Genomic DNA, 55,198 nt, shown 5'->3' with positions numbered 1-55,198 from the left:
GCCGCCATCTGCACGCCGACCGCGGGGAGGACGAGGGCGAGCGAGCGGTGGTTCGGCAGGCGGCGGGAGAGATCGCCGATGATCGGGCCGAGGATCATGCCCGCGACCACGTAGATCGATATGATCCCCGCCGCGTGGGAGGTGGTCAGGCCCTCGCCGGCCGTGAGGAACGGCATGCCCCACAGCAGCACGAACACCGTGCCGGCGAACGGTGTGGTGAAGTGCGACCAGAACGCGAGCCGTGTGCCGGGATGTGCCCAGGCCGCCCGGATGCCGACGCCCGTGTCGATCGCCGACGTCACGACACGCACGACTCCGGTGTCCGTGTTCACCGACACGTCCGGACCGCTCTCGGCGGGGTTGTTGCGCACGATGAGCCACACGAGGATCGTGAAGAGCAGGCCGAGACCGGCGATGCTGCCGAAGGTGATCGACCAGGTGGTGGCGTGCAGCAGGGCGGCGACCGGCACCAGGGCGATCAGCTGACCGGCCTGCCCGATGATCCCGGTGAACTGGACCATGACGGGGCCGCGCTGCGCGGGGAACCATGTGGCCACCAGTCGCAGCACGGCGGGGAAGACGGCGGCGTCGCCGGCTCCGAGGAGGACACGCGCGACGATCGCGATGCCGATGCTGGGGGAGAGGGCCATGGTGAGCTGTCCGGCCGCCATGAGCAGCATCCCGGCCGTGATGATCGGGCGGGAGCCGTAGCGATCGAGGAGGACGCCGACCGGGATCTGCATCCCGCCGTACACCGCGAGCTGCACGACGGCGAACAGTGCGAGCGTCGAGGCGTCCGCCTGGAAGCGGTCGGCGGCCTCGACACCGACGGCACCCAGAGATGTGCGGTTCGTGATGGCGAGCACGTAGGCCGCGACGCCGACGGACCAGATCGCCCAGGCCCGCCACCCCGGCGTGGAGACGGGGGAGTGGGAGACCTGAGGCACCCTTCCACGCTACTCCTGCGTGGCGACGTCCGACGCCGTGGCTAGAGTGCCCGCATGACAGCCTCATCGCAGCACCATGCCCTCGACTACGTCGAGCTCGTCGTCACGGACCTCGACGTGGCGAAACGCTTCCTCACCACCGCATTCGGGTGGAGCTTCCAGGACTACGGCCCCGGCTATGCGGGCATCCTCTCGCCCCGCGGAGACGGGAGCGAGGTCGGCGGACTCCTGCTCGCGGACGCGCCGCGACCCGTCGGCGGTCCGCTCGTGCTGCTCTACTCCGACGACCTCGATGCGACGAGGGAGGCGATCCAGGACGCAGGCGGCCGAATCCTGCAGCAGCCGTATGCGTTCCCCGGTGGCCGGCGCCTCCACTTCGCCGACCCGAGCGGCAACGAGCTCGGCGTCTGGTCCTCCCACTAGGCGCTGCAGATCACAGCGCGGGGGCGGAGGAGTGCCAGACTGCGAGGATGAGTCACGTGCCCCGCATCCCGGAGATGGACACCTCGCGCCTCCGCCTGCGCAGGCAGGCGATCGAGGACGCGCCCGTGTTCCGCCACCTGTGGACCGAACGCGACGAACGAGTCCCCCCGCACCGGCGGCTCGACCCGTACGGTCGCCCCGACGTGGACGACATCCGAGCGCATATCCGCGATGCCGAGGAGTCGTCGCTGCTCACCGTGGAACGCATCGACACCGGGGATCCGATCGGGTACTGCGGTCTCGTCTACGGCGGCGAGGGGGTGGGCACCGAACCAGAGCTCGCGTTCGAGCTGCTGCGCGCCGAGCACAACCGGGGGTACCCCACCGAAGCTGCTCAAGCCGTCCTGACATGGGCAGACGGGGCGGGCTTCGACCGCGTCTGGGCCGGCGTCTGGGAATGGAACCTCCCGTCCCGGCGGGTGCTCGAGAAGCTCGGCTTCGTCGAGTCCGGACGGGAACGCCCGTCCTCCGCCCACGGTCGAAACATCCTGACCGTCAGGACGCGAACTGCCGTTCCCCGCATCGTCAGCGGCGAGATCACCCTGCGCCCGTTCGAACCAGACGATCTCGATGCGGTGATCGAGGCCTCCACGGACCCTTCGATCACGTCGGTCACGAGCGTGCCCGTCGCCCCGGGTAGGGCGGAGGCCGCCGCATGGGTCACACGTCAGCACCAGCGTCTGCTGTCGGCCGAGGGGTATTCCTACGCGATCGAGCGCCAGGGGGAGTGCGTGGGCCAGATCGGTCTGTGGCTCCGTGACATCGAGCAGGGGCGGGGAACGGTCGGGTACTGGATACGGCCAGGTCGTCGGGGGCGCGGAACTGCATCCATGGCTCTTCGCGTCCTGTCGGAGTGGGCGTGGACGATCGAGGATATACAGAGGCTGCAGGCTCACGTCGAGCCGGGGAACGAAGCGTCGTGTCGGACTATCGAGCACGCGGGCTTCGTCCGCGAAGGGCTGCTCCGCTCCTGGCAGACCATCGCCGGAAGCCGTCGCGACATGTTCGTCTATGCTCTGGTCCGGCCGGACGCTCCGGGCACCCTTTCCGTATGACGCGGATGCCGTCATTCAGGTGATGGTGACCGGCGCGACGCGCAGACGTTGCTCGCGGATGCCCAGGACGAGGGCGACGATGCCGAGGAAGACGGTGCCGATTGCGGGCCCGTCCAGGACGAGATGACCGGCGATCCTCGATATCGCTGTGCCGAAGGGCGCCGACGAGGAAACGGTGATCCCGACGACGAACGCGAGGGGCGTCCAGAAGACGACCCACAGCGGGGCCCAGCGCCAGGGCGAGGGGAGGACCCCCGCGCGTCCGATTCCGACAGCGGCGATGATCGCCAACGCGGCCAAACTCCCGTAGTACAGCGCGGCAGCAAGCACCCAGGCGTCTTCGCGCGCGTTGGGGTCGCCGGGCGACTCCGGGACGAGGCCGAACCAGAGGGACTGGGCGAACGGCGTGACAGCCAGCGCGAGGGTCGCGACGGTGCTCACGGGCCGCCGAGCAGTGACGCTACCCGCACGACCGACACCGATCACGAACAGAACGGCCGCCGATGCGAACACGGCATCCTTCGCGATCGCAAAGCCGGCGAGCTCCCCGCGGGCTGTGAACCAGATGACGACCGAGAGGAGGAGCAGGATTCCGCCGGTGACCCATGTGAGCCGACGCGCTCGACTATCAGCAGTTGCGTTCACGGCCCCATCGCTCACGCAATCACCCTAGTCGTCGTTGGATCTTCGAGCAGCCCGCAGTGAGCACCCCGTCGGGAAGCCGCACCTCGTAGGATCGCGATATGACCTCCCCTCGCCGTGTCCCTGCAGACCTGCGGAAACGCGGGGGCTTTCGAGGAGCGGATGAATCGACCGCCTCGCTCATCCTCGGCCAGTTCTTCATCGGTGGCTTTTTCCTGTTCATCGTGGCTTTCTTCCTCGCACTCGGTGCTGCGGAAGAGTACGACGGGGTGACGTCCTTCATCGGGGCGAGCATCATGGCCGTCGTGCTGTCCGTCGTGTCGATGATCACCGCCCTGGTGGTCGGCCTGCCCCTTCGCCTCGTCTCGGCGCTGCGCGCGCGGTGGCTCGCCCATGGCGAGATCACCGTCCTCGGGGTCGTCGTCGGACTCGGCGCCTGCATCGTGTCGGTCGTGCTGGCGGGCGGAAGCGGGGGAGCGGCGTCCCCATGGTGGGCGTTCGTCATCTCGTGGACGGTCCTCGCCTTCTCGGTCGCGCATTTCGTCTGGCCAGGGCGACGCCGGCCGCGAGAGTCCCGAGCACCCCGAGACGACGACCAGGCCGCGTGAGCACACGCGGGGAGGGTCAGCATCCGGAGGACCCGGGAGCACGGGACGCCGATGAGCACGTCCCGACGCAGACGCGGCGGGGATTCCTCATCGCTGCCGGAACCGGCGTCGCGGTGACCGGCGTCGGCATCTGGCTCTCCGCGAACTCCGGGGGAGAGGCAGACGACACCGGATGCCGCCCGGACAATCCCCGAGGGTTGCCCGAGTATGAGCCGGTCTACGACCGCGCGGTCACGGGTCTCGAGGTACCGCTCGGTTTCGAGGACTGTGCCGATCCCACGGTTCGCGCTGACCGCAGCATCGCGGGGAGTGATCGCCGAACCGTGAGCCCTGTCATCGACCGCTTCATCATCCACCACACCGGCACGACTTCCGACCAGTTGGAGTTCTTCTCCCGCTGCAACCGGAGATCATCGGCTCCCACCTTCTATCTGCGACACGACGGATCGGTCATCGAGACCATCCGCCCAGGAGCGAAGCCGTCGTCCACCGGCGCGGACTGGAACTGGCGGTCCGTGGCGGTGGAGACGCTGGATTTCACCGGAGCCCCGGAGTACACGGTGACCACCGCGCAGGTGGAGGAGATCGCGCAGATGATCGCGTGGCTCGCAGGCTTCGACGGCCGGACCCTGGACGGCGTTCCGGTGCGCTTCCGGATCGACCGAGAGCACGTCATCACCCACCAGGAGACATGGTCGGGAACGGAGTGTCCCGGTCCGTTCCTCCAATCGCGAGTGGATGACATCGTGGCGCGGGCGCAGGAGATCAGGAGGGAGCCACGGTGACGGCAGGGGAGCGGGCTAGTTGTAGTTGAAGCACCGACTCGAGTCCGGCGTCGACTCCGGCTCACCCTTGTAGAGGATGAACCAGTTTGCCGCCGTCGCCTCGTCGACGTGCACATCCAGGAGCATGCAGGTATAGAGGACGCTGTCTTCGCTTCGGAAACCGGCGTAGATCCAGGTCGTCCCGCACGGTGAATCCGGATCCGTGGCCAGCGTGATCTCATTCAGAGCGCCGCCTGAGCCCTCTTCCCAGGTCCCGGAGAAGTCAACGGCATCTGCCCCGCGCAGCTCCGCCGCGGTGCGTGGCGGACTCCCACCGCACCCCACATCTCGTGGCCACGCAGTCGCCTGGAAGGTACCGTCCTCAGCGAGCTCGAGCGTCGTCGGCAGGTCGCTTCCCGCCCGCCATGTCCCGTACGCATCGGCCTCCGTCAGGCTGTAGTCCGACGTCCCGCACGCCGCCAACGAGAGCACGAAGGCGGCCAAGAACGCGAGCGCACCGACGCGGCCGCGATTCCGAGGGGATGGACGGGTGGGCACAGGCCCATCATGCAGCATCCACCCGTGTCACCGCGGCCGGCGACTCAGGAGAGGGCCACTTTCCTCAAGCTGACATAATGTGCATTATCGGATAATCCATATCCGGGATCTGGCAGGACGAGACAGGGTGGGAAAGCCGCCACCGCGGCCCTCGATCATGCGTTGACGTACGCCGCGAGATGCTCACCCGTCAACGTCGACCCGTCAGCGACGGGCTCGGACGGCGTTCCCAGGACACGCGGGCCTCGGACACCGGAAGGTCGAGCACCTCGGTGATGTCCTTGCCGCCGAGCTTGGGCTCAGCCGCTCAGCTCGAATCCGCTTCTGTGGTCGAGAGGTCACGACCAGACGCTTCTCGGAACGCGCGAGCGATAACCCACGCAGCACGAGCTGCGCGGCCGACGCCACCGTATGTCATACGAGAGGCGCCGCAGTGAACGGCGCTCGATCCGCGAACTGGAACGCGCGTCCGAAGAGCGTGGAGCCACTCGTGGGAGAGCCGGGATCTCGGGGCACCACGCCTGTAGCGGCCCAGAGCATTTCGCGCAGCCACTGCGCGCCTCCATAGACTCGAAAGTTACCGACGCGTTCAGCCGTGTGGTCAGCGCGCTCCAGCACGACGTGGATGCGTGACAACTCCTCGATCTCGTGGGAGTACACGGTCCACTCTTCGTTGGCTTCTCCGTACTCGAGCGGGTCGAACTCTGAGGATGAGTCCGAGGCGAAGTTCTCGAGTTCTTCGGAGCTCGCACGCTGACGCAGCAGCTGCGGTGCGCGCAGCGTGAAGGCGACGATCGCGAGTTCGGGATCCACGAACTCATCGATCAGATCCTCGCCGTACCGATCAAGATCCAGTGGCGTAGCGCCTAGTGAGGTGAGGAAGGAGGCTACGTCGTCCACCAGAGGCATGGCGGGCACGTTGTAGTGTTCGCGCGCTGACTCCAGAAGCTGGTCGTAGGTTGTCATGTGTTCTCCAGCAGTGCTTGGGTCGGCGCCTGAGTTCTTTCGAGAGAGGATGGAGATTCCGCCACCGCGGCCCTCGATCATGCGTTGACGTACGCCGCGAGATGCTCACCCGTCAGCGTCGACCCGTCTGCGACGAGCTCGGCGGGCGTTCCCTCGAACACGATGCGACCGCCGTCGTGGCCGGCTCCCGGTCCGACGTCGATGATCCAGTCGGCGTGTGCCATGACGGCCTGATGATGCTCGATCACGACCACCGTCTTGCCAGCATCGACAAGTCGATCCAGCAGACCGAGGATCGTGTCGACGTCGGCGAGATGCAGGCCGGTCGTCGGCTCGTCCAACACGTAGACGTCGCCCTTCTCGCCCATCTGGATCGCGAGCTTGATGCGCTGGCGCTCACCGCCCGACAGGGTCGACAACGGCTGTCCGAGCGACAGGTAGCCGAGCCCCACGTCTTCCAGGCGTCCGAGGATGGCAGCCGCGGCCGGGAGTTTGGTCTCGCCCTCGCTGAAGAACACACGGGCCTCGGAGACCGGAAGGTCGAGCACCTCGGTGATGTCCTTGCCGCCGAGCTTGTACTCCAGCACCGCCGCCTGGAAGCGCTTACCACCGCAGTCCTCGCACGGAGTTTCGATGGTGTCCATGAACCCGAGCTCGGTGATGATGACACCGGCACCCTTGCAGGTGGGACAGGCGCCCTCGGAATTCGCGCTGAACAGGGCGGGCTTCACTCCGTTCGCCTTCGCGAAGGCTTTGCGGATGGGTTCGAGCAGCCCCGTGTAGGTCGCGGGGTTGCTGCGACGCGAGCCCTTGATGGCGGACTGGTCGATCGCCACCACGCCCTCGCGTCCGGTCACCGAACCGTGGATGAGCGAGCTCTTTCCGGAGCCCGCGACGCCGGTGACCACGGTCAGGACACCGGTCGGGATGTCGACGTCCACGTTCTGGAGGTTGTTCGTGGAGGCGCCACGGACTTCGATCGCGCCGGTGCGATCGCGCACGGCGCCCTTGAGCTGCGCGCGGTCGTCGAGGTGCTGCCCCGTCAGCGTTCCGCTGGCCGTGAGGCCTTCGACGCTCCCCTGATAGCAGATCTCTCCCCCGGCGCTTCCGGCACCCGGCCCCAGATCCACGACGTGATCGCCGATCGCGATGGTCTCCGGCTTGTGCTCGACGACGAGCACCGTGTTCCCCTTGTCGCGGAGTCGGAGCAGCAGGCCATTCATCCGTTGGATGTCGTGCGGGTGCAACCCGATCGTCGGCTCGTCGAACACGTACGTGACGTCGGTCAGCGAGGAGCCGAGGTGCCGCAGCATCTTGATCCGCTGCGCCTCTCCCCCGGACAGCGTCCCCGATGGCCGATCCAGGCTCAGGTAGCCCAGGCCGAGGGTCACGAAGGCGTCGAGGTTGGCGCTCAGCGCCTGGAGCAGGGGCCCCGCACCGGGGAGGTCGAGACCCCTGACCCACGCGGCGAGGTCCGTCACCTGCATGCGGCAGGCATCGGCGATGCTCACACCGTCGATCTTGGACGATCGTGCACCTTCGGTGAGGCGCGTGCCGTCGCACTCCGGGCACACCGCGAAGGTGGCCACCCGCTCGACGAAGGCGCGGATGTGCGGCTGCAGCGCGTCGAGGTCTTTGGAGAGCATGGACTTCGTGATCTTCGGGATCAGGCCCTCGTAGGTCATGTTGATACCGGAGATCTTGACCTTCGTCACCTCGCCGTAGAGGAACAGGTGGCGCTGCTTGTCGGTGAACGAGGCGATGGGCTTGTCCGGCGGGTAGAACCCGGACTGCGAGAACCCCTTCACCATCCAGCCGTCGGCGGTGTATCCGGGCACCATGATCGCGCCCTCGTCGAGGGACTTCGACTCATCGACGATCTGCGAGAGGTCGAGATCGGACACCACTCCCCTGCCCTCACATCGCGGGCACATGCCGCCGAGGTAGATCGCGTCCTTCACGATCTTCTTCTCCCCGCCCGGCCCGGTCATCACTCCGCTGGCCTTCTGCGTCGGGATGTTGAACGAGAACGCCGTCGGCCCGCCGATGTAGGGCTGTCCGAGCTTGCTGAACAGGATGCGGAGCATCGCATTGGCATCCGTAACCGTGCCGACGGTGGACCGCGGATTCGCGCCGAGGCGCTCCTGGTCCACGATGATCGCCGTGGTGAGGCCTTCCAGCACGTCGACGTCGGGTCGAGGGACGGACGGCATGAAGCCCTGCACGAAGGCGCTGTACGTCTCGTCGATCATCCGGCGCGATTCGGCGGCGATCGTGTCGAAGACGAGAGAGCTCTTCCCGGAACCCGAGACCCCGGTGAACACCGTGAGGCGTCGTTTCGGGATGTCGACGCTCACGTCCTTGAGATTGTTCTCGCGCGCGCCCTGCACACGGATGAGATCGTGGGTGTCCGCGGGGTGCTCGGCAGCGGTCATGCGGCGTCCTTCGTGGTGGTGGGGCCGTCAGGCGGCCTGGTTGATGCGGAGCAGGTTGCCCGCGGGGTCGCGGAACGCGCAGTCGCGCACACCGTAGGGCTGATCCATGGGTTCCTGGACCACGTCCGCCCCCTCCGCGACCAGACGGTCGAACAGGGCGTCCAGGTCGTCGCTCGCGAGTGTCAGAGCGCCATAGCTGCCCTTCGCGATGAGCTCCAGGATCGTCTGCCGTTCGGCGTCGGTGATGCCGGGGTCGGTGGCCGGCGGGTGGAGCACGATCGAGGTCTCCGGCTCGCCTGCGGGGCCGAGGGTGAGCCAGCGCAGGCCGTCATAGCCGACGTCGTTGCGCACCTCGAAGCCGAGGGCGTCGCGGTAGAAGCCGAGCGCCGCTTCGGCGTCGGTGTGCGGGAGGAAGGCGTAGTGGATGCTGACGTTCATGATGCTCACGTTAGGTGCGCCTCGGGGCGCGGCGCTTCTCGATTCCTGATCGGTCGGGTGACCTGCTTCGCCTGGAACGACGGGATGCCCTCGACGTTCGCGGCGCGTTCACGGTACACGCTGGGTGGGACACCGACCAGCTCCGAGAACCGGGTGCTGAACGTTCCCAGCGAGGAGCAGCCCACGGCGAAGCACACCTCGGTGACGCTGAGGTCGCCGCGACGCAGCAGCGCCATGGCGCGTTCGATGCGGCGGGTCATGAGATAGGAGTACGGGGATTCGCCGTAGGTCTCGCGGAACCGCCGACTGAGGTGGCCGGCGGACATGTGCACGCCCCGCGCCAGGGCCTCGACGTCCAGGGGCTTCGCGTACTCCCGATCGATGCGGTCGCGAACCTTCCGCATCACGACCAGCTCCCGCAGTCGAGCGTCATCCACCGGTGTCACGTGATGATCCTGCCATGACGCCGGAAGACGGGGAATGACCATCCGCGACGCGCGGAGCCGCTCCTCCCCCGCTGTCGGACTTCCGGCGCTACCCTGGGGGCATCCTCACAGGATTCTCTCAGAAGGGGTTCCCCGTCATGTCTGAAGCAGTCGCAGAAACGAAGTCTTTCTTCAAGTCCATCCGCGTCGCTCTCGCGGTCTCCGGCGTGCTCGCCCTGCTCGCGGGTATCGCGTTGCTCGTCTGGCCGGTGAAGTCCGCCGTTATCGTGACGGCGATCTTCGCGTCGTACCTGATCATCGCGGGAGCCGTCTACATCGGCCTCGGCATCTTCTCCCGCGCCAAGGGCGGCTGGTCTCGCGTCGGCCACATCGTCCTCGGCTTGCTCTACATCGTCGCCGGCGTCATCGCGTTCTTCAACCTGAACGTCGCCGCCGCCACCCTCGCGCTGGTCGTCGTGATCTTCATCGGCGTGAGCTGGATCGTCGACGGCGTCGTGGCGCTCTCGCTGCTCGGCAGCGATGGGTCGCGAGTGTGGACCGTGATCTACGCCATCCTCAGCATCATCGCCGGAATCATCGTCCTCTTCTCGCCGGTCATCGCCGGATTCGCGCTGTGGCTGCTCCTGGGCATCTCGCTCGTCGTGCTCGGTATCGTGCAGATCATCCGCGCGATCACGCTGGGCAAGGATGAGAAGGCGTTCACCACGGGCGCTGCCGCCGTCTGATCTCGGATACGCACGACGCCCCGGACCTGCCGAGCAGGTCCGGGGCGTCGTGGCGTCGGACGACTATTCCGCGGCGAAGGCGCTCACGTCGCCGACGAGGCGGGTGTTGTCCGCGGGGACGGGGTCGATGACCGCCTTGGCGACCTCGGCGGCGAACTCGGACACGTTGTAGAGACGGCCGGCGGATTCGCGGCGCTCGGCGATCGCGCCGGGGTTCGCGCGCTCGAGCAGCGTCGCGGTGATCGTGCCCTCGATCATGTCGCCGGAGACGACGGTGAAGCCGATCCCCTTCTCTGCGAGGCCGGGGATCAGTTCCCGCAGCGCGTCCTCGCCGGCCCGCTTGGACAGCGCGACGGGCTCGTACTCCGGCATCGTCGGCGTCGTGCGGATGAAGTGCGCCTGGTGGCTGGTGACGAACACGACGCGTGCGCCATCCGACAGCAACGGGGTCGCGGCGTTGAGGACGTTGAGCTGCGCGTCCCGGTTGAGCGTCAGGGCGTAGTCCTCGGCCATCCCCGACTCCATGCCACCCGAGGCGTTGAGGACGAGGACGTCGAGACGCCCGTACTCGGCGCGGACGGCGTCGAACATCTCGGCGATCGACGCCGGGTCGGTGAGGTCCGCGCCGACGACGAGCGCCCGGCGGCCCAGTTCGCGCAGCTGCGCTGCGAGCTTCTCCGCGCGCGGCGCCTTGTTCCGGTAGTTGATGACGACGTCGGCGCCGGCCTCGGCGAGGTACCGCACGCTGTCGGCGCCGATCCCCCGCGATGAGCCGGTGACGAGGGCCACCTTGCCGTCGAGGGATCCTGCGGGAAGAACGTCGGTCACGGGTGACTCCTCATGGTGCGTGGAACGCCGTGAGCGCACGGCCCTCACAGATTACCAAGGGGGCGCGGTGGCGGCCGGTCGGGCGTCGCCACGCGTGGTACGTTGACGGCAAAGGAGGCCGCATGGACAACTTCTCGACGTTCGTCACGTTCATCGACCACTGGGCATGGATCGGGTGGCTCGTCCTCATCGCCGTCTTCCTCGTCATCGAGATGCTCTCCCTCGACTTCACCTTCCTGATGCTGAGCTTCGGCAGCGTGATCGGTCTCGTCACCGACTTCGTCGGGCTCCCGGTCTGGATCCAGATCCTGATCGCCGCCTTGGCATCCGCCCTCTTCATCCTCTTCCTGCGGCCGCCCCTCTTGCGCCGACTGCACCGCGGTGCCGACCCCACCCGCTCGAACGTCGAGGCGCTCGTCGACCTCCGCGGCATCGCGCTCAGCGAGATCACGCAGATCTCCGGCCAGGCGAAGCTCGCGAACGGCGACACCTGGACCGCCCGAACCACCACCCTGATGGCGATCCCCGCGGGGGCGCCTGTCGCCGTCAGCGCGATCAACGGCGCGACCGCCATCGTCCGACCCCTCAACGACTAGGAGCACGCGTGGACGACGCATCGATCATCCCGACCGTGATCATCTGGATCCTGGTGATCGCGGTCATCATCTTCGTGATCGTCACGATCGCGCGGGCGATCCGCATCATCCCGCAGGCGACCGCCGGCGTGGTGGAACGACTCGGCCGGTATCACAAGACCCTCTCCCCCGGCCTCAACATCCTCGTGCCCTTCATCGACCGTCTGCGGCCGCTGATCGACATGCGCGAGCAGGTGGTCTCCTTCCCGCCGCAGCCCGTGATCACCGAGGACAACCTCGTCGTCTCCATCGACACGGTCGTCTACTTCCAGGTGACCGACGCCCGTGCCGCCACCTACGAGATCGCGAACTACCTCGGCGCCGTGGAGCAGCTCACCACCACGACGCTCCGCAACGTCGTCGGCGGTCTGAACCTCGAAGAGGCGCTCACGAGCCGCGACAACATCAACGGCCAGCTCCGCGTGGTCCTCGACGAGGCGACCGGCAAGTGGGGAATCCGCGTGGGCCGTGTCGAGCTCAAGGCGATCGACCCGCCCGTCTCGATCCAGGACTCGATGGAGAAGCAGATGCGCGCGGAGCGGGACCGCCGTGCCGCGATCCTGACCGCCGAGGGGACGAAGCAGTCCGCGATCCTCGAGGCGGAGGGCCTTCGTCAGGCGGAGATCCTCCGGGCCGAGGGCGACAAGCAGGCAGCGGTCCTTCGCGCCCAGGGTGAGGCGGAGGCGATCCAGAGCGTCTTCACCGCGATCCACCAGGGCGCTCCGGACGACAAGCTGCTCGCCTACCAGTACCTGCAGATGCTCCCGAAGATCAGCGAGAGCCCGTCCAGCAAGCTGTGGATCATCCCGAGCGAGCTGACCGAGGCGCTCAAGGGCATCGGCACCGCCTTCACCCCGAAGGCCGGGCCGGGTTCGTCCACTCCCCCCGCTGGCGCGTGACCCACCCGTACTTCGTCAAGGCCGAGCAGCCCCGGATCCTGGCCCATCGCGGTCTCGTGACCGTCGAAGGGCGGGAGTCCGGGGTCTGGGAGAACACGGCGGCCGCCTTCGCCGCTGCTCATGCCGCCGGGGCCGAGTACATCGAGACGGACTGCCAGATCACCGCAGACGGCGACGTCGTGCTCTTCCACGATCACGACCTCCGGCGTCTGGTGGACGATCCGCGCCCTGTCCACGAGGTCCGGACAAGGGAGCTGAGCGCGCTCTTCGCGGAGCACGGTGGTCTGCTCACCGTGGCCGAGGCGCTCTCCGCGTTTCCGGAGACGCGCTTCAACATCGACGTGAAGACGCCGGCCGCTGCGGCTCCCCTGGGGCCCGTCCTGGCCGCGCACACGCACCGTGTCCTGGTCACCAGCTTCTCGGACGCCAACCGGCGCGCAACGGTGGAGGCCGTGCGACAGACCGGCACCGGGCTCCGGCCCGCCACCTCGGGCGGGAGCCGGACGATCGCGGCGCTCCGGACGCTGTCCGCGATGCGCCTCTCCCCCGGCCGGCTGCTGCGGGAGATCGATGCCGTGCAGATCCCGGAGCGCCACGGGGCGCTCACAGTGCTGACGCCGGCCCTCCTCCGCGCCGCCCACCGCGTCGGCACCGAGGTCCACGTGTGGACGGTGAACGAGGCGGAGGACATGCGCCGCCTCGTCGACGCCGGTGTGGACGGCGTCGTGACCGACCGCGCCGACCTCGCCGTCGCCACGCTGCGGACGGTCTGAGCGCCCTTTATCCTCCGGCGCTGGGATTCCGCTGTGAATACCGGGCAGAACGCCCCCACGTGGATGAAGCGCACAGGCTCGAACGTTATACCTGACAGCGACGAGAGGACCACACAATGGCAGATCGCAGCCTGCGCGGCATCCGACTCGGCGCCCAGAGCCTACAGAGCGAAGAGGGCGTCGTTTTCATGGAGCGCCGTGAGACCACCTACACCTGTGACACCTGCGGACACGACACCACGCTCATGTTCGCAGCCGATGCCGAACCGCCTCAGACCTGGGAGTGCCGTTCCTGCGGAGCGGAAGCCCGCCTGAAGGTCGACGGCGAGGCCGTCACCCTCGAGGCCACCGACGAGAAGGCCGCCCGCACCCACTGGGACATGCTCATGGAGCGTCGCACCCGTGCGGAGCTGGAAGAGCTTCTCGAAGAGCGCCTCGCCTACATCCGAGCCCGGCGCGGTGCCGGCGAGGACCCCACCCGAGAGAAGATCGGCGCCTAGCGCCGACGGGCGCGCCACCACCCGAGACCGAGCGCTCCCAGACCGCCCCAGAGCAGCACCTGCTGCAGCCAGGGGCCCAGGACGATTCCCGCCGTGAGGCCGGAGCGGAGTTCGACATCCTCGAGCATCGCTCCGGCCTCATCCGCGTCCAGGCTGGTGACCGTGCGCCCGTCCGGGAGGATGATCTGGCTCGTGCCGACCGTGGAGATGTTGACGACGCTCCGGCCCGTCTCGATGGCGCGCATCCGCGCGAAGGCGAGCTGCTGCAGATTCTCGTCCGTGCCGCGGAAGTCGGCGTTGTTCGTCTGGAAGACCAGGACCTCGGCGCCGTCGTACAGTCCCTCCGTGATCACGTCGTCGTAGATCACGTCGAAGCAGATCGCGAGCCCCACCCGGACGTCGTCGACCTCGACGATCGGCGGGTTGGTCCCCGGCGTGTACTCGCGCTGGATCAGCCCGATGAGGTCGGGGACGAGGGCGTTGAAGAACGCCCGATCCGGCACATACTCGCCGAAGGGTACGGGATGGCGCTTGTCGTGCTTCTGGGGCGCCGTGCCGTCCGGCAGCCACAGCATCGACGTGTTGTAGTAGAGGTTGCCCCGACCGGTGGCGGCATTGGCGAGCAGCGGCGCATCGATGCGGTTCGCCACGAGGGTCATCCGCCGCGCGATCGCGGAGTTCGCAAAGGGATCCGTGTCCAGCCCGCCCTCCGGCCAGACGAGAAGATCGACGTCCTCGCCGTAGAGGGGCTCGGTCGCCTCCGTCTGCGCCTGGACGACGGCGAAGGGTTCGCGCTGGTCGAAGTAGCCGGTCGGCCCGTTCCCCTGCACCGCGGCAATGCGCATCGATCCGGACGGCATGGTCGGGAAGAGCGGGGTGAAGAAGAGGATCAGGACCAGTGCGACCGGCGCGAGGAGCGTGACTGGCCGCCGCCACAGCCCCGTGCGGACGATCTCGATCACCATGGCGACGAGGAAGACCATGAGGAAGCTCAGCCCGCTGACGCCCACCCAGGAAGAGAGCGCCGCGAGCGGGCTCTCCGCCTGACTCATCCCGAGACGAGCCCAGGGGAAGCCGCCGTATGGCCACCAGCCGAGAAACAGCTCCCTCCCTACCCACAGCGCCGCAACGACCGCCGGGAGGGTCAGCAGGCGACCCGCGGTGCCCGGCCAGGCCCGGGGCAGCCACCGGTAGGCGAGGGTCAGCGGGATCAGCGCCACGGCCGTGAGTGCGCCCTCGACCACGCTCAGGGCAGCCCAGGGCAGCGGCCCCAGATATCGAGACGTCCAGGACACGAGCAGGGCGAAGAACACGATGCCGTAGACCAGTCCCACGAGCAGTGCGCCACCGGCCCGTCGGCCGATCAGCGCGAGCAGCAGCAGCCCCGTGGCGGGGAAAGCCAGGATCCAGATCGCCGCTTCGGGAAACGCGAGGTCCATGAGCAGCGCAGCCAGGGCGGCGACGGGTACGGCGGCCCACAGGGGCAGGAGGGCGCGTCGGCGAACGGGAGCTTCGGTCATGCGGGCGGATCTCACATCGAGGAGTAGGCGACGATGCCACGGCGCACACCGTCGAGGGCTGCCCGGGCGGTGCGTGCGAGTGCGGCGTCCTCCGCGACGATGGACAGCTGATCGAGGAGGTCGATGGTCTGCTTCGCCCATCGCACGAAATCACCGGCCGCCATGTCCGCGTCGATGAGCACGCGATCGAGCATGCCGCCCCGCGCCCACGCGTGCATCGCACCCGCGAGTCCCGCGGCCAGCGGCTCGCTTCCCGGCAGCTGGTGGTCCTGCTCCAGGTCGTCGAGCTCGGCCCACAACGCGGTCGTCTTCTCGTATGCCGCTCGGAAGGCACCCCGCGGGAGGCCCCGCTCCCCCGCGTTGGCTTCGTCCCGACGTGGCTCGTACACGAGGGAGCACGCCATCGCCGCGAGTGACGGGGCGTCCAGTCCCTTCCAGAGCCCCTGACGCAGCGACTCGGCCACGAGTAGATCGCGCTCACCGTAGATCCGCCGCATCGTGCGGCCGGCGTCGGTCAGGTGCATCCCGTCCTCATCGCGACGGACATAGTCCAGCGTCTCCAGCACCTCGACGACACGGTCGAAGACGCGAGCCACCGTTCCCGTCCTGGTCTCGATCTGACGCCGCGTACGGTCTGTCTGCCGCTTGAGCTTCCAGTAGCGCTCGGCCCAGCGAGCGTGCTTCTCGCGGTCGGGGCACCGATGGCACGGGTGGCGCTGCATCCGCGTGCGGAGCGTCTGGATGCGCTTCATCCGCTTGTCCCGGGCGGCACGGGGAGCCTGGGTGTCCTGTCGATTCTTCTTCTCGAGATCGCTCAGCTCGCGGCGGATGGCGGCGTACTCCGGGAAGTCGCCGTGCTCGCACGCCATCGCCGACTGGTAGCCGGCCAGCGACTCCTCGGCCTCCCGCACCTGTCGGGCCAGCCCGACCACCGCGCGGTCGGCCTGGAACTGGGCGAACGACGACTCCAGGATCTGCCGCGCCCTGGCCTGCCCGAACAGATCGATCAGGTTGACGGCCATGTTGTACGTCGGCCGGAAGCTGGAGTTGAGCGGGTAGGTCCGCCGCGATGCGAGGGCGGCGACGGCCTGCGGGTCCATGCCCTCGGTCCACTGCACGACCGCGTGCCCCTCGACATCGATGCCGCGGCGCCCGGCGCGGCCCGTGAGCTGCGTGTATTCGCCGGATGTGATCGCGACGCGCGCCTCTCCGTTGAACTTCTCCATCTTCTCCAGCACGACCGTGCGCGCCGGCATGTTGATGCCGAGGGCCAGCGTCTCGGTCGCGAAGACGACTTTGAGCAGTTTGCGCCGGAACAGCTCTTCGACGACCTCCTTGAAGGCAGGGAGGAGGCCGGCATGGTGGGCGGCCACGCCCCGTTCGAGGTTGTCCAGCCACTCCCAGTAGCCGAGCACCCCGAGATCCTCGTCCTGCAGCGTGCGGGTGCGTTCCTCGACGAGGGCCCGGATCTCCGCGCGCTCTTCCGACGAGGTCAGGCGCAGGCCGGAGCGCCGCACCTGCTGCACCGCGGCATCGCAGCCCACGCGGCTGAAGATGAAGAAGATGGCGGGAAGGAGATTCGACCGTTCCAGCAGCTCGACCACGTCAGGGCGGTCCATGCGCTCGATCCGGTGCGCGTTCGCGGCGCGCACGGGGCGGCGGCCGCCCCGGGGCGGTCGGGCGGCCTGGCGCCCGGCGTGGCGATTGCTGCGATACGACTGCGCCTGGCGGTTGCTCTCGTAGGTGGAACCCGTGAACGAACGGATGCGCATGAGCTCCTGGTTCACCTGGGCCGTGGCGATGCCCGCCCGGTCGTCGAAGAGCGGCAGCAGGTCGTCGCGTACGAGCACGTGCTGCTCCAGCGGCACCGGACGGATCTCGGAGACGATGACCTCGGTGTCTCCGCGCACGGTGTCGAGCCAGTCGCCGAACTCCTCGGCGTTCGACACGGTCGCGCTCAGCGAGACCAGCCGCACGCGGGGCGGGAGGTGGATGATGACCTCTTCCCACACGGCACCACGGAAGCGGTCGGCCAGATAGTGGACCTCGTCCATCACGACGTAGCGCAGGTCGCGCAGCGCCGCGGAGTCGGCATAGATCATGTTCCGCAGCACCTCGGTCGTCATGACCACGATGCGGGCGTTGCCGTTGATGTTCGTGTCGCCCGTCAGCAGACCGACGTCGTCCGCGCCGTAGACGTCGACGAGCTCACGGAACTTCTGATTCGAGAGCGCCTTCATCGGCGTGGTGTAGAAGGCTTTGTCCGTCGCGGTCTGCATCGCCAGGTGGATGGCGAACTCCCCCACGATCGTCTTCCCGGCACCCGTGGGGGCTGCCACGAGAACGCTGCGTCCGTTCTCCAGCGCGTGGCATCCGGCGAGCTGGAACGGGTCGAGCTGGAAGCGCTGGCGCGAGGCGAATGCTGCGGTCTCCGGGTGCGCCGCGCTCTCCTGCGCCTGCGCGTATCGCTCGGACGGCGAACTCATGGGGCGTCCGGGATGAGTCCGGCGGCGGTGTCCTGCTTGCGCTTGCGCCGGTCGAAGAGGAGCGACAGCCCTGCCGCTGCGAAGAAGAGGACGATGAGGATGCCGGCGAGCATCAGCATGCTCACCACGTCGGCAGCCGGGGTCGCCAGCGCGGCGAAGATCGTGGCGATGAGGATCGCCACGCGCCACCCCTTGAGGATCGCCCGCCCCGACATCACGCCGGCGAGGTTCAGCGCCACGAGGAAGACGGGGAGGACGAACGAGATGCCGATGACGATCATCAGCTTGAACACGAAGTCGTAGTACTCCTGAGCGGAGTAGAAGTTCGTGGCGCCCTCCGGCGTGAAGCCCCACATGAGCTCGATGACGTGCGGCATGATCTGCACCCCGAGGTAGCACCCCGCGAAAAACAGCGGCACGGCGGCGACCACGAAGCCGACCGTGTAGCGGATCTCCTTGCGGGTGAGCCCGGGCATGATGAAGGCCCAGATCTGCCAGAGCCACACCGGTGCGGACAGGAACAGCCCGATGGTCAGGGCGATGCGCATGCGCATGTCGAACGCGGACGTCACTGTCCCGAAGTTCAGAGCGCTGAAGTCATCACCACGCTTGTCGGCGATGATGCGGATCGGCTCGGTGATGAAGTGGATCACCGGGTCCGCGATGAGGAACGCCACGATCATGCCGACGACGAGAGCGATCGCCGCGTACATCAGGCGCTTGCGCAGTTCGACGAGATGCGCGCCGAGCGACATCCGCCGATCCCGATCCGCCGTCGGCGTCACGGTCGGTTCGATGGCTGCCACGGCCGGTCAGGCGCGAGGCGGAGTCTCAGGGTCGGTGCCCGAGTCCTTCACCGTCGTCGGCTCTGCGGGCGCCGACTCGGCACGACTCGCGTCCTCTTCCTTCATGGCCTTCATCTCGCCCTTGAACACGCGAGCGGACTGACCCATGCTCTTCGCGAGTGCCGGCAGCTTGGCAGCGCCGAAGAGGAGGAGGATAACGGCCAGCACGATGAGCAGGTGCCAGCCTTGCATTCCAGCGAACATATCGACATTCCCGTCGTAGGGGGGCTTTCCGCCCCAGTCTACAGATCAAACCTCGGCATCAGGCCGGTGGTAGAGCGCGAGTCCGGCGGCGGCCCACTCGCGGGTCGCGGTGCGCGCGATCCCCGGGTCGGTGACCTCCATCGCCCCGCCGAAGCGCGCGGCGAGACGCTTGATGCCTCGAGGGTCCGCGAGGTGGAGCTGCGTCGTCACCATTCCGTCGCCGATACGGAGGGTCTCGGTCGGCACGAAACCGCTGAGCAGCGGCGCGAGGCGCTCCGGGACGCGGACGGTGACCTCGCGCTCCTCCTCCAGCCCGGCGAACGCCTCGGGCACCCGCTCGCCGCCGTGGGCGCTCGGGATGTCGGTGAGAGTGGGGGCGCTGACGCGGTCGAGGTGGAACGTCCGCATCGCCTCGCGCATGTGGCACCAGCCCTGCAGATACCACTGCCCGTTCGTGATGAGGATCTGCACCGGGTCCACGGTCCTCGTCGTCGGAGCCGCATCGGGGGCCTGGTAGGTGAACGAGACGGCCACGCCCTTCTGCAGGCCGCGCGCGACGACCTCCCGTACTTCGTCGACGGCGCTCGGGGCGACGACGACGTCGGCGGGAGCGTCGGCCGCTCCGCGCGAGAGCTTGGAGATGAGGCCGGCGACGAGGCCGGAATCGGACACGGCGGGTACGGCGGCGACCATCTGCAGGCCCGCGAGCAGCGCGGCCGCCTCTCGCGCGGTGAAGCGCGGGACGCGGCGCAGCGCCACGTCGTTCGTGATCTCGATGATGTCCTCGTGGTCGAGGAGATCCCAGTTGATGTCGAACATCTCCTGCGGCTGCTGCCAGTAGCCGGCTTCACCCGGCAGGCCGATCACGGTGAGCTTCTCGACCATCGCCCGCATCTCCCGCGGGGTCACGCCGAACTCCTCGGCGGCCTCGGCGAGGGAGACCTGCCCGTGCTCCAGCAGGTACGGGACGAGCGTGAGGTAGAGACGCACGCGCTCTGCGGCGAGGAGGGGCTTGGGCGCGGCGCTCATGCGGGCACCTCCGTATCCGTGTGGGCCTCGACCACGGCGCGCAGGCGGTTGATCACCGCGTCCCTGAGCGATGCCGGCTCCACGACTCGGACCTCGGGGCCGTAGGACGCGAGCTCATCCGCCAGGATGTGCAGATCGACGAAGGGCACGTGGATGCCCTGGGCGGCAGTGGTCGCCCGTCGGCCCAGGCGCAGTGCGGCTTCGGTTCCGGGGGTGACCTCCAGCAACGCCGAGTTCTCCGCGGCGACGCGCTCGAGACCGCTCAGCGCCCGCTCCCCCGCGCCCTCGCGTAGCGCGGGGTCGAACGTCGTGGCACTGACCACGACCTCGCCGACGATGCGGCTCAGCAGGAACGTCCGGTCCTCTTCGATGTCGACGTCGACGCCGTACACGTGCCAGCGCGCCTCGTAGTCCACCAGTGCGAGCGGGCGGATACGACGCCGACGAGGGGCGTCCTCTCCCGGCTTCAGATAGTCGAAGGTGACCACTCTGCGGCGTTCGATCGCGTCCTGGAGCGGGCCGAAGGCGGCATCGCGTGCGGTGATGCGCGGCGCGAAGCCGATGATCGGCTCGTCGCCGTCGATGCCGAGGGCGCGGATCTTCCGCACTCCGGACTGCGCGTCTCCCGAGACGGACTCCGCGCTCCAGACACTTCCCGCGAGGCGCAGGACAGCCAGCTCCGCCGGGGAGAACTCGATGTCTCCTGGCAGGTCGTATTCCGCCTGCGGGATGCGGTACCTGGCCTCGCGGAGGTCGTTCGGGTCCGCGGCGTCGCCGATCGTCTCGATCGGGACGCCGAGCGCGCGGAGCTCGTCCTTGTCCCGTTCGAACATCTTCTCCAGGGCATCCGAGCGCGTCCCGGCATCGGCGCGCTGGCGATAGCCGGAGACGTTGTCGAGGATCTGCTGCTTGGTGAGCCCGATCTCCGTCGCCATCAGGGCCACGACGAGGTTCGTCAGGCGCTCTTCGGCAGGGATCCGGGCAGTCATCAGGGTGCGGAGACCGGGGACACGCCGAGGATGTCGACCACGACGGCCATCGCGGAGGAGGTCTCGGTCTTGGGGAGCACGACGAGGACCTGGGAGCCGACGGGCTGCCCGACGAGCGCGTCAGCCACCGGCGCCGCGATCTGTCGGATGCCGTCGGTGGCGGACTGTCCCCAGGTGCTCTGCAGGACGGACTTGTCGTCCCAGCTCACCGCGGTGAAGTGGACGAGCGGCGTCTGGTCCGCGGTCAGCTTCTCGCCATCTCCACGGATCAGCGTCTGGACGACCTGCTCGTCCGGGGCGGCGCTGTCGGGGATGATGATGCCCGGGGTGCCGTCATCGGCGCGCACGACGGTCGGCATCCCCTTCGCGTCGTTGAACTGCAGGGTGCCCTCTGCCTTCGGGAGGAAGGCGTCGACGACGTCGATGACGAACACCGCGATGTCGTCCTGGCCCATGCCGAAGCCGCTGAGGTTCGCCTCGCCGAAGTCTTCCGGGGTCAGACCCGCCACGATGCGGGTGCCCCCGGTCGCGCACTCCATCGCGTCGGCGAGCCCGGGAGACTGCGTGGCCCAGGAGCCGATCGTCGACGCGCGGGTGCTCTCCTCGTCGTACGTCGTCTGGAAGATCTGCTCGCCGGTCGCACCGTTGTAGATGGAGATCTGGGCGATGAGCGGCTGGGCGTCGTCGACGAGCGCACGACCGTCCCCCGTCACGACGTCGGCGTAGGACGTCTCCGTCAGGCGGACGGGCGCGAAGATCTCGACCTCCGGCTCGGACCCGACGTCGCCGGTGACGGTGACGGCACTGTCGATGCCGTTGGCGTGCCCGTCGCGATCGCACGAGGCGTCAGCGGACGATGCGGTCACGCTGCACCCCGTCAGGGCGAGGGCGGCGAGGCTGAGAGAGGCCAGAACGGCGGACGTTTTACGCACGCGCTCCAGTCTATTCCGTCGTGTGCTCGGATTCGCGCGATGCCGCGGCCAACCGCGCGCCTTCGGCCGCCTTCCCGGCCTCCCTGGCACGTTTGCGGAGGTTCTTGTCCGTGATCTCGCGATCACCCACCGCGCCCGGCGTCCACAGTTCGACGTCCTCGTCGCCGTAGCTGCTCTTCGAGGCGCGACGCTTCACCGACGGAGCCACGGCGCCGGGAGCGAGCCGGCGAGCCGTGAGCAGGAAGCCGGTGTGCGCGACCATGCGGTGGTCCGGCCGGACGGCGAGCCCCTCCACGTGCCAGCCGCGTACCATCGTCTCGGATGCCTCCGGGTCGGTGAAGAGGCCGGTGCCCCGGATGAACTCGGCAACGCGGGAGAGCTGTGTGGCAGTGGCGATGTAGCAGAGCACGACACCGCCGGGGGTCAGCGCGTCCGCGACCGCCTCGATGCACTCCCACGGCGCGAGCATGTCGAGGACGACCCGGTCGACGGTGCCGGGCTCGACTTCCTCGGGCAGCGCGGCGACGAGGTCTCCGACGACGACCCGCCAGGAGTCGGGGCGCTCCCCGAAGAAGGTCTCGACGTTCGCCTGGGCGACCTCGGCGAAATCCTCGCGGCGTTCGAAGGAGAGCAGGCGTCCGGCAGAGCCGACGGCTCGCAGCAGCGACAGCGACAGGGCGCCCGAACCGACTCCGGCCTCGACCACGGTGGCGCCGGGGAAGATGTCGGCCTGCATGACGATCTGCGCCGCGTCCTTCGGGTAGACGATCGCGGCACCGCGGGGCATCGACATCGCGAAGTCCCGCAGCAGCGGCCGCAGCGCCAGGTAATCGTGCCCGGAGCTGTTCGCAACGACCGAGCCATCGGGGAGCCCGATGAGGTCTCGGTGCCGGAGGACCCCGTGGTGCGTGTGCAGCTCGCCGTCTTCGCGGAGCGTCACGGTGTGCAGGCGACCCTTCGGGCCGGTGAGCTGCACGCGGTCGCCCTCACGGAAGGGGCCGCTGGGGCGCGGGGCGGACGTGGTCGTCATCGGGTGGCCTCCGTGAACGCGGCGCGGGAGCCGAAGAGCTCCACGAGGTCGGCGGCACCGCGGCCGTCGAGGGTCGGCCACAGCTCGTGGGCGCCGAGGCCGTCGAGCGGGACGATGTGGGGCACGCCGAGCGTCAGGGCGCCGGAGGCGAGGCCCGCGCGGAGACCGGTCGGGGAATCCTCGATGACCACGACCTCGGCGATGTCGACGTCGAGGAGCGCGGCGGCCTGGAGGTACGGCTCCGGGTGCGGCTTGGGGTTGTCGACGTCGTCTCCGGCGACGACGATGTCGAAGGCCTCGAACTCGATCAGCCCGACCACGTCGAGAGCCATCCGGCGCAGCGACATCGTCACCAGACCGGTCGGGATACCGGCGGCACGGAGATCGCGGAGAAGCTCCTGGGCGCCCGGCCGGAAGGGCACGCCCTGGGCTCGCAGCGACTCCTGCACGGCACTCGTGAGGTGGGAGACGATCGCCTCCGGAGCCATGTCGACCCCTGCGCCCTGGAGGATGATCGCGCTGTCGATGAGGCCGCTGCCCACGAGCTGCAGGGCGTCCTCATGGGACCACGTGCCCCCGAAAGACTCCACCAGTGCGGTCTCGGCCGCCATCCAGTACGGCTCGGTGTCGACGAGTGTTCCATCCATGTCCCAGAGGACCGCGCGGGGCTTGTTGCTCACTGAACCCATGCTAGCCGGGCCCGCCCACATCCCCTCGACGCGGGCTAGCCTGGGGGGACGGAGCCACGACCTCGAAGGGAGCACGGCATGGACGTTCTCGGTTCGCGCATCATCATCGCCGCCTTCGACGGCTGGAACGACGCCGGTGAGGCCGCGACTGGAGCCGTCGGCGCGCTGCAGGCGGCGGGCGGCTACGACCTCGTGCACTCGGTCGATCCGGAGCTCTACTTCGACTACCAGTACACCCGCCCGGCGACCCGACTCGATGCCGAGGGACGCCGTCAGATGACGTGGCCCGAGGCCGGGCTGTGGCGCCCGCGTGATCCGGGCCCCGGCCCCGAGTTCTGGCTGCTCACCGGTGCCGAGCCCGCGCGCACCTGGCAGGCGTTCGCGTCCGAGTTCATCGACGTCGCCCTGCGCGACGACATCACCGGCTTCGTGACCCTCGGCGCCATGCTCTCCGACGTCCCGCACACCCGCCCGATCTCGATCTTCGCGTCGAGCCAGAACGAGCAGGTCCGCGAGGCACACGCCCTGGAGCGGTCGGTGTACGAGGGCCCCGTCGGCATCCTCACCGTGCTCGAGCACTTCGCCGAGAACGCGGGGATCCCCTCCGTGAGCCTCTGGGCGAGCGTCCCGCACTACGTCGCCTCGGCCGCCCCGTCGCCGAAGGTCACCCTCGCGCTCCTCGACCGGCTCGAGGAGCTGACCGGTGTGGATGTGGACCGCCGGCACCTCCGCACGGAAGCCGCGGCCTGGGAGGCGTCGATCGATGCCGCCGCGTCCGAGGACGAGGACATGGCGGAGTACATCCGGCAGCTGGAGCGCACGCGCGACACGTGGGACTCCCCCGACGCCTCGGGAGACGCGATCGCCCAGGCCTTCGAGCGCTATCTGCGGCGCCGCGACGACGGCCGCGGCGACCGCAAGCGCTGAACGGGGCTTGGCTCAGGCCGAGGCGGGGATGACGCCCATCGCGAGCAGCACGAGCAACACGCCGCCGAGCAGGATCCGGTAGATCACGAACGGCAGGAAGCTGCGCTTCGAGATCCAGTTCATGAAGAACGCGATCACGCCCAGTGCGACGACGAAGGCGACGCCCGTCGCGGCCACCGTGTCGCCGAGCGAGAAGAAGGACGGCTCGCCCCAGCTCTTGAACAGCTGGTAGAAGCCGCTGCCGAACACGGCAGGGATGGCGAGCAGGAAGGCGTACCGGGCGGCGGCGGCGCGCTCGTAGCCGAGGAAGAGACCCATGGTGATCGTGCCGCCGGACCGCGAGACGCCGGGGATGAGGGCGAGTGCCTGGGCGAGCCCGAAGGCGATGCCGTGCGGGTAGGTCAGGTCGTCGAGCTTCCGGCGCTTGGCCCCGACGTGATCGGCGATGCCCAGGAGGATGCCGAACACGATGAGCATGATCGCCACGATCCAGAGTGACCGGAAGACGGTCTCGATCTGATCCTGGAAGAGCAGCCCGAGCAGCACGATCGGGATGCTGCCGATGATGATGAGCCAGCCCATGCGCGCGTCCGAGTCGTTCCGGGGCACCTTCCCGGCGAGCGACCGGAACCACTGGGAGATGATGCGGACGATGTCCCGCCAGAAGAACACCACGACGGCGGCCTCCGTGCCGATCTGCGTGATGGCGGTGAAGGCCGCGCCCGGGTCCTCCCCGGAGGGCAGGAACGTCCCGACGACGCGCAGGTGGGCGCTGGAAGAGATCGGCAGGAACTCGGTGAGACCCTGGACGATTCCCAGGATCAGTGCTTCGAGCAGGTGCATGGAGAGGCCTTCGTCTTTCGGGACGGCACGGAGCGCGTGGACGCCGCTCAGTACGTGCGCAGCAGATCGGCCAGCACCCGCTGACCGAAGACAAGTGAGTCTACGGGCACCCGCTCGTCGACTCCGTGGAACATCCCGGTGAAGTCGAGATCGGCCGGCAGACGCAGCGGGGCGAAGCCGTAACCGGTGATACCGAGAGTGGCCAGCGCCTTGTTGTCGGTCCCGGCTCCCAGGAGATACGGGATGACCGGTACGCCGGGGTCGTGCCGACCCAGGGCTGCCACCATCGCGTCGACGAGCTCCCCCGCGAACGGCGTCTCCATGCCGATGTCGCGCACCACGGTCTCGATCCGGATGTCGTCGCCGACGATGCGCTGGAGCTCGGCGAGCACGTCGTCCTCGGTCCCGGGGATCACCCGGACGTCGATCAGGGCCTCAGCGCGCTCCGGGATGACGTTGTGCTTGTAGCCGGCGGTGAGGGCCGTCGGGTTGGTCGTCGTGCGGAACGTCGACCGCAGGAAGGCTTCTGCCGGACCGGCCGCGGCGGCGAGGGCGTCAGGGTCATCGGCGCTCCGGCCGCTCAACGCGCTCAGACCCTCGAGCAGCGCCTCCGTCGTCGGCGTGAGCCGGACCGGCCACCGCGTGCGGCCGATGGCGGCCACCGCCTCGGCGAGCTTCGTGACGGCGTTGTCGTCGTGCAGGCGACTGCCGTGTCCCGCTCGGCCGGTGGCGACGAGGCGGATCCAGATCAGGGCCTTCTCCCCCACCTGCAGCAGGTACGCCCGGCGGTCGTCCACGGAGATCGAGTAGCCGCCGACCTCGCTGATGGCCGCCGTCGCGCCGACGAACCACTCCGGACGATCCTTCACGACGAGCGCGGAGCCCTCCACGCCGCCGTTCTCCTCATCGGCGAAGAAGGCCAGGATGAGGTCACGCTCCGGCTGCTCCCCCGCGCGCAGGATGTCCGCCACGGCGGTGAGGATCATCGCGTCCATGTTCTTCATGTCGACCGCGCCGCGGCCCCACAGCATGCCGTCCTGCACCGTGCCGGCGAACGGATCCACCGTCCAGTCCTCGGCGACCGCGGGCACGACGTCCAGGTGGCCGTGCACGACGAGAGCCGGCTTGGTGCGATCGCGCCCCGGGACACGTGCCATGACGTTCGTGCGCCGCGGGATGGGCTCGTAGTACTCGACCTCGAGTCCCAGCTCCTCCAGGTACGCGCCGACGTACTCGGCGGCTTCCCGCTCCCCCTTCGCGTTGCCGCCGCCGTAGTTGGAGGTGTCGAAGCGGATGAGGTCGCTCGCGACGCGGGCGACCTCCGGGAGGGAGGATTCGGTCATGGACTCAGGCTATCGAAACCGCATGCCACGCCCGGGCGTCACGCTCGGTTCGAGACGCCTCCGAGAACGTGCTAATCTCATTCTTCGGTCGGCAACGATCAAATCCAACACCTGCGCGGGTGGCGGAATGGTAGACGCGCTAGCTTGAGGTGCTAGTGCCCGATAGGGCGTGGGGGTTCAAGTCCCCCTCCGCGCACAGAGAGCGAAGGCCCCGGATCCACGGATCCGGGGCCTTCGTCGTTTCCCGTGCGTCGCGGTGGGGCGCTGCGGTCCCGCACGCGGCGGGACCACAGCGCCGTCACACCGCGCCGACGCCGAAGAGCAGGCCCAGCGCGTAGGTCACCGCCGCCGCGCCGAACCCGATGGCGAGCTGCCGAAGGGCGCGACGGAGGGGCGGGCCACCGGAGAGCACGCCGACCATCGCTCCCGTGCTGAGCAGAGCGATGCCGACCAGCACGAGCGCGAGGACGATCGCCGCGGTGCCCTCCATGCCGAAGATCCACGGCAGGACGGGGATGATCGCGCCGGAGGCGAAGAGGAGGAAGCTGGAGATCGCGGCCGTCCAGTCGCTGCCGACGACCTCGTGGGCGTCCGCACCCTGGACGCTCACGGGCCCCGTGGCCGCCCGTCGGACACCCTCCTGCGCCGCCTGGACGATGCGGCGGGCCCTGGCCAGCGACTCGCCCTGGTCCATGCCGCGGGCGCGGTACACGAGCGCGAGCTCGTTCTCGTCGATGTCGAGGTCGGCGGCGGCCGCCGCCGCATCCTCGTTCGCCTCGGTCGCGGTGAGGAGTTCCCGCTGCGACCGCACCGACACGAACTCCCCCGCACCCATGGACAGCGCACCGGCGAGGAGCCCGGCGATGCCGCTGAACAGGACGAAGCCCGAGCTCACGCCGGTGGCGCCGATGCCGAGCACGAGCGCGAGGTTGCTGACCAGGCCGTCGTTCGCGCCGAAGACGGCAGCGCGGAAGGAACCGGAGAGGCGCCGACGCCCGCGTGCGGCGAGACCGCGGACGACCTCGTGGTGGACCTTCTCGTCTGCCCGCATGGCAGGGGTGGCCCAGCGCTCGGCGTCGTACGGAGAGCGGGCCTCGGCACTCTGGGCGAGGGCGAGGACGAATATCGAGCCGAAGCGTCCGGCCATCCACCCCAGGAGGCGCGAGCGGACCCCCGCCCGCGGCAGGCGGGCCGGTTCTCCGCCCAGCAGATCGAGCCAGTGCTTCTCATGCCGGCGCTCGGCCTCGGCGAGCCCGAGCAGGATCGCCCGTTCCTCCCCCGACCGGCGGGACGCGAGGCGCTGGTACACGGCGCCCTCCGCCCGTTCCTCGACGAGATAGCGAGCCCAGCGCCGTCGATCGGCGGCCGTGGAATCGGCTGCGGCAGGGGCTGTCATGGAACCTCCAGGTGTCACCGTGCCCGGCGTCCGGGCAACCGTTCCACGCTATCCGCGCGGGGTCGCACAGGCCGCGTCCTGGCACGGATTGCCAGCATTTCGGGGATCCGAAGCAGCGACCGGACCTCGCTCAGGAGCGGACGCGTTTGCGCAGCACCTCGATGCGGGACTGCAGCTGCGTCACGGTCGCCTGCGCCACCGCCGGTCCGCCGCAGATGCGACGGAGTTCGGCATGCACAGCACCGTGCGGCTGGCCCGACTGCCGCGCGTAGAGGCCCACCAGGCTGTTCAGGAGCTGGCGCTGTTCGCGCAGGGTGCGATGCAGCGGCGCAGGGAGCGTCGTCGTCTGCGCCGGCTCTGCCTGGGCCTCCCGCACTTCGCGGTGCCTGGACTGCCGCGCCTGCCGCTGCATGAGGAGCTCGTGGACGTGCTCGGGTTCGAGGAGACCCGGGAAGCCGATGAACTCCTCCTCCTCCGGCGTGTTCGGCTCCGCGAGCTGGCCGAACTCCTTGCCGTCGAACACCATGCGATCGAAGTGGGCGACGGAGGAGATCGCCTGGTAGCTGAACTCCTGGGTCAGCGCGTCGGAGGCCTCGTCCTCACGGTTCGCGCTCTCCAGGAGTGAATCCTCCAGACCGTCGTCATCCTTGGACTGCCGATCCAGCGCGTGGTCGCGCTGCTTCTCCATCTCGTTCGCGAGCTTCATCAGCACGGGGACGTGCGGGAGGAAGACGCTCGCCGCCTCACCTCGACGACGGGCGCGGACGAAGCGGCCGATGGCCTGGGCGAAGAACAGCGGAGTGGACGAGGAGGTCGCGTAGACGCCCACCGCGAGCCGCGGCACGTCGACGCCCTCCGACACCATGCGCACCGCGACCATCCACCGGGCGGTGCCTTCGGAGAACTTCTCGATCCGCTCGGAGGCGGTGGCGTCGTCGGACAGCACGATCGTCGGCTGCTCGCGCGTGATGCTGTGCAGGATCTTGGCGTAGGCCCTGGCGACGGTCTGATCCGTCGCCAGCACGAGTCCGCCGGCATCCGGGATGTGGTGTCTGATCTCGGTCAGACGGCGGTCAGCCGCCGAGAGCACCGCCGGCATCCAGTCGCCCTCGGGATCCAGCGCCGTGCGCCAGGCCTGCGACGTGACGTCCTTCGTGTTGTCCTGTCCCAGATGGGTCTCGAGCTCGTCGCCGGCACTCGTCCGCCACCGCATCTTCCCCGCGTACATGTGGAAGAGCACGGGGCGGACGACGCCGTCCGCAAGGGCACGCCCGTAGCCATAGGCGTAGTCGGTGCTGGAGACCCGCGCCCCCGACTCATCAGGGAGGTACTCCACGAAGGGGATCGGCGCCGTGTCGCTCCGGAACGGGGTCCCGGACAGCAACAGTCGACGCTTCGCCGGCCCGTAGGCGTCGCGGATCGCGTCACCCCAGCTCAGCGCGTCGCCGCCGTGGTGCACCTCATCGAGGATGACCAGGGTCTTCGCGTCCTCCGTGAGGTGGCGGTGCACCGAGGACTTCGCCGCGACCTGCGCGTACGTGACCACGACGCCGTGATAGTGCCGCGCCGGTGCCCAGTCGCTGTTGCGGAAGCGCGGGTCGAGCCGGATGTGCACGCGGGCGGCGGCGTCGGCCCACTGGGTCTTGAGGTGCTCCGTCGGAGCCACGACGATGACCCGGTTCACCTCCCCCATGCGCATCAGCTCGACCGCGAGGGTGAGCGCGAAGGTGGTCTTGCCGGCGCCCGGTGTGGCGGCCACGAGGAAGTCGCGCTGGTCGGCCTGGAAGTACGCATCCAGAGCCTCCTGCTGCCATGCCCGCAGCTTGTTCGCCGTTCCCCACGGGGCGCGCTGAGGGAAGGACGGAGAGAGCATCGACTCCACGATAATCGCTCCCACCGACACCGGGGCATCCGCCGGGGCGCCGCGCGCGTCCTCCCTCGGGAGCGGCGGCACGGGTAGGCTCGGTCACTGCGCGGCGGTCACCACCGTGCGCGCACGCGTTGGCGAAGGAGAGTCGGATGAGCGATCAGGAATCGACCAGGACCCCGTACGTCGCGAACGAGACCCCGCACCCGTGGCGACGGTTCGTCGCGATCGGCGACTCGTTCACGGAGGGCATCGGCGACCCGGACCCGGCGGCCCCGGGTGGACACCGCGGCTGGGCCGACCGCGTCGCGGAGGTGCTCGCCCAGCAGGTGGACGACTTCGCCTACGCCAACCTCGCCGTCCGAGGGAAGCTCATCGCGCAGATCGTCGCCGATCAGATCGAACCCGCCGTCGCGCTCCGCCCCGACCTCATCTCGATCTGCGCCGGCGGCAACGACGTCATCCGCCCCGGCACCGACCCGGACGCCATCGCCGCGCAGCTCGAAGACGCGGTGGCACGGCTGTCCTCCACCGGTGCAGCCGTGATCCTCTTCACGGGCATCGACACCGGATTCACGCCGGTGTTCCGTCCGTTCCGCGGCAAGGTCGCGATCTACAACGAGAACATCCGCGCGATCGCGGAGCGGCACGACTGCATCGTCGCGGACCAGTGGGCGCTGAAGGTCGTGCAGGACGCACGCTTCTTCGACGATGACCGCCTGCACTACAACGCCCTCGGCCACCACGAGGTCGCGCGGATGGTGCTCCGCGCCCTCAACGTGCCGAACGACCTCGAGGCCATGCAGCCGGAACCGCTGCCGCTGCGTACCTGGCGTGCCGCCCGCGGCGAAGACCTGGGCTGGGCGCGGGAGCACCTCGTGCCCTGGGTGCTCCGCCGTCTGCGGCACCAGTCGTCGGGGGATCACATCGCGGCGAAGCGCCCGGACCCCTCCCCGGTCATCTTCCCCGGCAAGGAGTGACACGCGCCCTCACTCCGCGGGAGCGAGGGCCCACAGTGCCACGGCGGCCGCCGAGGCCACGTTGAGCGAATCCACGCCGCCGGCCATCGGGATCGTGACCACGGTGTCCGCGCTGTCGAGAGCAGTCGGCGTGAGTCCGTCTCCTTCGGCGCCGAGGAGCAGCGCCACCTTCTCCGGCCGCTGCGCTGCGTAGACCCGGAGATCCACCGCCGCGTCGCTGAGAGCGAGGGCGGCGATGTCGAAACCCTCGTCACGGAGGACGCCCACGGCCGCCTCCCAGTCGTCGATCCGGGTCCAGGGCACCTGGAAGACCGTGCCCATGCTCACCCGCACGCTGCGACGGTACAGCGGATCGGCGCACCGCGGAGAGACCAGCACCGCATCGGCCCCCAACCCGGCGGCGGCACGGAAGGCCGCACCGACGTTGGTGTGATCGCCGAGGTCCTCCAGCACCAGCACCAGACGTGCGTCGCGCACCACCTCCGCGACCGGCGCCAGGACAGGGCGATGCATGGCGGCGAGGGCTCCGCGGTGGACCTGATAACCGGTGACCTGTTCCGCGACCTCGTCCGGGACCACGAGCACCGGCACGCCGCGCTTCCCGATGATCCGGCCGACCTCGTCGACGCGCCGGGCCGAGACAAGCACCGACCGGGGTTCGTGTCCGGCGGTCAGCGCGCGCTCGATCACCTTGGCGGTCTCCGCGATGTAGAGTCCCTCCGCGGGCTCTCGCACGGCGCGGAGGGCGGTATCGGTGAGGCCGCGATAGTCGTCCAGCCGCGGGTCGTCGATGTCGGTCACATGCTGGAGGTCCACCGCTCCACTCTGCCATCCCGGTTCTCGTCCGCCACACGCCCCGTAGACTCGATCGAGGAGGTCCTGTGAGCGTGACGAACACCGCCGAGCCGTCGGCAGAGCTCTCCCACGCCGCCGACCTGCTGCGCGGCAAGCGGATCGCCCTCCTCACCGGAGCCGGCATCTCCACCGACTCGGGCATTCCGGCCTACCGCGGCGAGGGGGCGCGCACGCGCAGCAACCCCATGACGATCCAGACGTACCTCGGCGACGAAGCCGCGCGACGCCGCTACTGGGTCGGCGGGCACCTCGGGTGGCGGGCGTTCGCGCAGGCGGCGCCCAATCCCGGTCACCGCGCCCTCGCGGAGATGGAGTCCAGAGGCGTCGTCTCGGGCGTCATCACGCAGAACGTCGACGGCCTGCACCTGCGCGCGGGAAGCTCACACGTCATCGAAGTGCACGGCACCATGCGCCGGGTGCTCTGCCTGCACTGCGGCCAGGTGTTCGATCGTCGCGACATCGCCGTGCAGATCGAGGAGCGCAATCCCTGGATCACCGTCCCCGAGAACGTGGCCCTGGCCCCGGACGGCGACGTGCTGCCGGAGAGCACCGAGGGCTTCCTCGTCCCGACCTGCACGGTCTGTGACGGCATGCTCAAGCCCGACGTGGTGTTCTTCGGCGAGTACGTGCCGCAGGACCGCTTCCGCGCCGCGGAGTCGCTGCTCCGCTCCAGCGATGCGCTCATCGTCGCCGGCTCCTCGCTCGTCGTGAATTCCGGCGTGCGCCTCGTCAACCGTGCGCGTCGGCGTGGCATTCCCCTGATCATCGTCAATCGCGAGCCGACCCGCGCCGACGCCTGGGCCGATGTCACCATCGCCGCCGGCACCAGCGACGTGCTCCCCGCCCTCCAGGAGATGCTCTCGTGACCTATCTCACTCTCATCCGCCACGGTCAGACCGACTGGAACCTCGCCCGCCGCATCCAGGGGTCGACCGACATCCCGCTGAACGAGACGGGGCGCGAGGACGCGCGGTGGGCGGCGGAGAAGCTCGCCGGCACGACGCACCATGCCGTCTACACGAGCCCGCTCGTGCGAGCGAGCGAGACCGCCGGCATCATCGCGGAGCGCCTGGGGCTGGAGATCGCGGGCGTGGTCCCCGACATCCGGGAACGGGAGTTCGGCGACGGCGAGGGCATGCTCGTTCCCGACTACATCTCGACCTACGGCGACTGGCACGCGGAGGTGCCCGGGGCGGAATCGCTGCACGAGGTCGGCGTCCGTGCCATCGCCGCGCTGCACCGGATCGCACGGGACGCGCGACGGAGGTCGGCGCCGCAGGCCGAGTCCGTGCTCGTCGTGACCCACGGGGGCGTGATCCGCGCCGTCATCGACCACGTCTCCGGCGGCACGCTCCCCCGCGACGGTGAGGTGCTGCGCAACGGCTCCGCGCACCGGTTCGTCGCCGCACCCGGCTACCTCCGCCTGCTGGAGGAGACGCCCGTCCTCTGACGGGACGGTCAGCCGGCGCGGGAGACCACGGCGCGCGCGTGGCGCAGGACGGGCTCGTCCACCATGCGCCCCTGAAAGCGGAACACACCCCGTTCCTCCGCCGCTGCCGCGAGGACCGCATGTGCCCAGGCCACGATCTCGGGGTCCGGTGCGTACGCGGCTCGGATCACCTCGACCTGACTCGGATGGATGCACGCCGTCGCACGGAACCCGGAGGCCGCAGCGTCCCTCGCCTCCTGCTCCAGCCCTGCGGTGTCGGCGATGTCGACATGCACGGCGTCGATCGCCGCCTTGCCGTAGGCGCCGGCCTCCAGCAGCACCCGGGAACGGGCGTAGCGGGCGATGTCGCGGTAGCCGCCCGCCGCGTTCCGGGATGAGGTGCCGCCGAGGGAGGCCACCAGATCCTCCGCTCCCCACATCAGTCCGGCGACCGCCGGGTGCGCGGCGATGTCGGGCGCCGCATGGATCCCACGCGCCGTCTCGCACAGCGCGAGGAGCGAGTGCTCCGCGCCGAAGGCGTCCAGACTCTCCGCGCTCTCCGTCTTCGCCACCATCACGGTCCGGAAGGGCGACCGTGCCAGGGCCTCGAGGTCGTCCGCGAAGGCCGCGGAGTCCGGGGCGTTCACCCGCACGATGACGCGCGCGGGATCGAGGTCAGCGGCGACGACGTTCTTCCGGGCCTCGGCCTTTGCAGCCGGCAGGACGGCGTCCTCCAGGTCGAGGATCACGGCATCGGCGCGCTCCTGCGCCTTCGCGAAGCGCTCGGGGCGGTCCGCCGGGCAGAAAAGCAGGGCAGGACCGAGCTCGAAGGTCATACCGCCTCCCCTTCCGGCCGGCAGCGCACGAGCACCGTGCGGACGGCCGTCGCGACCACCGTGCCGTCCTGATTGCGTCCGGTGTGCGCGATCTGCACGACGCCCTGACCGGGGCGGGACGACGAGAGCCGCTTATCGACGACGACGCTCTCGGTCGTGAGCGTGTCACCGGCGAACAGCGGATGCGGGAAGGCGATGTCGCCGAGGCCGAGCTGCGCCACCAGCGTCCCCTGCGTGAGCTGGGCGACGGAGGAGCCCACCATCGTCGACAGCGTCCACATGGAGTTCATGAGGCGCGCGTGGAAGGGCTCCTGGGCATCGGCGAACGCGGCGTCCAGGTGCAGCGCCTGGGTGTTCATCGTCAGCGTCGTGAAGAGGACGTTGTCCGCCTCCGTAGCCGTGCGACCGGGGCGGTGCACGTACCGGACGTCGGTCTCGAACTCCTCGTAGTACAGGCCGCGCTGCACGATCTCGCGCATGGTCATGCCTCCACGCTACCGGGCGAGTCCGAGCGCCCTGGCGATCACGAGAAGCTGGACCTCGGTGGTCCCCTCGCCGATCTCCAGGATCTTGGAGTCGCGGTAGTGGCGCGCCACCGGGAACTCGTTCATGAAGCCGTTGCCTCCGAAGATCTGCGTGGCGTCGCGAGCGTTGTCCATCGCGGCCTCCCCGGCGACGAGCTTCGCGATCGCCGCCTGCTCGGCGAACGCCTCTCCCGCGTCGCGGAGACGGGCAGCGTGGTGCCAGGCGAGGCGTGCCGTGTGGACGCGGGCTCGCATGCGCGCCAGGGTGAACTGGGCGTTCTGCCGCGTGCTGAGGGCGCTGCCGAAGATGGTGCGGCTCTTGGCGTAGTCGACCGCGGCCTCCAGGCAGCCCTCCGCGGCGCCGGTCGAGAGGGCGGCGATCGCGATGCGCCCCTCGTCCAGGATGCTGAGGAAGTTCCGGAAGCCGCTCCCCCGCTCGCCGAGGAGGTTGCCCGCCGGCACCCGCGCCCCGTCGAACGTCAGCGGATGCGTGTCCGAGGCGTTCCAGCCCACCTTGTCGTAGGGCGGTTCGACCGTGAACCCCGGCGTTCCGTTCGGGACGATGATCGTGGAGATCTCCTTGCGCCCCTCGTTCTGCCCGGTGACGGCGGTGACCGTCACGAACCGTGTGATCGGGGTGCCCGAGTTCGTGATGAACTGCTTGGAGCCGTCGATCACCCATTCGTCGCCGTCGAGCCGCGCTGTCGTCCGCGTCGCCCCGGCATCGCTCCCCGCCTCGGGTTCCGTAAGTCCGAACCCGGCGAGGGCGCGACCGGCGAGGAGATCCGGCAGCAGCTCGCGCTTCTGCTCCTCGGTGCCGAAGCGGAAGACGGGCATCGCCCCGAGGCTCACGCCGGCCTCGAGGGTGATCGCGATCGACTGGTCGACTCGTCCCAGAGCCTCGATGGCGAGGCCGAGCGCCATGTAGTCGCCGCCCTGCCCGCCGTACTCCTCGGGGAAGGGCAGCCCGAAGAGGCCGAGCTCGCCCATCTGCCGCACGACGTCCATCGAGAGCGTGTGGGTGCGATCCGCCTCGTAGGACTGCGGGGCGACCACCGTGTCGGCGAATTCGCGTGCCATCGCGGCGAGTTCGCGCTCCTCTTCGGTGAGATCGTGCATCATCGGTCCTCCTCCGTCATCGACACGCGGGCGACCGGTTGATCGCGCCGCACCTGATCGCCCACCGCGACCAGCATCCGCACGACGCCGTCGTGCGGCGCGACCACGGGGTGCTCCATCTTCATCGCCTCGATCGATACGAGAGGCTCTCCCGCGCGGACGGCCGCCCCGTCCTCGACATGGACCGCCACGACACCGCCCGGCATGGGGGCGCGCGCCTCGGGCTCGGTGGCGCGGGCCTCCCGCTCCGCGGCGGCGAGTCGCCTCCGCATCCGGCCGCGGCGATCCAGGGGGCGGAGCCGCAGCGTCCGCCCGTCTTCGCAGACCCATATTGCGCCCTCGGCATCGCGGGCCGCGCACACGCGGTCGGGCGGGGGCAGCGTCGGTGTCGTGCGTACGATCTCGTCGTCGTCGGTGAGCAGGGTGAACGGTTCGGGCGCGTGCGGTGCCGCCCCCAGACGCCACCCGGGGAGGGAGCGCCACAGCGGTCCGGCGCCGCCCGGTGATGCGGCGGTCTCGCGACGAGCGTCCACCAGTCCGGCAGCTGCCGCGACCTGCGCCGTCGACGGGCTCATCGGCTCGAGCGGGAGCAGGGTGTCGATGAGACCGGTGTCGAGGTCGCCCTCGAGCACGCGACGGTCCCGGAGGAGCCGGCGCAGGAACGCGATGTTCGTCTCCACTCCCAGCACCACGGTGCGGGCGAGGGCATCGTCGAGTCGCTGCAGCGCTGTCGCCCTGTCCTCCGCCCACGCGATGATCTTCGCGATCATCGGGTCGTAGAACCCGCTCACCACGCTCCCGGATTCCACGGCCGCGTCCACGCGGACACCGGAAGGCGGGTCGAAGAGCAGCACGGTCCCGGTCGACGGCAGGAACCCGCGCTCCGGCGACTCGGCGTACACACGGGCCTCGACGGCATGCCCGGTCGTCCGGGGTGCGACGTCGAGCGGCTGTCCGTCGGCCATGCGGAGCTGGAGTGCGACGAGGTCGAGTCCGGTGACCTCCTCGGTCACCGGGTGCTCCACCTGCAGCCGGGTGTTCATCTCGATGAAGAAGACGTCGTCGGGAGCATCGGCGTCGACGAGGAACTCCACGGTCCCCGCTCCGACGTAGGCGACGCTCTCCGCGGCGCGCACGGCTGCCGTGAGCAGCCGGTCGCGGGTCGCGGGCGGGATCCCGGCGGAGGGCGCCTCCTCGATCACCTTCTGATGACGACGCTGGAGCGTGCACTCGCGCTCGCCGAGCGCCACGACGGTGCCGTGCGCATCGCCGAACACCTGCACCTCGATGTGACGCGGTCGGCGGATGAGACGCTCCAGGATGAGCGCATCGTCGCCGAAGGCGGATGCCGCGACGCGTCGGGCTGAACTGAGCGCGCCGGGAAGACCCGCGCTGTCGACGACGACCTCCATACCCTTCCCACCCCCGCCGGCACTCGGCTTGACGAGGAGCGGGAACCCGACCGCCTCCGCCTCCTCGCGGATCTCCGCATCCGAGAGGCCCCTGGCGTCGAACCCCGGCACCACCGGCACGCCGCTGCGGCTCACATGCTCACGGGCTCGCGCCTTGTCTCCCATGATCTGGAGTGCTTCGACCGTCGGGCCGATGAACACGATGCCGCTCTCCGCACAGGCCTCCGCGAGCCCGACGCTCTCGGAGAGGAATCCGTAGCCGGGATGCACGGCCTCCGCTCCGGAAGCGCGGGCCGCGGCGATGACGGCGTCGATGTCGAGGTAGGACTCCGCCGCCGGTGCCGGCCCGATCCGCACGGCGGCGTCCGCCTCGCGGACGTGCGGCGCGTCGACGTCTGCATCGCTGTAGACCGCGATGCTGCGGATGCCGAGGTCGCGGAGGGTCCGGATGATGCGGCGCGCGATCTCGCCGCGGTTCGCGACGAGGACCGAGGAGAACGAGAGGGAAGGCGAGTGCGACATGGGGCTCACATCCGGAAGACGCCGAAGCGCGGCTCGGGCAGGGGGCTACGGGCGACGACGTCCAGGGCGAGACCGAGGAGGTCACGGGTCTGCTCCGGGTCGACGATGCCGTCGTCCCACAGCCGTGCGGTCGCGTAGTACGGTTCGCCCTGCTCCTCGTACTGCGCCCGGATCGGCTCTTCGAACGCCGCACGCTCCTCCGCGGTCCACGACTCCCCGCGCGCCGCGAGCTGGTCGTCCTTCACCGTGGCGAGCACCGAGGCGGCCTGAGGCCCGCCCATCACCGAGATCCGGCTCGCCGGCCAGGTCCAGAGGAATCGCGGCGAGTAGGCGCGCCCGCACATCGAGTAGTTGCCCGCACCGAAGGAGCCGCCGATGATGACGGTGAGCTTGGGGACCCGTGTGGTCGCCACAGCCGTGACCATCTTGGCCCCGTCCTTCGCGATCCCTCCCGCCTCCGCATCGGAGCCGACCATGAACCCGGTGATGTTCTGCAGGAAGAGCAGTGGGACGCCGCGCTGATCGCAGAGCTCGATGAAGTGCGCGCCCTTGAGCGCCGACTCGCTGAACAGCACGCCGTTGTTCGCGACGATGCCCACGGGGTGGCCGTGCAGCCGCGCGAAACCCGTCACCAGTGTGGTGCCGTACTCGGCCTTGAACTCATGGAAGGTGTCGCCGTCGACGAGGCGTGCGATCACCTCGCGCACGTCGTACGCGGCGTTGACGTCCACGGGAACCACGTCGTACAGGGAGCCGATCTCCGCCGGGGCGCGACTCTCCCCGACGTTCCAGGCCGGGGCGAGCGGCGGCGGCAGCGTGGCCACGATGTCGCGGAGGATCTCCAGCGCATGCTCGTCGTCGTCGGCGAGGTGATCCACGACGCCGCTGCGCCGGGCGTGCAGCTCCCCTCCGCCGAGCTCCTCCGCCGTGACGATCTCGCCGATGGCAGCCTTCACCAGAGGAGGCCCGCCGAGGAAGATCGTGCCCTGTCCGCGGACGATGACGGTCTCGTCGCTCATCGCGGGAACGTAGGCGCCACCCGCCGTACACGATCCGAGGACCGCCGCGAGCTGCGGTATTCCCTGCGCGGACAGCCGGGCCTGGTTGAAGAATATGCGTCCGAAGTGCTCGCGGTCCGGGAAGACCTCGTCCTGTCGAGGAAGGAAGGCGCCGCCCGAGTCCACGAGGTAGAGGCACGGCAGACGGTTCTCGAGGGCGATCTCCTGCGCCCGCAGGTGCTTCTTCACGGTGAGCGGATAGTACGTTCCGCCTTTCACGGTGGCGTCGTTGCAGACGACCATGACGTGCCGGCCGTGGACCAGGCCGATGCCGGCGATGACACCGGCCCCCGGCGCCTCCCCGCCGTACAGACCGTCGGCCGCGAGTGGGGCGATCTCGAGGAACGGGCTGTCCTCGTCGAGGAGACGGGTGACGCGGTCGCGCGGAAGGAGCTTCCCGCGGGCGACATGTCGCTCGCGGGAGGCCGCGGGGCCACCCTGCGCTGCGGTCGCGAGACGGTCACGGAGCCGCTGGGCGAGCGCTTCCTGGGTTGCCGGCATCGTGACGTCCTCCTCGACCCACGTCGCGCCGGGCGGGGAACCTGGCGCGCTGCATGCATTCTCGGTTAGTGTTCACTAACCCGTTGATTCAGGTTAGCGAGGATTAACTGAGATGACAAGCCCCGCCACCGCCCGTGACCGCGCCAAGGCAGAACGCTCCGACGCCCTTCTGCATGCCGCGGCTCGGCTCTTCGCCGCGCGCGGGTACAGCGGGGTGAGCCTGGAGGACATCGGCGCTGCCGTCGGTGTGTCCGGGCCTGCGGTGTACCGCCACTTCGCCGGGAAGCAGGCCCTTCTCGGAGCGGTCCTGGTGAAGGTCAGCCAGGACCTCGTCGCGGGCGGACGACGCGTGTCCGAGGAGACGAGCGCACCCGACGAGCGCATGCGCGGGCTCATCCGCTTCCATGTGGAGTTCGCGCTCGGCAACGCCGAGGTCATCCAGGTGCAGGATCGCGATCTCGCCTTCCTCGACGAGGACGATCGCGCCGAGGTCCGCCGGCTGCAACGCGCCTACATCGAGCTCTGGATGGACGCTCTCGCCGCGCTCGAGCGTCCGGAGCCGCTCGACCGCGACGAACTCCGGCTCCGCGTGCAGGCATGCTTCGGTCTCATCAACTCGACCCCGCACAGCACGCGGGCCGCGACGAGACGGCACACGGCCACCGCGACCGTGCTGGTCGCGATGGCCGAGGCTGCGCTGCGCGCCGCTAGCTGAGCAGCATCGCCCGTCCCGGATCCTCGAGGATGTCGGCCACGTCCTTGAGGAACGTCGCGCCCTCGGCCCCGTCGACGAGGCGATGATCGAAGGACAGACTCAGCGTCATGAGCTGACGGAGTGCGATCTCACCGCGGTACTCCCACGGCTGCCGCCGCACCGCGCCGACCGCAAGGATCCCGGACTGCCCTGGCGGGAGGATCGGTGTTCCGGCCTCCACCCCGAACACCCCGATGTTCGACAGGGAGAACGTGCCCCCGGCGAGCTCGGCCGGGGAGGTCTTCCCCGCGCGAGCGGTATCCGCGAGCTGCCTGACCGCGGTCGACAGCTCCACCAGGTTCATCCGCTCCGCATCCCGGATCATCGGCACGATGAGACCCCGATCGGTCGCCGCGGCGATCCCCAGGTCGACATAACCGTAGTGGACGATCTCGCCGGACTCCTCATCCCAGCGCGCATTCAGGCCGGGCGCCCGGCGCAGAGCGAGACAGACGGCCTTCGCGACGACGGCGAGCGGGCCGATCCGGTGCTCCGCAAGCGCTCGGTCCTCGCGGAGACGTGCCAGCATCTCCATGGTCGCGGTCACATCGACCGTGTGGAAGACCGTGACGTGCGGGGCGGTGAACGCGCTCTGCACCATCGCCGCTGCCGTGTGCTTGCGGACCCCGCGGATCGGGACGCGCGTCTCCCGCGGCCTCCCCTCCGCGCGCGGAAGGGTTCCGGATGCCGCGGTGGTCTCGCGCTCAGGCGTCCCGGCGGGCCGTGACGGCTCCGCTCCGATACGCTCCGCGTACGCATCCACGTCTGCCCTCGTGATCACGCGGTCACCGACTTCCGCGGCGACGAGGACGAGGTCGACGCCCCGTCGCTTGGCGTAGGCGCGCACCGGAGGGGTTGACCGTGGTCGCTCCAGAACGGGCTCGACCGCGACCGATGGCGTCGCGTCGTGCGGCGCTGCCTCGAGAACGGCGGTGTCGGCCGCCGAGGCCACCTGGGCGGCACTCCGGCGCCGCGCCCGGCGCGCGGGGCGTCCACTCGATGTCGGGGCGGCTCCGTAGCCCACGAGGTTCGGCTGCGCCTTCTCCGCGGAGGCCTCTTCCTCGCCACCGGACGGCGCCGCCGGAGGATCGTCCCCCTCGATGTCGAAGGCGATCAGCGGTGCTCCCACGGCGACGGTCTCTCCCGCGTCCGCGTGCAGGGTCGACACCGTGCCTTCATAGGGCGACGGCAGCTCGACGACGGCCTTGGCCGTCTCGACCTCCGCGAGGGTCTGATTCAGCGCGACGCTGTCGCCGGGCGCGACGAGCCACTGCACGACCTCCGCCTCGGTGAGTCCTTCGCCGAGGTCGGGGAGACGGAATTCGGCGATCATGCGTCCGCTCCCGTCAGGCTGTGCGGGCGATCCATCACGCGATCGACCGCATCGAGGATCCGGTCGAGATCCGGCAGGTGGTACTTCTCGAGCTTGGCAGGCGGGTACGGCACGTCATGCCCGGTGACCCGCAGCGGAGGGGATTCGAGGTACTCGAAGCAGAGCTCGGTCACGCTCGCGATGACCTCCGCGGCGAGGCCGGCTTCCCGGGAGGCCTCGTGCGCGACGACCACTCGTCCGGTCTTCCGCACCGAGGCGGCGATGGAGTCGTAGTCCACCGGAGAGAGCGATCGCAGGTCGATGACCTCCAGGGCGACGCCCTCGTCTTCCGCGGCCTCCGCCGCCTGCAGCGCGGTGCTCACCATGGCTCCGTAGGTGAGGACCGTGACGTCCGTCCCGGAGCGCACGACCCGGGCGAGTCCCATCGGCGGCGCATCCGCGAGCGGGGCCTCGAGGTCGACCTCGCCCTTGTGGTGATAGAGCCGCTTGGGCTCGAAGAACACGACGGGGTCGTCCGACGCGATCGCCTGCCGGAGGCTCCGATAGGCGTCCTCCGGGTTCGAGACGGCGACGACACGGAGGCCCGCCGTGTGGGCGAAGTAGGCCTCCGGCGACTCGGAATGATGCTCGGCGGCACCGATTCCGCCGGCCCACGGGATCCGGATCGTGATCGGCATCTTCACCCGCCCCTGGGTGCGGTAGTGCAGCTTGGCGACCTGCGAGACGATCTGGTCGAAGGCGGGGTAGACGAACCCGTCGAACTGGATCTCGACGACCGGGCGGTAGCCGCGGAACGCGAGACCGACGGCCGTGCCGACGATCCCGGACTCCGCGAGCGGTGTGTCGATGACCCTGGCCGCCCCGAACTCGTCGAGGAGGCCGTCGGTGATCCGGAAGACGCCGCCGAGCTTGCCGATGTCCTCGCCCAGGAGCACCACCTTCTCGTCGTCGCGCATCGCCTGACGGAGGCCGGCGCCCAGCGCCTTGCCGAGAGTGAGTTCGGTCATGGTCACGCCTCGCCCTCGAACGACGCGAGGTATGCCGCGTACTCGTCGCGCTGCCGTTCCAGGCCCGTGTGCGGCTCGGCATAGACGCCGTCGAACACCGCCAGCGGCGGACGGGTGACCATGCCGAGGCAGGTCGCGCGCATCTCCTTGGCGACCGCGTCCGCAGCCGCCTGCGTCTCGGCGAGATGCTCCTCGGTGAGGTCCCCGGTCGCACGGAGGTACGCCTCCAGTCGCGTGATGGGGTCGCGGCGGCGCCAGGACTCCAGCTCGGCCTCGTCCCGGTACCGGGTGGGGTCGTCCGCGGTGGTGTGCGGGCCCATCCGATATGTCACGGCCTCGATGTAGGCCGGGCCCTTCCCGGAGCGCGCGTGGTCCAACGCCCAGCGCATCGCCGCCAGGCAGGCGAGGACGTCGTTCCCGTCCACACGGAGGCTCGGGATCCCGAACCCGGGCGCGCGCCCGGCGATCGGATACTGCGACTGCACGGCGACCGGCTCGGAGATGGCCCAGTGGTTGTTCTGACAGACGAAGACGACCGGCGCCTGATACGACGCGGCGAAGATCATCGCCTCGTTCACATCCCCCTGGCTGGTCGCCCCATCACCGAAGTAGGTCACGGCGACCTCCGATGCCTTCTCATGCTGGATGCCGAGCGCGTACCCGACCGCGTGCAGGGTCTGGGCGCCGATGATGATCTGCAACGGAGCGACGCGGAGGGCGGCGGGATCGTAGGCCGCCCCCTCTTCACCGCGCCACATCCGCACGTAGTCCCCCGGCTGCGCGCCGCGCGCGTAGATCACGCCGGTCTCCCGGTAGCTCGGGAAGACGTAGTCCTGCGGATCGAGCGCCCTGGCCGTACCGATCTGCGTGGCTTCCTGGCCCTGGCACGGCGCCCAGAGTCCCAGCTGCCCCTGACGCTGCAGGGCCACGCCCTCGGCATCGATGCGGCGGAGGATGACCATGTCGCGGTGCAGTGCCCGCAGCTGCGCGGCGTCGACATCGGTGACGAACGGGTCGAGGCGGTCGTTGGCGACACGGGTCCCGTCCGGAGCGAGGATGCGCTCCGACAGCTCCAGATCCTGGGCGGTGTCCGCAATGGGGGTGGTCTGCGGCGACATCATCGTCCTCCTCGTCCCTGGCGGCCCTCGTGGGGCGACGCGCAATGGTGCCGGCGTCATCACCGGCATGGTCTGAGGGTACGTCCGGTGAACACCTCGCTCAAGCAACTCAGTCTGGATTGAGCATGTTGCTCATTTTTCTCCGGTCGCGTGCTGCTAGGGTTTGACACTATGCCTGGACTGGACCGGATCGACCTGGAGCTTCTCGCCGCGCTCGCCGACGACCCGCGCGTGACCATCGTCGCTCTCGCCGAGCGCATGAGCCTGTCGCGGAACACCATCCAGGCGCGGATGGCGCGGTTGGAGCAGAGCGGCGTGTTCCTCTCCTACGAGCGCGCCTTCTCCCCCGATGTCCTGGGGTTCCCGCTGCAGGCGTTCGTCAGCATCGGCGTCCGCCAGACCGAGCTTCCCCGGATCATCAACGAGCTCGCGCGCATCCCGGAGGTCGTCCAGGCGCACGGCCTGAGCGGCTCCATCGACCTGTTGGCGCGCGTGGCATGCCGCGACGCGCGTCACCTGTTCGACACGGACGCCCGGATCCTCTCGATCGAGGGCGTGGAGCGCACGGAGACCTCGCTCGCGATGGGCGAGGTGATCCCGTTCCGGGTGGCCGGACTCATCGGCCTCGCGCGACGGGAATCCTGAGGAACCGACGGACCGCTCCGGCTGCCTCGGCCGGGGTCTCGTAGTGGATCAGGTGACCCACGTGCGCGATCTCGACGAGGGACGCGTCCGGGAAGAGAGTGACCAGCGCGCGCTCCGCCTCGATCGGGGTGATGTCGTCCTTCTGGGCGGCGATCAGGAGCGTGGGAACGTCGATCGACGGCGCGAACTCCCTGACGTCGTGGGAGACGCTCGCGACGAACGCGTCGTGCAGGACCTCCCGGTCGGAGAACCGCGAGAAGTAGGTGTCGTGCTGGTCGTGGATGAAGCGACGCAGCTCCGGATCCCGCGTCTTCGCCATGGTCACGCTCATGACACGGACGATCACCCGGTTGCGCAGGAGCGCGGTGCCGATCCGCGGCGGAAGCTTGGCACCGAGAGCGTAGTACAGCACCGCCAGTCGGGTCATGATGCCCTTCGGTCCCTCCAGCGCGGGCGCGCCGATGGGGTTCACGAGGATCAGCCGCGGGGTCTTCAGCCCTCCGGCGACGGCGGCGGCGGTCACGATGGAACCGAACGAATGGCCGAGGATCACGGCACCGGGTGCCGTGGCCGCCGTGAACTCGGTGAGCCATCCCGCGTACTCCGCCAGATCGTGGCGGCGACCGGGCAACGGCGCGGACTCCCCGAATCCCGGGAGGTCGGGAGCCAGCACCCGGAGTTCGGGCAGGAACGCCAGGACAGACTCGAGACCGTGGTGCTCGCCCCGGAAGCCGTGGACCGCGATGACGGTCGTCTCGGCGTCGTCCGGACCGTACGCCCAGTACGCCGTCGATCCGCCGCGGACCTCCACCTCATGGCGCTGCACCGGAATCCGGCTCAATCGCTCCGCATACGGGGAAGGCACACTCATGATCCGAGTCTACGAGGTCCCGACCGCGCGGCCCGCCCGCGGGCCCGCGGAGCATCCCCACCGTGCTGTCAGTGGCATGGGCTACTGTCCAAGAAGCCCCGGCCGCCCGGAAGAGGGCGCAGCAAGGAGTGTCGGTGCAGTTCACATCCACGGACATCGAGCAGGTGGAGACCACCTGGCAGCAGTTCGTGCCCTCGGCGACCCTGCAGGACGTGGACCCGCGCCGGTTCCGCTTCGATTGGCGCTCGGTGGAGGCACCCTCGATGTCGCTGGTCCGTTACCAGCTCGCCGCCCAGGTGCACTCCCGCGCCGAGCCCGAGGATCAGCTGTTGGTGTGCCGCGTGGATGCCGCCGATGCCCGGATCTGGTCGGGGCGCCAGGGACTGGACGCCGCCCAGCCGTGGCTGACGGACGGCGTCCGCGTGGAAGCGAAATGGAATCAGGTGGCCCGGGTCCGGGCCCTCGTGTTCGATCGGACCGCAGCGCGCGACTCGATCAGGCAGATCACCGGCGACGACCGCCTCGAGCTCCGGGCCACCGGGCTCGCTCCGCATACGCGGGAGGACGGAGCGCGGTGGGAGCAGATGTTCTCCTATATCGACGGCTCGTTCGGACCGGACGGCGCCGCCCCTCTCATCGCCGCAGAACTCGAACGCCACGCCCTCCTGCTGACGATGTCGGCGTTCCCCACCACGTTCAGCGAGTCGCTGCACCGTCCCGCGCAGCGCTCTGCGGCACCGGCCTCGGTGCGTCGTGCCCTGGCGTACATCGAGGACAACGCACATCTGCCGATCACGGTCGACGACGTCGCCGCGGCCGCGTACATGTCCACGCGTGGCCTGCAGTATGCGTTCCGCCGCGCACTCGACATCACACCGAACGAGGCCCTGAGGCGTGCTCGGCTCGATGGCGCGCATCGGGATCTGCGACACGGCAAGGGAGCCTCCGTGTCGGCCGTCGCCCGCCGATGGGGTTTCAGCAATGTCTCCCGGTTTGCCATCGCCTATCGCGAGGCGTACGGGAATCCGCCCGTCCTGGCGGCCCTGTGACGCCGGACTGACACCGCGCGCATACTCTGTTCGCGCCCGACGGCGAGTCCCGGCGATGCGCACGATGTCGTGCGCAAATTGGGTAGAGTCCAAGTATCCCCGGGAGCGGTCTGCCGTCTTCCCCCTGCACGTTCCGAAGGAGCGCCATGAACACCCCCGCCTCCCGCGCGAAGGTCGGCTGACGATGGGCAGCCTGTACTACGGCGACACCCAGACGCCGATCCAGATCGAAGACCGCGCACTCGCGCACCTCAAGGTCGTCATCGCCACCAAGCTGCGGCGCAACGAGAGCTTCACCCTCTCCTGGCGCCACCCCGAGGGCGACGCCCCCGGCCGCTCCACGCTGTGGCTGCACCCGTCCATCCCTCTCCGGTTCGTCTTCGACGAGGCCGAGACGCCCGAGCTGAGCCGTCGCTGGATCGAGGAACTCGCGCACTCCGCGAACTCGAGCGGAGGCATCACCCTCGTCGAGGAACATCTCGAAGGCGCAGACGTCGTCTGACGAGAAGGGCCGCGGGTTTCCCCGCGGCCCTTCTCGTTTCCGAATGAGTCAGCTCAGAGGCCCTCGTCCGAACTGGAGCTGACCGAACGCCGGGTCGTGGGCTCCCCCGTCCCCGGGTCGACGTACGTGCGCGACACGGTCTCCGTGCGACGTCGGCGGGCGAGCAGCACGATGCCGATGAGGAAGATGATCACGCCGGCACCCATGAGGATGTAGCCGACCATGTCCAGGTTGACCCACGGCACGTCGACGTTGATCGCGAACACGAGGATCGCTCCGATGACGAAGAGCGCGATTCCGCTGCCGATGCTCATTGTCTCTCCCGTTCCGCGGCGCGGTGCCGCTCTCGGGGAGCATGGCAGCGCCTCGTGGCGTCGAGGAGGGGCTTGACACGGCCACGCTCAGGTCTCCGGGACTCTCAGGCCGCACCGGACTCCGGGCGCCGGGCCCAGAGGTCAGGGCCGAAGACCTCGTAGTCGATACGGTCCGGCGCGATCCCGCGGGCCGTCAGTGCGCCCCGAACGGCTTGCATGAACGACAGCGGCCCGCAGAGGAAGACGCGTGCCGTCGGCGGAAGGTCGATGCCGGCGAGATCCATCCGGCCGGACCGCACCGACGGCCCCTCCTCCACGCCCGCCGTGTACCAGGTCAGGGCGCGGACGTCGCTCAGATGCTGCGCACGACCGCGCACGGCAGAGACGAGGGCGTGCGTGTCCGGCTCCCGGTCCACATGGAACAGGTGCACCGGCCGGTCGGGACGCCGCTGTGCGAGGTCGTCCACCATCGCCGCGACGGGAGTGATGCCGATTCCCGCCGAGATCAGGACCAGCGCGTCATCGGAGTCGTCGAGGAGCAGGTCGCCGGCGGGCTGGGAGACATCGAGTACCGTACCGACCTGCGCGTTCTCGTGCAGCCAGGTCGACACCTGACCGTCCGGTGCGCCGTCCACACCACGCACACGCTTCACGGTGACGCGCAGCGCTGCCCCGGGTGCAGACGAGGAGATCGTGTACTGCCGGGGCTGGCGCGTGCCGTCCGGGAGGTCGACGGCGACGGCCACGTACTGCCCGGTCCGATGGGGCGCCCGCTGACCGTCCACCGGCTCCAGGACGAGGGAGATGACGTCACGGGCCTCCTCCACCCGCTCGATGACGCGGTGCGGCCGCCACGGGTGGTCCGGGTCTGTGCCCGCCTCCGCGTAGAGCCGCGCCTCCTCCGCGATGAGCGAGCAGCCGAAGAGCCAGTACACCTCATCCCACGCGGCGTGCACCGCCGGTGTGACCGCCTCGCCGAGGACCTCATCGACGGCGGCCAGGAGATAGCGGCCCACGATCGTGTACTGACGGGCCGACACCCCCAGCGAGACGTGGCGGTGGGCGATACGTCGCATCACCGGGGAGAAGTCCGGCGCGTCGGGATCGATGAGGTGGACGGCGAACGCCACGACGGACGCCGCCAGTGCCTTGGGCTGATCGCCCTGCGCCTGATGCGCGCGGTTGAAGACGTTCAACAGCTCCGGATGCGCCTCGAACATGCGCCGATAGAACAGGGTGGTGATCTCGTCGGCGTGTGAGGCGACGACGCCGGCGGTGGCGCGGACGATGGCTTCGGAATCCGTGGAGAGCTGCATGGCTGCCTTTCGGTCGGTGTCCGTTCAGCCTCTCGACGACGAGCGCGCCACGTCGCCGCGGATACCGTGGAAAACAGGACTCCGCCCCGCTTTCACCTCACGTAGCCGTAGGACTCGACCCGCGGGAACGCGAGGCCATCGCCTTCGCCCGTCCACACGCCGCTGAAGCGCAGCACGACATCGTCTCCGGCGTCGAGCGGCCCGTTCCACGTGACGGCGTTCTCCGCCGCGGAAGGGCGGCCGGAGGTCGCTTCCAGCGTCGACGCTGCCCAGGTCGAGTCGTCGAGGAGGCCGTCCAGGCGGAACGTGAGCGCGCTCTTCGTGGAGTCCACCTCGCCGTTGTTGAGGAACTGCATGGTGTACGTCACGGTGTCCCCCACCTGGGGATCGGTCGGGCTCATGTTGAACGTGTACTGGAAGAAGAGACAGGCAGGCCCGACGCGCTGCGCGAGCACGCCCGTGCTCAGCGGCTTCGACACGGCCGGGTCCGCAGGTGTCGCCTCCGCGTGAGCGGCGGGGGCGAGCGTCGCTCCACCGAGCGAAAGAGCGGCCGCGACGCCGAGGGCGGCAGAGGCACGGGCAATGAGCGTCTTGGTCATGAGAGATGCCTTTCTCCGACGCGCTGCGGCGTCGGCGTGGTCGTCGAGGGAAACTCCTCGACGACCACTAGACGCCGAATGGCACGATCGATCACGCGACGACGAAGAAGTCGTCGCGCGATCGATCTGCCTGGCCTCTCCTAGTCCTCAATCACCGACGCGACCCGCCACCCGATGGCGGACGCCGAGCGCTGTCAGTCCCGCAAGCAGCAGCAGCGCTCCCAGGGCGAACGGGCCGGCGGGTCCCTCGGATCCGGTCAAGGCGAGCTCACCACCCGGAGGGGGCGGCGGAGTGACGGCGGTCCCATTGGTGAGGACCACCCCGAGCGTCGCGTCTTCGGAGATCGTGAGCGTCGCGCCGTCGTCGCCGACGTCGACTCCTGCGCCGGTGAAGTGCGGGCTCTTCCACGTGACGCCCTCCACGGCGATCGGCGCCTTCTCGCGGAGCGTGACGACCGTTCCCGCCGGCAGATCCGCGAGTCCCTCGCTCTCGCCGGCACGGAGCGCGAGTTCACCGGTGACGGAACGCCCCGCGAGCTCGTACGAGTACTCCACGGTGAAGGTCTGGTGCGCAGGAACGAGGGAGGCCCCCGCCCCCGTGACCTTCTTGGTCACCGTGAAGCCCCCGACCGGCGGCGGCGTGACCGTCGTCGGGTTGGTGAGCGTCACCGCGACTGTCGTGCCCCGTGCGATGGTGACGGTCGCGCCGCCATCGGTGATCGCCACATCGGTGCCGGAGAAGACCGGCGCCTGCCAGGTCACGCCGTCGACGTCCGCAGGCGTGACCTCAGACAGGGTGACGACCGTGCCGGCCGGCAGATCTTTCAGACCATCGGTCTGCCCGGATCGCAAGGCGAGCTCGCCCTCAACCGTCTGTCCTGCGCGCTGATACGAGTAGGCCACCCGGAACTCGCGATCGTCGGGCACCAGAGCCGCCCCCGGACCGCTGAGCTTCTTTGTCACCGTGAACGCGCCGACCGGAATCACCCCCTCGCCGTCTCCCCCACCCTGCGAGTAGATGACCGGCGTGCTCTCGGCGACCCACCGGGAGCCGGTCACGGTGTTGTGGAATGCATCACCGGGACGGACGTCGGCGGGCAGTGCGGTCTTGTACCGGAGCACGTAGATCGCGTCGGCGACGATCGGCGCGTCCACCGTCACAGTGAACGACTCGGAGCTGACCTCCGTGACGGTGAAGTCGCTGCCCGACTGCAGCCCGGTCGACACGGTGTACTTGCCTCCCGCCCAGTCCTTCGCGAGCACGTACGCCACGGTGACGGACGCGGGATCGAGCACGAGGCCGGCCGTGAACGTGTCGCTGAGCGTCGGAGCCTCCCCGGCCAGCGCGGAGGACGGGATGTTCACGCCCCACGCGATGTTCCGACCGTCGAGCGTCACGTCGCCCCACTTGGTCGGGGTCGTCGGCGCAGAGAACTCCGGGACCGGCCCGATCCCGCCGGGAACGTCGACCGGGACGACGGTTCCGCCGCCCGTCGTGAACGGGATCTCCGTCAGTGTGGTCTCCTCGTCCGCCCTGGCGCGGAAGTGCAGGGTGCCGCTGACGTCGGTGTGGCTGTCCACGTAGTCCGTGAGCGTGCACACGAGCTCACCGGTCGACACCTCGCACGTTCCGACGGTCTGGCCATCCGGCGCCGTCAGGGCGAAGGAATCCCGCACCCCGGTCAGGCTCGGGCTCGTCGGAAAGGCGAGGCGGAACGTATCTCCCGCGGTCGCCGTGTCCGGCACTGCCCAGGTCGCTTCGAACGCGATCCGGTCCCAGACCTTGATCTGGTCAGTGGGTTCTGTGATGGTCAACGAGGTGATCCCCGCGACCTCCGCAGCGCGGGCCGTGGCCGGCGTCGCGATGACGGCCGCCAGGGCCGCCAGACAGATCGCGAGCAGAGCACCCACGAACGTCCTCAGGCGCGTTCCCCGCGCGCCCGATCTGATTGCATGCTGAATGACTGGCACTTTCGACTCCCCAGATGATCGATGAACTCGCGCGGATGGCTTCTTCCGCGCGAGTGATGTCCCCAGGAAGGGATGCAGAACGGCGCGTTCTGTTACGCGGTTCGGTCGAACGGGTTTCTCGCGGCACGTGCAGTATGCCGTGATCCTGCGGAAAACGGCGTCATGAAACGGTCACCTCGTCATCTCTCCTGTGACGGATCGCTTCCCCTTCCGACGCGTCCGTCCGTCTGTAGAGGCATTCGCCGTCTACCTGGTGCCGGGGGCATCGTTGTCTCTCCCCGCTCCCGGCACCTCCTTTCGCAGCGCATCGATGCTCCACCGGTAGCGCTTCAGCCCAGCGAGCAGGATCGCGGCGGCCGTGAAGACGAAGACCGGGTATCGGAACGGCGCAAGCGGCCCGAGGAAGACGAGCATCGTCACGCCGAACGTCACCGTGAGCAGCGCGGCGACTCCCGCCGCGAGCCGGGTCCACAGCCCGACGGCCAGCAGCAGAGCGAGGATGGTCTCCAGAGCCGTCGCCAGCACGGCCGCCGTGTCCACCACCAGGTCGACGGGGACAGGGACGAGCTGCGCCGTGTACGCACGGAAGATCGTCCACGATCCCCACGACACGCCATCAGCCCCCGGGCCGCCGAGGAGCCCGAAGCGGTCGGCGACGGCGAGGGCGAAACTCGCCGCGATCGCGAGACGCAACGCGATCTGCCCCACGTCCTCGATCCGACGACGGGTCTCCGCGTTCGGCACACTCGTGGTCGTCATGGCTCCTGCTCCGATCCGGAGGCTGACGGGCGTCGAGACCTCCAGAGGAGAGACGGGAGAACGCGGCGACGATTACGACGGATGAGACGGGTAGTAGGGCGGGTCGGACTTGAACCGACGATCGTTGGGTTATGAGCCCACTGCCTTAACCAGCTTGGCCACCGCCCCGTACCGCCCAGCCTAGCGGGGCAGGGCCTTACGCTTCCGTTGCGCGGACGTGCGTCGCCGCGTGCTCCAGGTAGATCGCCGCGTTCGCCACCAGAGAGGCACGCTCGTCGTCCGACAGCGCCCTGCGCACCTTCGCGGGAACACCGGCGACCAGGGAACCCGGCGGCACCTCGGTCCCGCCGAGCACCACGGCTCCGCCGGCGATCAGGCAGCCCTCTCCGATCACGGCACCGCTGAGGACGACGGCCCCCATGCCGATGAGAGAGCCGTCACCGATCGTGCAGCCGTGCACCACCGCGTTATGGCCTATGGACACCCGTGACCCGACGACGACGGGATGCCCGGCGTCGACGTGGATCGACACGTTGTCCTGCACGTTGCTGCCGGGTCCGATGACGATCGGCGAGGAGTCACCGCGGAGCACGGCGTTGTACCAGACGCTCGCACCGGGTCCGAGCGAGACCGCGCCCACGATGCGGCCGCCGTCCGCGACGAAGGCCGTGTCGTCGAGCTCGGGGATGCGATCCGGGAGGGCGAGGACGGAGGCTCCGGCAGCGATGCTCATGAGGCGAGACTACCCTCACTCCCCCGGAATCACGCGGAAGTGAGTGGAGCCTCAGCTTCCTTGCGGAATGTCTGAGGCTGAGTAGCGTTGTACTCGTCAGTCAGAGAACTTCATTCGGAGGAGCACAAGATGAGCAAGGCCCAGACCGTTTCCACCACCGCCATCGACCCGACTGTCGCCGCCGGTGCGGCGCAGTTCCTCTCCCCCGTCGTCCTCGGTCTCCAGGCGCTGACCGTCAACGGCAAGCAGGCGCACTGGCACGTCCGCGGCGCCAACTTCGTCGGCGTGCACGAGCTGCTCGACACGATCGTCGCCCACGCCGGTGACTTCGCCGACACCGCCGCCGAGCGCATCGTCGCTCTGGGCCTCCCGATCGACGCGCGTGTGAACGCCGTCGCCGAGAAGGCCGGCGCCACCGGCGTTCCGGCCGGCTTCGCGCAGTCGGACGAGCTGATCCGCGCCGTGATCGCCGACATCGACGCGATCCTCGTCGATGTGAAGGCCGCTGTGGAAGGCCTCGACGAGGTCGACCTCACGAGCCAGGATGTGGCGATCGAGATCCAGCGCGGCCTCGAGAAGGACCGCTGGTTCCTCGTGTCGCACATCGCGGCCTGACACCACGTTCACGACGAAGGGCGGCTCCGATACGGGGCCGCCCTTCGTCGTGTGCGCGCCGCCTCAGGCGACGTGCGTGAGGCGGCCGCCGAGCAGCGTCGTGGTGACGGGCATCGTCCGGAGCCCCGCCGCGTCAGCGATGCGAGGATCCGTCCCGAGGATCACGATGTCTGCGCTCTGTCCGGGACGGAGAGATGTGCGGACACTCGCTTCGAGCGCCTGCTCCAGCGTCAGCCGCTCCTCCGGATGCCAGGCAGCACGGTCGTCGTCAGTCCGCCAGACGGCCGCGGAGATCGCGTGCCAGGGGTCGAGCGGGGCGACCGGCGCGTCGGACCCGAAGCGCACCTCCGCGCCTGCCGCCCGCAGCGAAGCGAGCGGATAGCCGATGGCCGTCTGACCGGCCCAGTGGTGCTCGACCAGGTCGCGGTCGTCCACCGCATGCTGGGGTTGGACGCTCGCGCGCACCCCGAGCCGGGCGAATCGAGCCAGATCCGCGTGCCGCACCAGTTGCGCATGCTCCATCGATCCCGTGGCCCCGGAGGCCCCGAAGGCGTCGAGGGCCGCCGTCACGGCGCGATCGCCGATCGCGTGCACGGCGACCTCGATCCCGGCTCCCGCCGCAGTGGTCAGCAGCGACGTGAGCTCGTCCGGAGGCACCGTCAGCACCCCGTAGTTCGCGGGGTCGCCGGGGTAGGAATGTGAGCAGGCCGCGGTACGGGTGCCGAGCGAGCCGTCGCTGATGACCTTCAACGACCCGACCCGCACGAGGGATCCGACCAGCCCGGTCGGATCCGACACCGCGAGGCGCTCCCCCGTCCGGAGGCCCGCGGTGATCGCCCGATCGAGATCCGCCCGATAGAACGCGAACTCGACACGGTGCGCGGCGAAGCCCGCGAGGATCCGTCGCGGCCAGGCATCGGCGTTCCACGCCATGTCGAAGTCGACCAGACCGGTCACGCCACGCGCTGAGGCCGCCGCCCCCGCACGGATGACCGCCTCATCGCTGTGGGCAGGGTCGACGGCATTCAGGCGTCGGGAGATCTCGAACGCGTCCTCCTCGCGGAGCAGACCGTCGTCCCCGCGGAAGCCCTCGCGCGCCAAGGCCGCCGAGTTCAGCCAGACGCTGTGCACGTCCGCGTTGATCAGGTAGGTCGGCACGACGCCGGTTTCGGCATCGAGCGCGGACACGGATGGCCGGTCAGGCCACAGCGCGTCCCGGAACCCCGTGCCGATCCGTCTTCCATCGGGGAGGACCGGAGCGTCGCGCATCAGTCTCGCGGCCGCTGCGGCCGAGTCCGCCTCGTCCAAGGGCACGCGCTCCGCCGCCAGAGCCCACTGCACGGTGTGCACGTGGTTGTCCCACAGCCCGGGGACCGCCCAGGCACCGTCCGCTTCGATGACCTCTCCACGGGCGGGCAGCGCTCCGGTCGGTGCGATGTCGACGATGTGCCCGTCGGCGAGGTGGAGGTCGACCGGCTCATCGTCCAGCAGGAACTCCCGCCCCGGACCCACGGGGCGGACGGCACGGACCGTTCCGACCTCGACTCCGAGGGCGCTCACGCGCCGCCACCCGTCCGTGCGTCCTGTGCACGACGCATCTCCGCGGCGAGGGCGGCGTTCTCGTACGGCCCTTCGGCGTGCAGCGCCGCGATCACCGCCTCGATGGTCTCCGCGGGCTTGTTCTGGCTCAGCTTCCGCTTGGCGACGACCTTCGTCGGGGTGAGGCGGAAGCCGACCGTTCCGGATTCGAGTCTCTCGATGAAGGCCGCGTCGTTCGGACGCTCCCACATCAGGCGCGGGTCGGGCAGGCGCGACTCGAACCGCGCGACGAGGGCATCGAGCACACGGAGATTCTCCGCGGTGCTGAGGATCTCGGGAACGCCCGACAGGTGCACCGCGGTGTAGTTCCAGGTGGGGACCGCGGGGACGTCGCCGTACCAGCCCGGCGAGACGTACCCGTGCGGCCCTTGGAAGGCAAGCAGGATCTCCCGGTCCCCCAGACCGTGGATGGCGTCGTCCGGGCGGCCCACGTGCCCCACGACCGTCAGATCATCGCGGTCGTCGTCGAGGAGGACGGCATAGTGCGAGGCGACCAGACCATCCTCAGGCGCACTCACCACCGTCGCCCACGGGTTGGCGTCGATGACGCGGCGGATCTCGGCCACATCGGCGAGCGTGAAGCTCGGATTCTGTCGCATGGATCCCAGCCTAGAGCGGCGGAAGCCCCGGGGATCCCGCCCTCAGGCCTGACAGCGCGGGCACCAGTACAGCTTGCGGGCGCCGATCTCCTCCAGGGCGATCTCGGTCCCGCACACCCGGCACGGTAGGCCGGCGCGGTGGTAGACCCAGTGGCGGTCGTCGCGGCTGGCCATCGCGGCGCGGTACTGCTCAGGAGACAGTCCGTCCATGGTCATCATCTGACCGGTCTCCACACCGATGGCCAGCAGCCGCACCCAGTCGTGCCAGAGCGCCCTGACGACATCCTCCGGGACGTCGCGGCCCGGCGTGTGCGGGTTCAGGCGCTGCCGGTAGAGCATTTCGGCGCGGTACACGTTGCCGATGCCGCTGACGACC

At 69.4% G+C, this 55,198-nt stretch carries 58 protein-coding genes, 2 tRNA genes and 1 pseudogene (2 of these 61 running past the window's edge); 19 read left to right on the top strand and 42 right to left on the bottom strand.

The window, feature by feature from the left end; translation table 11 throughout:
• On the bottom strand, window positions 1–947 hold the 5' portion of the coding sequence (locus AB0310_RS04620; protein WP_315636870.1) for an MFS transporter. Its footprint begins 379 nt before the window's first position; only the first 947 of its 1,326 coding nucleotides appear in the window; it begins with the start codon at window positions 945–947; its stop codon lies off the left edge, out of view.
• A gap of 54 nt (window positions 948–1,001) precedes the next feature.
• Between AB0310_RS04620 and AB0310_RS04615 the strand changes: the two genes are divergently transcribed.
• Both AB0310_RS04615 and AB0310_RS04610 read left to right on the top strand, forming a co-directional pair.
• On the top strand, window positions 1,002–1,370 hold the full coding sequence (locus tag AB0310_RS04615; protein ID WP_366236666.1) for a VOC family protein: 369 nt from the start codon (window positions 1,002–1,004) through the stop codon (window positions 1,368–1,370).
• Window positions 1,371–1,417: 47 nt separating this feature from the next.
• Window positions 1,418–2,485 (top strand): GNAT family N-acetyltransferase, encoded by a 1,068-nt coding sequence (locus tag AB0310_RS04610; protein ID WP_366236665.1) that lies wholly within the window; start codon window positions 1,418–1,420, stop codon window positions 2,483–2,485.
• A 15-nt stretch (window positions 2,486–2,500) separates the two neighbouring features.
• Here the strand turns inward: AB0310_RS04610 and AB0310_RS04605 are convergent, their stop codons facing one another.
• Window positions 2,501–3,145 (bottom strand): hypothetical protein, encoded by a 645-nt coding sequence (locus AB0310_RS04605; protein WP_280565461.1) that lies wholly within the window; start codon window positions 3,143–3,145, stop codon window positions 2,501–2,503.
• An 83-nt stretch (window positions 3,146–3,228) separates the two neighbouring features.
• On the opposite strand from AB0310_RS04605, the gene AB0310_RS04600 reads away from it, so the two are divergent.
• Together AB0310_RS04600 and AB0310_RS04595 are read left to right on the top strand one after the other, a co-directional pair.
• Entirely contained in the window at window positions 3,229–3,735 is a 507-nt protein-coding gene (locus tag AB0310_RS04600) for a hypothetical protein (RefSeq protein ID WP_280565459.1), read from the top strand.
• On the top strand, window positions 3,732–4,520 hold the full coding sequence (locus AB0310_RS04595) for a peptidoglycan recognition protein family protein (RefSeq protein ID WP_366236664.1): 789 nt from the start codon (window positions 3,732–3,734) through the stop codon (window positions 4,518–4,520). Before AB0310_RS04600 ends, AB0310_RS04595 begins: the two co-directional genes overlap by 4 nt.
• A gap of 15 nt (window positions 4,521–4,535) precedes the next feature.
• Here the strand turns inward: AB0310_RS04595 and AB0310_RS04590 are convergent, their stop codons facing one another.
• The 5 genes from AB0310_RS04590 to AB0310_RS04570 all read right to left on the bottom strand — a co-directional run bounded on the left by AB0310_RS04590 (window position 4,536) and on the right by AB0310_RS04570 (window position 9,300).
• A complete protein-coding gene (locus AB0310_RS04590) occupies window positions 4,536–5,003 on the bottom strand; it encodes a hypothetical protein (RefSeq protein ID WP_268776316.1) in 468 nt (155 codons plus the stop codon).
• Between the two features lie 468 nt (window positions 5,004–5,471).
• Window positions 5,472–6,023 (bottom strand): hypothetical protein, encoded by a 552-nt coding sequence (locus tag AB0310_RS04585; RefSeq protein WP_268776317.1) that lies wholly within the window; start codon window positions 6,021–6,023, stop codon window positions 5,472–5,474.
• 77 nt (window positions 6,024–6,100) lie between these two features.
• Window positions 6,101–8,458: an ATP-binding cassette domain-containing protein gene (locus tag AB0310_RS04580; protein ID WP_268776318.1), complete on the bottom strand. Its 2,358-nt coding sequence runs from the start codon at window positions 8,456–8,458 to the stop codon at window positions 6,101–6,103.
• 27 nt (window positions 8,459–8,485) lie between these two features.
• Window positions 8,486–8,896, bottom strand: a complete 411-nt coding sequence (locus AB0310_RS04575; protein WP_366236663.1) for a VOC family protein — start codon at window positions 8,894–8,896, stop codon at window positions 8,486–8,488.
• A gap of 5 nt (window positions 8,897–8,901) precedes the next feature.
• Entirely contained in the window at window positions 8,902–9,300 is a 399-nt protein-coding gene (locus tag AB0310_RS04570; RefSeq protein WP_259954888.1) for a helix-turn-helix transcriptional regulator, read from the bottom strand.
• Window positions 9,301–9,479: 179 nt separating this feature from the next.
• Between AB0310_RS04570 and AB0310_RS04565 the strand changes: the two genes are divergently transcribed.
• The gene (locus tag AB0310_RS04565; RefSeq protein WP_366236662.1) at window positions 9,480–10,067 is read left to right on the top strand and encodes an HdeD family acid-resistance protein; all 588 of its coding nucleotides are present in this window, start codon (window positions 9,480–9,482) and stop codon (window positions 10,065–10,067) included.
• A 63-nt stretch (window positions 10,068–10,130) separates the two neighbouring features.
• Here the strand turns inward: AB0310_RS04565 and AB0310_RS04560 are convergent, their stop codons facing one another.
• Window positions 10,131–10,895, bottom strand: coding sequence for an SDR family oxidoreductase (locus tag AB0310_RS04560; RefSeq protein ID WP_366236661.1), 765 nt, complete (start codon window positions 10,893–10,895; stop codon window positions 10,131–10,133).
• Between the two features lie 122 nt (window positions 10,896–11,017).
• Between AB0310_RS04560 and AB0310_RS04555 the strand changes: the two genes are divergently transcribed.
• From AB0310_RS04555 to AB0310_RS04540, 4 genes are all read left to right on the top strand, one after another.
• Window positions 11,018–11,491: an NfeD family protein gene (locus AB0310_RS04555; protein WP_366236660.1), complete on the top strand. Its 474-nt coding sequence runs from the start codon at window positions 11,018–11,020 to the stop codon at window positions 11,489–11,491.
• Window positions 11,492–11,499: 8 nt separating this feature from the next.
• Window positions 11,500–12,429 carry an SPFH domain-containing protein gene (locus AB0310_RS04550; RefSeq protein WP_363443999.1) on the top strand — a complete coding sequence of 310 codons (930 nt, stop codon included), beginning with the start codon at window positions 11,500–11,502 and terminating at the stop codon, window positions 12,427–12,429.
• Window positions 12,426–13,202 (top strand): glycerophosphodiester phosphodiesterase family protein, encoded by a 777-nt coding sequence (locus AB0310_RS04545; protein ID WP_315636876.1) that lies wholly within the window; start codon window positions 12,426–12,428, stop codon window positions 13,200–13,202. Before AB0310_RS04550 ends, AB0310_RS04545 begins: the two co-directional genes overlap by 4 nt.
• Before the next feature lie 116 nt (window positions 13,203–13,318).
• On the top strand, window positions 13,319–13,702 hold the full coding sequence (locus AB0310_RS04540) for an RNA polymerase-binding protein RbpA (protein WP_060921636.1): 384 nt from the start codon (window positions 13,319–13,321) through the stop codon (window positions 13,700–13,702).
• Here AB0310_RS04540 and lnt read toward each other — a convergent pair.
• Genes lnt through AB0310_RS04495 form a run of 9 tightly spaced genes read right to left on the bottom strand, consistent with a single transcriptional unit; the run spans window position 13,699 to window position 23,417 of the window.
• Window positions 13,699–15,222, bottom strand: a complete 1,524-nt coding sequence (gene lnt / locus AB0310_RS04535; RefSeq protein ID WP_363444003.1) for an apolipoprotein N-acyltransferase — start codon at window positions 15,220–15,222, stop codon at window positions 13,699–13,701. The two genes, AB0310_RS04540 and lnt, sit on opposite strands and share 4 nt — an antisense overlap.
• Before the next feature lie 11 nt (window positions 15,223–15,233).
• The gene (locus tag AB0310_RS04530; protein WP_187661463.1) at window positions 15,234–17,708 is read right to left on the bottom strand and encodes a DEAD/DEAH box helicase; all 2,475 of its coding nucleotides are present in this window, start codon (window positions 17,706–17,708) and stop codon (window positions 15,234–15,236) included.
• A complete protein-coding gene (gene tatC, locus AB0310_RS04525; RefSeq protein WP_187664150.1) occupies window positions 17,705–18,463 on the bottom strand; it encodes a twin-arginine translocase subunit TatC in 759 nt (252 codons plus the stop codon). Before tatC ends, AB0310_RS04530 begins: the two co-directional genes overlap by 4 nt.
• A gap of 57 nt (window positions 18,464–18,520) precedes the next feature.
• The gene (tatA, locus tag AB0310_RS04520; protein WP_101845779.1) at window positions 18,521–18,757 is read right to left on the bottom strand and encodes a Sec-independent protein translocase subunit TatA; all 237 of its coding nucleotides are present in this window, start codon (window positions 18,755–18,757) and stop codon (window positions 18,521–18,523) included.
• A 45-nt stretch (window positions 18,758–18,802) separates the two neighbouring features.
• Window positions 18,803–19,786, bottom strand: coding sequence for a helix-turn-helix transcriptional regulator (locus AB0310_RS04515; RefSeq protein ID WP_187661462.1), 984 nt, complete (start codon window positions 19,784–19,786; stop codon window positions 18,803–18,805).
• Entirely contained in the window at window positions 19,783–20,775 is a 993-nt protein-coding gene (locus AB0310_RS04510) for a helix-turn-helix transcriptional regulator (protein ID WP_366236659.1), read from the bottom strand. Before AB0310_RS04510 ends, AB0310_RS04515 begins: the two co-directional genes overlap by 4 nt.
• Window positions 20,775–21,707 (bottom strand): FKBP-type peptidyl-prolyl cis-trans isomerase, encoded by a 933-nt coding sequence (locus AB0310_RS04505; RefSeq protein WP_259951531.1) that lies wholly within the window; start codon window positions 21,705–21,707, stop codon window positions 20,775–20,777. Before AB0310_RS04505 ends, AB0310_RS04510 begins: the two co-directional genes overlap by 1 nt.
• Window positions 21,708–21,717: 10 nt before the next feature.
• A complete protein-coding gene (locus tag AB0310_RS04500) occupies window positions 21,718–22,737 on the bottom strand; it encodes a tRNA (adenine-N1)-methyltransferase (RefSeq protein ID WP_366236658.1) in 1,020 nt (339 codons plus the stop codon).
• A complete protein-coding gene (locus AB0310_RS04495; protein WP_366236657.1) occupies window positions 22,734–23,417 on the bottom strand; it encodes an HAD family hydrolase in 684 nt (227 codons plus the stop codon). Before AB0310_RS04495 ends, AB0310_RS04500 begins: the two co-directional genes overlap by 4 nt.
• 87 nt (window positions 23,418–23,504) lie before the next feature.
• Between AB0310_RS04495 and AB0310_RS04490 the strand changes: the two genes are divergently transcribed.
• Window positions 23,505–24,353 (top strand): PAC2 family protein, encoded by an 849-nt coding sequence (locus tag AB0310_RS04490; protein ID WP_060922601.1) that lies wholly within the window; start codon window positions 23,505–23,507, stop codon window positions 24,351–24,353.
• Window positions 24,354–24,365: 12 nt separating this feature from the next.
• Here the strand turns inward: AB0310_RS04490 and AB0310_RS04485 are convergent, their stop codons facing one another.
• Window positions 24,366–25,196 carry an undecaprenyl-diphosphate phosphatase gene (locus AB0310_RS04485; RefSeq protein ID WP_259951534.1) on the bottom strand — a complete coding sequence of 277 codons (831 nt, stop codon included), beginning with the start codon at window positions 25,194–25,196 and terminating at the stop codon, window positions 24,366–24,368.
• 47 nt (window positions 25,197–25,243) lie between these two features.
• On the bottom strand, window positions 25,244–26,539 hold the full coding sequence (locus tag AB0310_RS04480; protein ID WP_187664056.1) for a M20/M25/M40 family metallo-hydrolase: 1,296 nt from the start codon (window positions 26,537–26,539) through the stop codon (window positions 25,244–25,246).
• A 113-nt stretch (window positions 26,540–26,652) separates the two neighbouring features.
• Between AB0310_RS04480 and AB0310_RS04475 the strand changes: the two genes are divergently transcribed.
• Window positions 26,653–26,735: transfer RNA gene (locus AB0310_RS04475), tRNA-Leu, on the top strand.
• 102 nt (window positions 26,736–26,837) lie between these two features.
• Here the strand turns inward: AB0310_RS04475 and AB0310_RS04470 are convergent.
• Window positions 26,838–27,935: a VIT1/CCC1 transporter family protein gene (locus tag AB0310_RS04470; RefSeq protein ID WP_268776328.1), complete on the bottom strand. Its 1,098-nt coding sequence runs from the start codon at window positions 27,933–27,935 to the stop codon at window positions 26,838–26,840.
• Between the two features lie 130 nt (window positions 27,936–28,065).
• Entirely contained in the window at window positions 28,066–29,808 is a 1,743-nt protein-coding gene (locus AB0310_RS04465; RefSeq protein ID WP_259951536.1) for a DEAD/DEAH box helicase, read from the bottom strand.
• A gap of 146 nt (window positions 29,809–29,954) precedes the next feature.
• Here AB0310_RS04465 and AB0310_RS04460 point away from each other — a divergent pair, with 146 nt between their 5' ends.
• The gene (locus AB0310_RS04460) at window positions 29,955–30,782 is read left to right on the top strand and encodes an SGNH/GDSL hydrolase family protein (RefSeq protein ID WP_366236656.1); all 828 of its coding nucleotides are present in this window, start codon (window positions 29,955–29,957) and stop codon (window positions 30,780–30,782) included.
• A 9-nt stretch (window positions 30,783–30,791) separates the two neighbouring features.
• Here the strand turns inward: AB0310_RS04460 and AB0310_RS04455 are convergent, their stop codons facing one another.
• Window positions 30,792–31,598, bottom strand: coding sequence for a TrmH family RNA methyltransferase (locus AB0310_RS04455; RefSeq protein ID WP_366236655.1), 807 nt, complete (start codon window positions 31,596–31,598; stop codon window positions 30,792–30,794).
• A 65-nt stretch (window positions 31,599–31,663) separates the two neighbouring features.
• Here AB0310_RS04455 and AB0310_RS04450 point away from each other — a divergent pair, with 65 nt between their 5' ends.
• Complete coding sequence (locus AB0310_RS04450; protein ID WP_187664051.1) at window positions 31,664–32,503, top strand: Sir2 family NAD-dependent protein deacetylase; 840 nt, start codon at window positions 31,664–31,666, stop codon at window positions 32,501–32,503.
• Window positions 32,500–33,087 (top strand): histidine phosphatase family protein, encoded by a 588-nt coding sequence (locus tag AB0310_RS04445; RefSeq protein WP_060922608.1) that lies wholly within the window; start codon window positions 32,500–32,502, stop codon window positions 33,085–33,087. Before AB0310_RS04450 ends, AB0310_RS04445 begins: the two co-directional genes overlap by 4 nt.
• Before the next feature lie 8 nt (window positions 33,088–33,095).
• On the opposite strand, the gene AB0310_RS04440 is transcribed toward AB0310_RS04445, so the two are convergent.
• From AB0310_RS04440 to AB0310_RS04420, 5 genes are read right to left on the bottom strand one after another with little or no spacing between them, the layout of a single operon-like run.
• Window positions 33,096–33,902, bottom strand: a complete 807-nt coding sequence (locus AB0310_RS04440; protein WP_292795175.1) for an HpcH/HpaI aldolase/citrate lyase family protein — start codon at window positions 33,900–33,902, stop codon at window positions 33,096–33,098.
• Entirely contained in the window at window positions 33,899–34,387 is a 489-nt protein-coding gene (locus AB0310_RS04435) for a MaoC family dehydratase (RefSeq protein ID WP_259951542.1), read from the bottom strand. Before AB0310_RS04435 ends, AB0310_RS04440 begins: the two co-directional genes overlap by 4 nt.
• A 9-nt stretch (window positions 34,388–34,396) precedes the next feature.
• Window positions 34,397–35,545: an acyl-CoA dehydrogenase family protein gene (locus tag AB0310_RS04430; RefSeq protein WP_187664149.1), complete on the bottom strand. Its 1,149-nt coding sequence runs from the start codon at window positions 35,543–35,545 to the stop codon at window positions 34,397–34,399.
• Entirely contained in the window at window positions 35,545–37,479 is a 1,935-nt protein-coding gene (locus AB0310_RS04425) for an acetyl/propionyl/methylcrotonyl-CoA carboxylase subunit alpha (protein WP_366236654.1), read from the bottom strand. Before AB0310_RS04425 ends, AB0310_RS04430 begins: the two co-directional genes overlap by 1 nt.
• 5 nt (window positions 37,480–37,484) lie before the next feature.
• Window positions 37,485–39,038 (bottom strand): carboxyl transferase domain-containing protein, encoded by a 1,554-nt coding sequence (locus tag AB0310_RS04420; protein ID WP_366236653.1) that lies wholly within the window; start codon window positions 39,036–39,038, stop codon window positions 37,485–37,487.
• Window positions 39,039–39,150: 112 nt separating this feature from the next.
• On the opposite strand from AB0310_RS04420, the gene AB0310_RS04415 reads away from it, so the two are divergent.
• On the top strand, window positions 39,151–39,753 hold the full coding sequence (locus AB0310_RS04415; RefSeq protein WP_259951545.1) for a TetR/AcrR family transcriptional regulator: 603 nt from the start codon (window positions 39,151–39,153) through the stop codon (window positions 39,751–39,753).
• Here the strand turns inward: AB0310_RS04415 and AB0310_RS04410 are convergent.
• Genes AB0310_RS04410 through pdhA form a run of 3 tightly spaced genes read right to left on the bottom strand, consistent with a single transcriptional unit; the run spans window position 39,746 to window position 43,250 of the window.
• Entirely contained in the window at window positions 39,746–41,125 is a 1,380-nt protein-coding gene (locus tag AB0310_RS04410; RefSeq protein WP_366236652.1) for a dihydrolipoamide acetyltransferase family protein, read from the bottom strand. The genes AB0310_RS04415 and AB0310_RS04410 overlap by 8 nt on opposite strands.
• The gene (locus tag AB0310_RS04405) at window positions 41,122–42,132 is read right to left on the bottom strand and encodes an alpha-ketoacid dehydrogenase subunit beta (protein ID WP_259951546.1); all 1,011 of its coding nucleotides are present in this window, start codon (window positions 42,130–42,132) and stop codon (window positions 41,122–41,124) included. The genes AB0310_RS04410 and AB0310_RS04405 overlap by 4 nt, the downstream gene beginning before the upstream one ends.
• A gap of 2 nt (window positions 42,133–42,134) precedes the next feature.
• On the bottom strand, window positions 42,135–43,250 hold the full coding sequence (gene pdhA / locus AB0310_RS04400; RefSeq protein ID WP_292795258.1) for a pyruvate dehydrogenase (acetyl-transferring) E1 component subunit alpha: 1,116 nt from the start codon (window positions 43,248–43,250) through the stop codon (window positions 42,135–42,137).
• Between the two features lie 171 nt (window positions 43,251–43,421).
• Here pdhA and AB0310_RS04395 point away from each other — a divergent pair, with 171 nt between their 5' ends.
• Entirely contained in the window at window positions 43,422–43,895 is a 474-nt protein-coding gene (locus AB0310_RS04395; RefSeq protein ID WP_025103414.1) for an Lrp/AsnC family transcriptional regulator, read from the top strand.
• Here the strand turns inward: AB0310_RS04395 and AB0310_RS04390 are convergent.
• Complete coding sequence (locus tag AB0310_RS04390; RefSeq protein ID WP_280566270.1) at window positions 43,867–44,766, bottom strand: alpha/beta fold hydrolase; 900 nt, start codon at window positions 44,764–44,766, stop codon at window positions 43,867–43,869. The two genes, AB0310_RS04395 and AB0310_RS04390, sit on opposite strands and share 29 nt — an antisense overlap.
• Window positions 44,767–44,900: 134 nt before the next feature.
• Between AB0310_RS04390 and AB0310_RS04385 the strand changes: the two genes are divergently transcribed.
• Together AB0310_RS04385 and AB0310_RS04380 are read left to right on the top strand one after the other, a co-directional pair.
• On the top strand, window positions 44,901–45,815 hold the full coding sequence (locus AB0310_RS04385; protein ID WP_292795189.1) for a helix-turn-helix transcriptional regulator: 915 nt from the start codon (window positions 44,901–44,903) through the stop codon (window positions 45,813–45,815).
• Between the two features lie 184 nt (window positions 45,816–45,999).
• Window positions 46,000–46,317, top strand: a complete 318-nt coding sequence (locus AB0310_RS04380) for a DUF7882 family protein (protein ID WP_060921991.1) — start codon at window positions 46,000–46,002, stop codon at window positions 46,315–46,317.
• A gap of 53 nt (window positions 46,318–46,370) precedes the next feature.
• Here the strand turns inward: AB0310_RS04380 and AB0310_RS04375 are convergent, their stop codons facing one another.
• The 8 genes and pseudogenes from AB0310_RS04375 to AB0310_RS04340 form a co-directional block, all read right to left on the bottom strand.
• Window positions 46,371–46,631: a DUF6458 family protein gene (locus AB0310_RS04375; RefSeq protein ID WP_366236651.1), complete on the bottom strand. Its 261-nt coding sequence runs from the start codon at window positions 46,629–46,631 to the stop codon at window positions 46,371–46,373.
• A 104-nt stretch (window positions 46,632–46,735) separates the two neighbouring features.
• Window positions 46,736–47,242, bottom strand: coding sequence for a ferredoxin reductase domain-containing protein (locus tag AB0310_RS04370; RefSeq protein ID WP_332107629.1), 507 nt, complete (start codon window positions 47,240–47,242; stop codon window positions 46,736–46,738).
• 330 nt (window positions 47,243–47,572) lie between these two features.
• Window positions 47,573–47,950 (bottom strand): annotated as a pseudogene (locus tag AB0310_RS04365) (globin domain-containing protein); the annotation flags it as partial.
• A gap of 89 nt (window positions 47,951–48,039) precedes the next feature.
• Complete coding sequence (locus tag AB0310_RS04360) at window positions 48,040–48,546, bottom strand: hypothetical protein (protein WP_366236650.1); 507 nt, start codon at window positions 48,544–48,546, stop codon at window positions 48,040–48,042.
• Between the two features lie 147 nt (window positions 48,547–48,693).
• A complete protein-coding gene (locus AB0310_RS04355; protein WP_366236649.1) occupies window positions 48,694–50,457 on the bottom strand; it encodes a DUF5979 domain-containing protein in 1,764 nt (587 codons plus the stop codon).
• A 306-nt stretch (window positions 50,458–50,763) separates the two neighbouring features.
• The gene (locus AB0310_RS04350; protein WP_259951551.1) at window positions 50,764–51,276 is read right to left on the bottom strand and encodes a DoxX family protein; all 513 of its coding nucleotides are present in this window, start codon (window positions 51,274–51,276) and stop codon (window positions 50,764–50,766) included.
• A 94-nt stretch (window positions 51,277–51,370) separates the two neighbouring features.
• Window positions 51,371–51,444 (bottom strand) — tRNA-Ile (locus AB0310_RS04345).
• Window positions 51,445–51,472: 28 nt separating this feature from the next.
• Complete coding sequence (locus AB0310_RS04340) at window positions 51,473–52,009, bottom strand: gamma carbonic anhydrase family protein (protein ID WP_366236648.1); 537 nt, start codon at window positions 52,007–52,009, stop codon at window positions 51,473–51,475.
• Window positions 52,010–52,138: 129 nt separating this feature from the next.
• Between AB0310_RS04340 and AB0310_RS04335 the strand changes: the two genes are divergently transcribed.
• A complete protein-coding gene (locus tag AB0310_RS04335; RefSeq protein WP_025103404.1) occupies window positions 52,139–52,624 on the top strand; it encodes a Dps family protein in 486 nt (161 codons plus the stop codon).
• A 63-nt stretch (window positions 52,625–52,687) separates the two neighbouring features.
• On the opposite strand, the gene AB0310_RS04330 is transcribed toward AB0310_RS04335, so the two are convergent.
• The 3 genes in view from AB0310_RS04330 to AB0310_RS04320 are tightly spaced (at most 42 nt apart) and all read right to left on the bottom strand, a layout consistent with a single transcriptional unit that may run on beyond the window.
• Entirely contained in the window at window positions 52,688–54,184 is a 1,497-nt protein-coding gene (locus AB0310_RS04330; protein WP_366236647.1) for an amidohydrolase, read from the bottom strand.
• A complete protein-coding gene (locus AB0310_RS04325; RefSeq protein WP_280566285.1) occupies window positions 54,181–54,822 on the bottom strand; it encodes an FMN-binding negative transcriptional regulator in 642 nt (213 codons plus the stop codon). Before AB0310_RS04325 ends, AB0310_RS04330 begins: the two co-directional genes overlap by 4 nt.
• 42 nt (window positions 54,823–54,864) lie before the next feature.
• A protein-coding gene (locus AB0310_RS04320; protein WP_259951554.1) for an Fpg/Nei family DNA glycosylase crosses the window boundary here: on the bottom strand, window positions 54,865–55,198 show its end. The gene runs 665 nt beyond the window's last position; the window shows 334 of its 999 coding nt (coding positions 666–999); its start codon lies beyond the right edge, outside the window — the gene reads right to left on this strand; the stop codon is at window positions 54,865–54,867.

It is taken from the genome of Microbacterium meiriae (genome assembly GCF_040702565.1).
GTDB lineage: Bacteria > Actinomycetota > Actinomycetes > Actinomycetales > Microbacteriaceae > Microbacterium > Microbacterium meiriae.
Note: the sequence above shows the minus strand (reverse complement) of the source record. Positions and strands in the feature narration are given on the sequence as shown.

Coding starts and splice junctions, on each gene's coding strand:
- AB0310_RS04615 (WP_366236666.1), top strand. CDS start 1,002: ATGACAGCCTCATCGCAGCACCATGCCCTCGACTACGTCGAGCTCGTC.
- AB0310_RS04610 (WP_366236665.1), top strand. CDS start 1,418: ATGAGTCACGTGCCCCGCATCCCGGAGATGGACACCTCGCGCCTCCGC.
- AB0310_RS04600 (WP_280565459.1), top strand. CDS start 3,229: ATGACCTCCCCTCGCCGTGTCCCTGCAGACCTGCGGAAACGCGGGGGC.
- AB0310_RS04585 (WP_268776317.1), bottom strand. CDS start 6,023: ATGACAACCTACGACCAGCTTCTGGAGTCAGCGCGCGAACACTACAAC.
- AB0310_RS04580 (WP_268776318.1), bottom strand. CDS start 8,458: ATGACCGCTGCCGAGCACCCCGCGGACACCCACGATCTCATCCGTGTG.
- AB0310_RS04575 (WP_366236663.1), bottom strand. CDS start 8,896: ATGAACGTCAGCATCCACTACGCCTTCCTCCCGCACACCGACGCCGAA.
- AB0310_RS04570 (WP_259954888.1), bottom strand. CDS start 9,300: ATGCGGAAGGTTCGCGACCGCATCGATCGGGAGTACGCGAAGCCCCTG.
- AB0310_RS04565 (WP_366236662.1), top strand. CDS start 9,480: ATGTCTGAAGCAGTCGCAGAAACGAAGTCTTTCTTCAAGTCCATCCGC.
- AB0310_RS04555 (WP_366236660.1), top strand. CDS start 11,018: ATGGACAACTTCTCGACGTTCGTCACGTTCATCGACCACTGGGCATGG.
- AB0310_RS04540 (WP_060921636.1), top strand. CDS start 13,319: ATGGCAGATCGCAGCCTGCGCGGCATCCGACTCGGCGCCCAGAGCCTA.
- lnt (WP_363444003.1), bottom strand. CDS start 15,222: ATGACCGAAGCTCCCGTTCGCCGACGCGCCCTCCTGCCCCTGTGGGCC.
- AB0310_RS04530 (WP_187661463.1), bottom strand. CDS start 17,708: ATGAGTTCGCCGTCCGAGCGATACGCGCAGGCGCAGGAGAGCGCGGCG.
- tatC (WP_187664150.1), bottom strand. CDS start 18,463: ATGTCGCTCGGCGCGCATCTCGTCGAACTGCGCAAGCGCCTGATGTAC.
- tatA (WP_101845779.1), bottom strand. CDS start 18,757: ATGTTCGCTGGAATGCAAGGCTGGCACCTGCTCATCGTGCTGGCCGTT.
- AB0310_RS04515 (WP_187661462.1), bottom strand. CDS start 19,786: ATGAGCGCCGCGCCCAAGCCCCTCCTCGCCGCAGAGCGCGTGCGTCTC.
- AB0310_RS04510 (WP_366236659.1), bottom strand. CDS start 20,775: ATGACTGCCCGGATCCCTGCCGAAGAGCGCCTGACGAACCTCGTCGTG.
- AB0310_RS04500 (WP_366236658.1), bottom strand. CDS start 22,737: ATGACGACCACGTCCGCCCCGCGCCCCAGCGGCCCCTTCCGTGAGGGC.
- AB0310_RS04490 (WP_060922601.1), top strand. CDS start 23,505: ATGGACGTTCTCGGTTCGCGCATCATCATCGCCGCCTTCGACGGCTGG.
- AB0310_RS04485 (WP_259951534.1), bottom strand. CDS start 25,196: ATGCACCTGCTCGAAGCACTGATCCTGGGAATCGTCCAGGGTCTCACC.
- AB0310_RS04480 (WP_187664056.1), bottom strand. CDS start 26,539: ATGACCGAATCCTCCCTCCCGGAGGTCGCCCGCGTCGCGAGCGACCTC.
- AB0310_RS04470 (WP_268776328.1), bottom strand. CDS start 27,935: ATGACAGCCCCTGCCGCAGCCGATTCCACGGCCGCCGATCGACGGCGC.
- AB0310_RS04465 (WP_259951536.1), bottom strand. CDS start 29,808: ATGCTCTCTCCGTCCTTCCCTCAGCGCGCCCCGTGGGGAACGGCGAAC.
- AB0310_RS04460 (WP_366236656.1), top strand. CDS start 29,955: ATGAGCGATCAGGAATCGACCAGGACCCCGTACGTCGCGAACGAGACC.
- AB0310_RS04440 (WP_292795175.1), bottom strand. CDS start 33,902: ATGACCTTCGAGCTCGGTCCTGCCCTGCTTTTCTGCCCGGCGGACCGC.
- AB0310_RS04435 (WP_259951542.1), bottom strand. CDS start 34,387: ATGACCATGCGCGAGATCGTGCAGCGCGGCCTGTACTACGAGGAGTTC.
- AB0310_RS04430 (WP_187664149.1), bottom strand. CDS start 35,545: ATGCACGATCTCACCGAAGAGGAGCGCGAACTCGCCGCGATGGCACGC.
- AB0310_RS04425 (WP_366236654.1), bottom strand. CDS start 37,479: ATGTCGCACTCGCCTTCCCTCTCGTTCTCCTCGGTCCTCGTCGCGAAC.
- AB0310_RS04420 (WP_366236653.1), bottom strand. CDS start 39,038: ATGCCGGCAACCCAGGAAGCGCTCGCCCAGCGGCTCCGTGACCGTCTC.
- AB0310_RS04415 (WP_259951545.1), top strand. CDS start 39,151: ATGACAAGCCCCGCCACCGCCCGTGACCGCGCCAAGGCAGAACGCTCC.
- AB0310_RS04410 (WP_366236652.1), bottom strand. CDS start 41,125: ATGATCGCCGAATTCCGTCTCCCCGACCTCGGCGAAGGACTCACCGAG.
- AB0310_RS04405 (WP_259951546.1), bottom strand. CDS start 42,132: ATGACCGAACTCACTCTCGGCAAGGCGCTGGGCGCCGGCCTCCGTCAG.
- pdhA (WP_292795258.1), bottom strand. CDS start 43,250: ATGTCGCCGCAGACCACCCCCATTGCGGACACCGCCCAGGATCTGGAG.
- AB0310_RS04395 (WP_025103414.1), top strand. CDS start 43,422: ATGCCTGGACTGGACCGGATCGACCTGGAGCTTCTCGCCGCGCTCGCC.
- AB0310_RS04390 (WP_280566270.1), bottom strand. CDS start 44,766: ATGAGTGTGCCTTCCCCGTATGCGGAGCGATTGAGCCGGATTCCGGTG.
- AB0310_RS04380 (WP_060921991.1), top strand. CDS start 46,000: ATGGGCAGCCTGTACTACGGCGACACCCAGACGCCGATCCAGATCGAA.
- AB0310_RS04375 (WP_366236651.1), bottom strand. CDS start 46,631: ATGAGCATCGGCAGCGGAATCGCGCTCTTCGTCATCGGAGCGATCCTC.
- AB0310_RS04360 (WP_366236650.1), bottom strand. CDS start 48,546: ATGACCAAGACGCTCATTGCCCGTGCCTCTGCCGCCCTCGGCGTCGCG.
- AB0310_RS04350 (WP_259951551.1), bottom strand. CDS start 51,276: ATGACGACCACGAGTGTGCCGAACGCGGAGACCCGTCGTCGGATCGAG.
- AB0310_RS04340 (WP_366236648.1), bottom strand. CDS start 52,009: ATGAGCATCGCTGCCGGAGCCTCCGTCCTCGCCCTCCCGGATCGCATC.
- AB0310_RS04335 (WP_025103404.1), top strand. CDS start 52,139: ATGAGCAAGGCCCAGACCGTTTCCACCACCGCCATCGACCCGACTGTC.
- AB0310_RS04325 (WP_280566285.1), bottom strand. CDS start 54,822: ATGCGACAGAATCCGAGCTTCACGCTCGCCGATGTGGCCGAGATCCGC.